The organism is Shewanella sp. MBTL60-007, from assembly GCF_019654915.1.
Taxonomy (GTDB): Bacteria; Pseudomonadota; Gammaproteobacteria; order Enterobacterales; family Shewanellaceae; genus Shewanella.
Genome location: NZ_BPET01000005.1, coordinates 1 through 57,671, shown reverse-complemented (window position 1 = coordinate 57,671; position 57,671 = coordinate 1). Strand labels below are relative to the sequence as shown.

Genomic DNA, 57,671 nt, shown 5'->3' with positions numbered 1-57,671 from the left:
GAAAAAGGATTCTATTTACAGTTGCCACCGCCTGTGGTTAATTTATTAGAACAACATAAGAAAGAGATAGGTTTTAATCCTGAGTAAGTCAGCGATTAAGTCTATTAAAAGCTTTCATAAAGGGGATATATGGTTTTAGGGAAACAGATTCTGGCTTTAACCTGTTGTTTGAGTTTATTGCCCGTTACAGCTATGGCACAAAGTGAAACTCAGGGCAGTTTTTCTGATTATGTTGCGGTGTTAAAGCAAGAAGCTGCAGATAAAGGTTTCAGTCAGCAAACCATAGATGCGGTTTTCCCTAAAATTAAGATGTTTAAAAAGGCCAAGGCCACCAATAATAATCAGGCCGAAACACCCATTACCCTCGAAACCTACCTACCGCAGGTGGTGCCTCAATCTAAGGTCGATTTGGCTCGAGCATTTTATAAACAGCATTACGCTGAACTCGAGAAAATTGGCAAACGCTATGGAGTGCAGCCACGTTTTATCGTGGCATTATTAGGCATAGAGTCTAATCTGGGCCAGTCTCCTGCAAACTATCCAGTGTTATCCGTCACCGCATCTCTTGCCTATGAAGGTCAACGAGAAACATATTTTCGTTCTGAGTTTTTTGCGGCGTTAAAGATTATTGACCAAGGTGGTTTCAGTTTTGCTGAGCTGAAAAGTAACGCGACAGGCTCTATGGGCAAGGCGTTCTTTTTACCTAGTGTTTACCTTTCCTATGCCCAAGACGGCGATGGAGACGGTAAGAAGGACATCTGGGGTAATAGCAGTGATGCCTTAGCGTCTGTGGCTTATTATCTACAGCAGACTGGCTGGAAAGAGTCAGAAACTTGGGGCCGGCAAGTCTGGGTTCCTAAGCAGTTTGAGCCGTCAGTCGCCAGCCTAAGCATCAAGAAAACGTTCAATGAGTGGCAAGCGCTGGGAGTGAGGCGTTTCGATGGCAGTGACTTACCTAAACGGGAAGATATGCAGATCTCCATGGTGATGCCCGATGGCATAAATGGTCGTAAATACCTAGTTTATGATAATTACCGGGGACTACTGCAGTGGAACGCGTCGGACTATTTCGCCATTTCAGTAACTTATCTTTCAGAAAGAATTAAATATCCTCCGATCATCTAATTTTTCACCAGCGATGAGTGAGTAAAAATAAATAGCGGCCTTGGCCGCTATTTTTGTATAGATAAGTCGCTGTTGATTTAATTTTGACCATCAAGGTCACAAATTTTAATTCGATTCATATCGACCGCCTTACCACTAGTGCACCGAGTGGCGTGTGCGTTGTATAATGCTCGGCTAATCGGTTTATATGAGTAGATGATTTTAAGCATGGCGTTTTGGAATGAAAAAACCTTAGCACAGATGAGCACCCAAGAGTGGGAGTCATTATGTGATGGTTGTGGTAAGTGTTGTTTGAATAAATTAATCGACGATGAAACCGAAGAGCTTTATTACACAAATGCCGCTTGTCAGTTACTCGATAATAAAGCGGGCCACTGTAAAAGCTATGAACAGCGTTTTAAGTTCGTTCCGAGCTGCACTAAGGTTACCGTGGATAATATTGAATCATTGACTTGGTTGCCCGACAGCTGCGCTTATCGACGCTTATTTATGGGGAGAGAGTTGCCAAGCTGGCATCCGTTGAGAACGGGGTCCAAAGAGGCGATGATCTTGGCTGGCATGTCGGTTGCGGGTAAGGTGACCTGCGAAACTAAGATCCGAGATATCGAAGATCACATTGTTCTTTGGCCAATGAAAGATGTTGAATAGCCAAGATCCGAAGTAAAAAAACGCCCTATTGAATAGGGCGTTTTTGTATCTGTCTTTTACCAATGACAAATGTCTCTATGCTAACTGAATATACCTACGTCAACGGGGTTAAACAGACTTCTTCAACGCTGGAACAAAGAAGATAGCCAAGGCGAGCAGGTAGCCGCTAAAAGCGACTATCATCCATTGTCCCATCGTGACGCCCATAAACTCCCATGGAATATCTGTACACATGCCAGTAGGCATAAAGATTGACGGTAGCCACTCATGAAGCTGTAACCAGCTAGGAAACTCAGGTAGGTAGGAGCAAGTTGCAAATGGTGATGGATTCATCTGCATGTCTACAAGCTCAAGAGCAAGTTTTAAGCCCCAAATTGCGCTGACAGCCCAAACAATGACGCCAACTAAACGAGCAATACGATTACTGTAGCCTATAACGCCAATCAAACCCGCAAAGAGTAACCCAAAGACCGCCACGCGTTGATAGATACACATCACACATGGATCAAGCTTCATGACGTGTTGGAAGAATAGTGCGGCAAGTTCAAGGGCAACAGCCGATAACATTAGGATAAGCCATGCGGCTCGAGAGTGGGCAAAACCGATTAGTGCATTCAACGACAGGGTCTCCATTGCAGATAAAAAAACGCCCTATTGAATAGGGCGTTTTATATGACTAACTATTTGTTAGATAGTTCAGAAAATGCTTATCAATGAGCAGATAGTACACTATCTGACGCTGCTTGAGCAGAGTGATGGATTAGCATTTGTGTATCATAAAAATACTGAGTCATCTGCTCTAGGGCGCCTAACTGGATAGCAAGGATACCTACGATAGACAATACGATAGTGTATGGCAGTGCCATCCATACCATTCTTCCGTACGATAGACGAATAAGTGGAGCTATTGCCGATGTTAGTAGGAATAGGAACGCTGCCTGACCGTTTGGTGTTGCAACAGAAGGTAGGTTAGTACCTGTGTTAATGGCAACGGCAAGTAGATCAAACTGATCACGGGTGATTTGGCCGTTAAGTAGCGCAGCTTTCACTTCGTTAATATAAACGGTACCTACGAACACGTTATCACTCACCATTGAAAGTAGACCGTTTGCGATATAGAAGATCACTAACTGAGTGTTACCTTCATAGCTTAATGCCCACTGAATAACAGGTGCGAATAACTGCTGATCGATAATCACGGCTACAACGGCAAAGAATACAGCCAATAACGCGGTGAATGGTAAGGCTTCTTCAAAGGCTTTACCTAGAGCGTGTTCGTTAGTAATACCGTTAAATGCAGTGGCTAGAATAATTACCGATAGACCGATTAGACCAACGGAGGCTAAGTGCAGCGCAAGACCTGCGATTAACCATACACCGATAATCGCTTGGATCAGAAGCTTAACTTTATCGTGTTTAGTTCGGTTTGCATCTTCATGTGCATCGTAGTCTGATAGGATCTTGTGAACCGCTTCAGGTAACTGTTGACCATAGCCGAAGACTTTAAACTTCTCGACTAAGAAACAAGTAGTAATACCAGCGAAAAATACCGGAATAGTTACAGGAGACATGCGGATCGCAAATTCAGCGAACTGCCAATTTGCCTGAGCTGCAATAATAAGGTTTTGTGGTTCACCAACCATGGTACAAACACCGCCTAACGCAGTACCTACACCAGCGTGCATTAGTAAGTTACGTAAGAACCCACGGAACGATTCAAGCTCTTCTTCACACAGTTGAGGGTGACCATCGGAGGTGTGATCATGGCTTTCACCAAAGGTCTTACCCGATGCAACTTTGTGGTAGATAGAGTAGAAGCCGACTGCAACAGTAATAATAACAGCGATAACAGTCAGTGCATCTAAGAAAGCAGACAAGAATGCAGATGCCATACAGAAAAGAAGTGATACAGCAACTTTTGAGCGAACCTTAGTGATCATCTTAGTAAAGACGAACAGCAGTAGCTGCTTCATAAAGTAGATACCGGCGACCATGAAGACCAGCAGTAGTACTACTTCTAAGTTAGCCTCAATTTCATGTAACACCTGACTTGGCGAAGTCATGCCGATAGCCACGGCTTCAATCGCTAATAAACCGCCTGGTTGCAGTGGATAACATTTTAGAGCCATAGCTAAGGTGAAGATAAACTCGACAACTAATAGCCAGCCTGCAATAAACGGATTAAAGTAAAATACGATTGGGTTGATCACCAAAAATGATATGATCGCGAGTTTGAACCACTTCGGTGAATTACCCAAGAAGTTGTCAAGAAACGCCCGACTCATTGTCACAGGCATGGAGTCCTCTCTATTGTTTTTCTATGGTTACAAGTAGCAAATTTGCACCGTATGCTACTCGTGATGATGAAAAGGTAAAAGCTTTTTTGATGACTTAAGCCGCCCATTATGACGAAACAGGTATCTATATCAAAAAAATATCACTTAAAACGCGCTGTTAGAGTAAAAAATACTCGCTTTTAGTAATTTATTTGAATAGAGGGGGTCGAATCGGTCTGTTTTGGTTTTCATTTTTCGCCGCTCTGGTATGATCTGTCAAAGAACAACACTAATAATTGGATAGAGTAGGTTAATGATCATCAATGCCAAAGGTCCTGCAAGTTTCGCAGAGAAGTATATTGTACGATCCATTTGGGAAAATAAGTTTCCTCCAGGCTCTATTCTCCCCGCAGAACGCGAGCTTTCAGAACTAATAGGTGTTACCCGCACGACATTGCGAGAAGTGTTGCAACGTCTCGCGCGAGATGGCTGGTTGACGATTCAACACGGTAAACCCACAAGAGTGAATAACTTTTGGGAAACTTCTGGCTTAAATATCTTAGAGACGATTGCCGAGTTGAATCCTGAGGGGTTCCCTGAGTTGGTGGATCAGTTGTTATCGGCAAGAAGCAGCGTCAGTGCTATTTATTTCAGAGGCGCTATTCGCAATAACCCTGATGAAGCGATAGAAGCCCTATCTCATCTCGATGAGCTAGAAGATACCGCCCAAGCTTATGCTGAGTTTGACTATCAATTGCAACATACCTTGGCCTTCTCTTCGGGTAATCCACTTTATGTTTTGATCTTAAATGGATTCAAAGGACTTTATAGCCGAGTGGGTCGTTACTATTTCTCCAGTGCAGAAGCACGCGCTTTAGCGATGGATTTTTATAAGCAGTTACAGCAGCTAGCAATCGATAAAAATTATTCAGATGTACCAGCATTAATGCGAACTTATGGCATTAATAGCGGTGTGATGTGGCAAAGTCTCCGCGACGATATGCCTGTAGATTTAGGTCAGTCTGATAACTAACCTCCGCATTTTATGCGCAGAGTTCAGTGCTAAATTTCAGCGTTAGATAAAAGCCATCGTAAAGATGGCTTTTTCGTTTTTGCTGATTAACGGCTAGGCTATAAGTCGAAGCGATAGTAGAGATCGAGAGATTGTTCTATGGTGCCTGAGACAGTTTCAAGATACAGCTGAGACAGAAGGTAATACCTCACCGTCATCTCATAACCAGGGTTAAATACACCCACGCCATATTTGACCATGAGTTTGTCACCGATAAAACCACTGATGGCAAAGCGGCCATCATCGTTTGCATCGAGCTGCACATTTGAAAAGCCGATTTTCTCTATGATGCCAGCGGCGGTATTACCAATATTGCCGATGGCGCCGCCACCAATCTGGTTGCTTAACGACAGAGCCGCCCCCATCATTAAGCCACTGTTTTGATCAACGCTGGTGTTATTCAGGCCTGTACCACGTACGATATAATTTAAGATCTCAGCTTGCTCTTTAGCGGGGGATGAGAAGAGGTTGACGACAGGCTTCATCGGCGTACCGGTTATACGTACACCAGCGATAACATCTTCATCCTTGATCTCACGAACGGCTTCAATATTAAGGTTCGGGACATCGATAGGTCCGATAAACTGCATTTCTCCCGCGCGTATATCTAAGGTTTGCCCCATAAATTTGTAATTACCATCGATGACTTTTATCTCACCAAAAAGCAGAGGTGGTCTAAATGGACTTTGTTTAAGCTCAAGCTTACCTTTTAGCCTTCCGGTAAGACCCATGCCATCGACACGTAGCCGATCCCCGACATTGAGGTTGACTTGTGCTGACACCGCAAGCGGCGAAACCTGTTGCTCTGTTGTCGCTAAACTGTCTTCAAATACGACATCTTTAGAAACCGCAACGCCGCCTTCCGGTAGTTGCACTATGGTAATGCGCCCGGATGGAACGTTGATATCACCTTGGATATCGAAAGACTCGTTGGTGAACTTAACTTGTAGATCGGTTCCGACGTTTAATATAGCCAGTGGTGGTTGGATCACTGCTAGATCTTTCCCCTTTATGGCAAAGGCACCATTGAGTTGTTGTTGGGCCCAATCTAACTCGCCATCGACAAAGGCTTGGCCTTTCCCCATTTTTAGCTCGCCATCGATTTTGGCTTTTTTGCCTGAAAAGATAAAGTCGAGATCGACATCTTCCAACAACGTTGGGTTGGCTGTAGCCATAATTGATCCGTCATTGAGTGAGATCTCGCCGGAAACTTGCGGCTCTCTTAAGCTACCGCCTATTTGTAACTCACTGGATATCTTACCTTCTAAGACCTCAAGCTCAGGTAACAACTCAGCTAGGGCTTGTAAGTTAATCTGGTGCAATGAGAGTTGGCCTTGCATATTTCTATCTGGAGTGACGTTAATTCCCAGATTGGCTTCCATACTTGCAATATCATAAGACTCTAATGACAGTGAGGTCATCAGCTGCTTCTCATCTAAGCGGCTGCGTAACTGTACGGATTTATAGCCTATGGCAACTTCGCTATTATTGGTCGCTTGGAAGTCGATATTACCTGGTTGAAGCTCAAGCTCAACGCTGCCAATAGGCTTGGCATTTTCAAACCATCGTAGCTTGGAGCTGAGTGTTGCTGGTCCCGTCCAGTCGAGGCTTTCAGGCAGCCACGGCTCAGCAAGGACACCGAGATCGCCCACAAATTCGAGGGAGGCATGGCCATCTAAGCCTAATTGTATCTGCTCTTTGGCGCATAATTTGCCGCCAACATGAGATAAACAGAATGGCGCAACACTTCCCGTTTGTGAATCTAAGTGATATTCGGTATTAAAGGGAGACTCTAGAGTGATATCACCTAATTTAGAGGCTAATGATAACCGCTTGACTTGAGCGATAATCTGTTGGTTTTTCTCGTGATACTCACTAGTTAAATCGGTGTTTAAGACCAAGTCTCCCTGTGTTGTCATTATGAGCGACTGTTTAGTTAAGTCCCCCTGTGCGTTAAGGGAAATATTGGAAAGTTCCAGATCTTGATACTTAAAATCATGCAGATTGAACGATGCAATAAAGCTTTGATTATCTAATGGTTTATATTGGCCCGTTAAACCAAGGTTAGCTAGTTCCACTTCAAAAATCTGTAAATCGCTTGCCTTTAATGACACGCCAATATTGGGATGTTCACTCGCTCCTGAAACATCAATATCGGCTTTAATATTTCCTTGGGCGTCAGCCTGCCATAAGCTCAAGTCAGGCACGGTTAATTCGCCGCTAAGTGACCACTGTTTGTCGACCTCACCCTGAACAAACAATCGACTTTGTAATGCACTGACGTTTAAGCCTTGTGAGCTTAAGTGCCATTTACTGTCGATGGATACTGCACCATCGATCTGTAGTGGGTAATGCATGATGTGGCCGCTAAGATTGGCATCTTCAACATCGATTGCCCACGAATTATCGGCGAGGTTAAATCGGCCTGCGCTATTAAAAGGGCCAGTGATTTCACTATTTGGTAAAGGCTCTGATAAGCCTAGATCTAATTGACCGATATCGAACTGCTGGGCTGCGACTTTGGCGTGCCAAGCTAATACCTCTCCATACTCAAATGAGCCTTGAACAGCGATATCGCCTAACTCTTGATTATTGCCGTGGAGCTTATCAAATACTAACTGATTATTGGCGTGACTAAATACCGTGTCGATATCGAGTGTTGGTTGATATTGTGACCAGAACTGAGTTTTTAGCTTAACCTGCTGCGCGTCAAGGTTACCTTGGCTAGTGAGGCTTACCTTGCTTGCGCTAAATTGAGCCTTCTTTAGTGGCCATTGTAGTTGCTCAGCCTCTAATGTCAGTTGATATGGGATCTGTGGCTTAGCGAGCTCGACTGTCGATTCAATATCGAAGTTAAACTGACCGCTACCTATAATATGGCTGTTAAGTCCCTTAAAGCCTTGCTTAACAGTCACCACTAGCTGTTGGTTTTTAAGCCCTGGAAGCTCCTTCACATGATCGAGATCTATCGAAGACTCTATGTCCATTGGGTAATCGTCAATCAGTGACATCTGTCCGCTCAGATCAATGTCACCGTAGCTATGGCTAGCGTTAAAGTCATCGATATTGATTAGAAATTGCTGATAGCTACCCGCTAAATGGAGTTTGGAGAAATGATCTTTTCTGGGGCCGAGGATCAAGTCACCGTTTTCGATATCCAAGGCGTCTACAAAGACTGGAATAGGCATAAAGACTTGGGGCAGGTTGGCCATAACCCACTCACTCTCTTTCTGCTCTTGTTTTTCGTTTTGTTGTGTTTTTACCTGCGTATTGCTGGTAGCGATTTTTTTCTTGCTCGGCTCGGCTGCGGGGTTATTGCTATCATCAGCGGACTCGGAGAAGGGGATAGATACTAATAGACCTTCAGAATAGATAGAACTTGCGCGGATCCCGGTTGCAAGCCATTCAGCACTTAAGTCCAGTTGATTGGCATTAAAGTCCATATCGTTGACTCGAACCGTGACATTATTGAGCGCGCCACTGACGAGGGTGATCCCAAAGGGAAGGGTGATCTCTTGATTTTCCTCTTCGTCAGGAGAGGTATCATCCATCGTCGAGGTTAAATTTGAGTCAAGGTCAGTACCTGATGCAGGGTCGTCAATAGAGTCGACCTCTGCACCGATAAGTGCGGTATCGATTTCAACATTCACCTTTGAGCTTGCAAGCTGCTCTACACACAGCTGTTTTTGCATTAAACACACAGGGTTCCATGCCAAGACCAGATCGGTGACTTCAACTTTTACCCCCGACATCTGCCAAGCGGCATAATCTAGCTCAATCTGGCGGTTGAGTTGGCCAGACTTATAATCAAGCTCTAAGTCAGGAACAAAAATGTCGGCAAGCTTGATGGCGATATGGCTACCAAACTGGGTACCGAACAACATTGCAAAGCAAACTAGTACGAGTAAAGGCGTGTAGATAGCGAAGCGGCTTATTAGCTTAAACCAGGCCCATATGCGCATATACCAGGGTCTACTTTTAGCGGCCGTGTTAGTGTTGGCCTCATTGGGGCCTTGACTGGATGCGGTCATAGCTCGGCTCCCATGGTAATGTGAATACGCCAAGGGCGACTTATGGTATCTGTCTCTTTTAATCCAATACCCACATCGAGCTTGACTGGGCCAATTGGCGAGATCCAATGGATACCGGCACCAACGGAAGTAATGAGCTCAATCTGGTTCACATCAAAAGCGTTACCCGCATCGATAAAGGTCGCGACTCGCCAAGTTGGCGTGACATAATATTGATATTCGATACTGCCAACCATCAAGTAGCGTCCACCGACAACTTCTCGAACGATTTCACCTTCGTCATTAACCGAGTCGATCGAGGGGCCGAGTTCGTTATAGCTATAACCACGAATACTCTGATCACCACCGGCGAAATAACGTAAAGAGGGCGGAATACTCTCAAGCGAGCCATCACTTGTGAGGTTGGCAGCCATATCTAAACGCGAGACGATTCTGTGTTTATCAAAAAAGGTGTTTATCCATTTAAATTTGGTTTGTAAACGGGCCAGCCTGACCTCGGACCCAAGGCTTGGGTCGGCATACTCTAGGCTATAAAATTGGAAAAAGCCCGACTTGGGATCCAGCGAGTTATCCCCACGGGTAGTTTTAGACAGGCTTGTGCCAAATAACACAAATCTTGGATCATAATCCACGCCTGACTGGGTATAGTCTTCACGCATGACTTCTGCCGAGTAATTAAATAGCCATTTGCTTTGCAGCCGTTGCTGGCGAATGAGAGCAAACATCATTTTTGATGCTTCGAGCTGACCCGTATTATTAAAGTCACGTTCTTCAGGATCGTAAACCTGTGTAACTCCGTATTTATCCCTGAGCATGCCCATTCGTATTTTTAATTGGTCATCGAGAGGGTGAGTTAAGGGGATGGTGTAAGTTGTCAAAAACTTAGGCTTATCAGGCGACCACTCGGCAGTTGTCTCCTGAGAATGACCGTATCGATTGATTTGTGGAGTCCGCCAAGTCACTCGAACACGAGGTTCTAGGTTATTATCAACCGTATTACCGATATCAGCACCCAGACCTAACTCTATTGAGTGATCGGGGCGCGAACTTAGCTCGACACGTACTGGAACTTGTAGTCCTTCGACCTGATCGACTAATGGTAGTACCTTGATGTTTGAAAAGTATCCTGTATCTAATAACTGACGGTTTAACTGGCCTAGGTTCCCGGTGCTATAGGGAGCATCAAGCTCAAACGGAATAAGCTGCTCAAGGAGTCTAGGTTCTAAGGTCGCTCCGGTAAAGCTGACCTTGCCGATGTGGTAACGCTTGCCAGAATCATAATATAGAGAGATTTTTGCAGTATTAAAGTCACGGTCTACGGCTATTTGTGATAAATCGAATTTGCCATCAAAATAACCGCGAGCGAGGGCGAGTGTCAGTAGCTGCGCCTTGATATCCTCATAAACCCCATGGTTGAGTCGATCACCGGGTCGCACGTTTAACTGGCTAAGCCATTTTTCGAAGACGGGATCATTACGCATCTCACCTTTAACCTGAATATCAATCCAGCTAATTAAGGTGGGCTTTCCAGCATCGATATCTAACGTTAATACCCAAGGGCGCTTGTCATGACTAGTGACGTTTTGCGACACCTTACTATGGTAGTAGCCCATAGAGTGCATTGCGGCTTCAATATTATCCTCGGCATTAAAGATAAAAGCACGGCGTTGCACGCTCGAATCAGGCAAGCTGCCTAAGTGAGCCTTGACGTTACGTGCCAAGCTGCCCTCGACACCGTTAATCTTGAGTGTTAACCAATCATTCGCCTGCACTGAAAATGTTACAGATGTAACACCGATAAGCAGTAAGGAAGTGGTTAGCACACGAAGCAAACTTTTCAACAAAAATTAGACTCTTATTAATAGTTTAATTTAGACCAAGCTATTGTCACTAGAATCGTTAACTCAAGCAAGTTGCTGATTGTAATTATGGCCGAAAATGGTTACAAAGAGAGCAAATAAATACAATAGGATACAGTTTGTGAACTCTAAGATGCTAAGTCGGACAGCCTTGCTTATATTATCGACAGTTATCTCGGCAAGTGGCATGGCCAGTGATAGGCCTTTTTCAATCGCGATTCATGGCGGCGCTGGTACTATCTCTAAGGCAAATTTAACCCCTGAGCAGCAAAAGGCTTATCGCGAGAAATTACAGCAAGCGGTTGACGCGGGCTACGATATTCTTGCTAAAGGGGGAACTAGCTTATCGGCCGTTCGGGCATCGATTAATATTCTAGAAAACAGCCCGCTTTTTAATGCAGGCCTTGGCGCTGTGTATACCTATGATGGGGGGCACGAACTGGACGCATCGATTATGGACGGTAAAACCATGAATGCTGGCGCGGTTGCCGGAGTAAAACATATTAAAAACCCCATTGACTTAGCCATCACTGTGATGGAAAAGTCACCCCATGTGATGTTATCTGGTCAAGGTGCAGAAGAGTTCGCGCTCACTCAGGGTTATCAGTTAGTTCCAGTAAACACATTCGATAGCGAGAGCCGCTATCAGCAACTGAAAAGTGCCAAAGAAAAAATCCAGAAAGCGGAATCTAACGCCGATTATCAGGCTAGCACTGGCTCTAACACACACCATAATTATCAGCAAAGCGCCCTAGATTACAGCGAGTTTGACTATAAATTTGGTACAGTGGGTGCTGTTGCGCTAGATCAAGATGGCAATCTAGCGGCTGGCACCTCAACAGGCGGGATGACGGCTAAGCGATTTGGCCGTATCGGAGACTCGCCCGTTATTGGCGCGGGAACGTATGCTGAGAACGGCGTCTGTGCCGTCTCTGCGACAGGTCATGGTGAGTACTTTATTCGTTATCATGTGGCGGGTGATATCTGCGCCAAGGTGAAATATCAGAAGAAATCAATTATTCAAGCGGCCGATGAGGTGATTAATCAACGTCTGATCACCGCTGGTGGCACGGGCGGTGTGATTGCTATCGATCAGCGAGGTAACATCGCTACGCCATTTAATACCGAAGGCATGTACCGTGCAACTCGAAAACAAAATGAACCCGCTCAGGTGATGATCTGGTCAGATCTATAACCTAAAGATGAAGCGCACTAAGCTCAACTAGTCGAGCTCGGTGCGCTCATATTCGTCTAACTTCTGTATTCATGTTATCGACTATTCTTCTCAATAAGCACATTAAATTATTATTCACTAATAAAACTCTTTACAAGGTTATATAATGAGTGAAATTTAACCTGGTAAAGTATCTTATGACTGCAGAAAAGAGACCAAGCACAGCAGCTTCAAAGCCAGATAGAACCACCGCAATGCAACAAATCATCGAGCAGGTTAAGCAGGAGCTGCCGTTGTATGAGTCGGAAACTTTTGTTTGTGGGCCAGAGGGGAGTTGCCTAGGTTGCCCTAAAAAGCTGTTAGAGTTAGTAGATAGCGAACTGAGCTATTGGGAGGCCGCGATATCGAACGGACAAACACCACAATTTGATGAGATCCGCCGCTTTGGTAAGTTGTGTACCAATGTAAAGCGAGGCTTAGACCGTAATGGCGTGTTAGATAAATATCAGCAGCTAAAAAATGATAGGGTTAAATTTGGCAGCCATTCTTAACAGCTCCTCAGTTTGACGTTGTTTTGTTGTTATCAAGTTTCACGGGCTATTGCTAAGCCACTTTTAGCTCATTTTCTACAAAATCCCTAACAATTACCTATAGAGTCATTACCGATCGTGTAACGCTTTGCCTAAGAGTGCCAGTATGGCTCATCATCAATGGTGAGTTAATCAAAATCTGTGAAATACATCACGAACATATATTTGTATGGTTCTGAATAAAAAGCCAAAATGCCGCGCAATCTCTTTCCCCTAAAAATAGCGTATACGCATAAAAGGTTGCACATGAGCAAGAAATTTCTGATCACTTGGGATCAAATGCAAAGTTACACCCGCCAGTTGGCAGAGCGCCAGCTACCTGCAGAACAATGGAAAGGCATTATTGCAGTTAGCCGCGGTGGATTAGTACCTGCAGCTATTCTAGCTCGAGAGTTAGGTATTCGTAATGTAGATACTATCTGTATCTCTAGCTACGATCACGATCATCAGCGTGAGACTAAAATCATTAAGCAGGCGCCAGGAGACGGTGAAGGCTTTATCGTTGTCGATGATCTGGTTGATAGTGGCTCTACTGCTAAAATCGTCCGCGAAATCTACCCTAAGGCTAAGTTTGTTACCGTGTGTGCTAAACCAGCCGGTAAGCCATTAGTTGATGATTACATCGTTGATATCCCACAAGACACTTGGATCGAGCAGCCTTGGGATACAGGCGTGAGCTTTAGAGAGCCGCTTTGTAAGTGATTGCCTGATATAGTTTTAAGGCGCAAATCAAAACCGAATAGTCCCGCTATTCGGTTTTTTTGTCGCTGTTAATCGTATAGGGTGAAGCAATAAAGAAAAAGTGGTCGAGTAAGCATTAGGATATTTTTTAGCTAATGAGTGTGGCAATGATGGGCCGACTCTATGCTGATTATCTTGCTGTTGAATTTTTATCGCGCGTTGAATATATCCATCAAGCTGATTAGTGCATGATTGGCTTAATAATGTTTGTCTGTCTTTATTGCCTTTTGCATTTCGAATGGTGAGAGAGGTTTTCGACATTAATATCTTGTAATCTCAATTGCAGGCACTCGTTGACTCGTAATCCACTCCCATAAAGCATCTCCACCACAATTTTTGCTAGTCCACTCATGTGTGACAATATCAGAGCAATCTCTTGATAAGATAAGACCGTAGGCAATGTGCGCTGCTTTGCTGCTAACGTAAAACCTAGATCGCTAATTCAATTTTTAAGTGTTGCTGGTATAAAAAAGCTAATGCATTAAGTGCGACTTTTTGCGTATTAACTGCGACATTCTGTTTGTTAGCTAACCAACTTAAAAAGTTATTACGTCAACAGAAGAGAGCGTAATAGGGTGAGCTTTATGATGAAATAAAATGTAGCGCTTGATCCAGTAAAGATAAGCTTTTTCTGTGCGAAGACTATAGCCTCGTAAGCGAATCTCTTGTCTAATCGATTCTAAAAAAGGACTGGAATGTGTCATTTTCGCCTCTCGCTTCTAACTGTGTTTTTTACAGTGTTATCTGTGTTTGTAAGATGCTAGCGCACTTTGTTAGGAATGACAGAGATTCGGCTGTTGCTAACTTGTTAAATGTATTGTAAATTCAAAAGCATAGAGTAGGGCGCGTTTTCTTCGCTGGGATGTAAAACGAATAAAGTGCGCTCGCGCGCTTTTGCAAAAGTGGTATTGCATACAATTTTTCTCTAGAACACTTAACGCATTATTATTGTTTGTATTTTAGTCTGTGTTCTTGTGCGCGTTTTTCCGGTCACGATCGACATAGTGCGCAAGCGTTATATTAAAATGTTATATTTTTCATAAATTTAGGAGTTATTCCAATGTCTTATTCTGAGGCTAGTTGCCTTTGTGGTTCAGTAAAGATTACGGCTGAAAAGGTTAATCCTAAGTTTACAGTTTGCCACTGTCAGTCATGCCGTTCCTGGGGCGGCGCTCCATTCATTGCGGTGAAGTGTGGAATCCAAGTGAAATTCGAAGGTGCAGAGAACGTGAAAATGTACGAGTCTTCCTCTTGGGCCTCTCGTGGTTTCTGCACTGAGTGTGGAACTCACCTGTTCTATAAATTCAAAGAAACAGGTGAATACAATATGCCAGTGGGTCTGTTTCCTGATTTAGAAGGGTTGGAAATGGACATGCAGTATTTTATTGATATGCGCCCAAGTTACTACTGCTTTGCCAATGAAACTAAGGAAATGACTTCTGAAGAGATCATGGCCTATTTTACAGATAAGGTGTAACCAAACAGATAACAATAAATTTAAGCAGATTCGCAACGCTTGGCACTTTTGGTTTGAATCGGCTTAGGTGTTTACGGCACAATTCTTTAGGTAAGTGGTAGCGTTGCTCACTACTTAGTTTGGCGTTAGGCATTCAGGCATGTCCAAGTTTACATATTATAGAAATCTTGTATTAGCTGTTGTTTGTTTTGTTCGTAGTATATCTATTGGATATGTTCAACTAACTCAAGAAAACGGTGGCTTCCCTTATAAAGAAGAACTGGTTAAACGTGAAGGCTATATCGATTGGGTGCAGGAATATGATTACGGAATTCGCTTTGCATTTGTAGATGATAAATATAATTTTAATTACCCTTCTAAATCTAACGGTCAGGGCATAGTTTATGACTCATTATTCAACTCTCAAGGAAAAAGAGTTGAGGTTCTATTTGAGGCTAGAGAAAGTACAAAGCCGATATATACAACTAAAGAGTTTCACGATGTATTTGAAGTCAAGGTAGAACAGAATGTTATCCGCTCCTATGCCGAATCGGAAAAGGCTTGGAAATCAGATAATTTACTTATGCCTTTTATCCTGGCACTCTTTTTAATTGGTGGGCCATATATATGGTGGAAAACCAAGAAAGAGTACAAGAATGCCTAACAAGCGCATTAAGTAACGGGACTGCTAACAGTTGGCTCAGTTTCGCTTCGCTACACATTTTAACCACCAACTATCAGCCCCTTATGCGGGCGTTAGTTGGCTTACCGATGTCTGCACTCGTCAAGGCCTAAATAGCAAGATTAATTTTTAAAAGGACTTAAATAATGAAAGTTATCCCCCTTCTAGTGTCGTTGTCTATCTGGGCAAGTAACTCTTATGCTATGGATGATTTCTCTGCCATTGATAAATATGTAAACGCAGCGAAAAAGGAAATGGGCTTGCCTTCTGGCACCGCTATTGCCGTTGTTAAAGAGGGGGAAATTGTTTATGAAGGGTATTTTGGTTACGCTAACATCAAAGAAAACAAGAAAGTAACTGCTGAAACAGCATTCTATATTGCCTCAATTACAAAACCTATGTTCGCTTTGTCCACTTTACTGTTGGAACATAATGGAGATATTAAAGACAGCACTTCAATGGCTGAAATGTTCCCTAAACAAGACTTTCTGAAATTTGATGCAGATAAAGTTCAATTAAAGCACTTAATGTCGTGCTCTTCAGGCATCGAGAATGATGCACTTTTAAATACTTTAGCTTTCACAGGCAACCATAATCTTAAGCAGCGTCATAGGCTTTTAAGTGCTTCGGTTAAAAATCAAAGAAACCCTTTGGGGCAATTTGAATATACCAATCTTGGTTTTAATATTGCCAGTATTTGGGTTGATGACTTTTACTCGCAAGGCTGGCAAAAGATATTATCAGAGACAATTTATCAACCACTTGGCATGAATCATACTAGTTCCTACATGAGTGATGCCGCTAAAAAAAGTATTGAAGTAGCTCGTCCTTATGGATTAACAGGTAAAGATCCTACAGCAATTTTAACGTTTGAAAAAAGCGATATAACTATGCATGCAGCTGGTGGAACTATTGCAACTGCATCTGATCTTGGGTTATTTTTAATCGCGCAGCTCAATCAGGGAATAGTAAATGGCAAACAAGTGTTCCCTGCTGAAGTAATTAAAAAATCTCACCAACAATTAGTCTCACACAATGGAAGTTTTCTTGATTTTAAACGCACTGGTTATGCATGGGGCTGGCAAATAGGCCCATACAAAGGAAGTAGAATGCTTCATCATTTTGGTGGTGTTGCTGGTACTCATACCCACAGCTCTTTTATTCCAGAACATAATATTGGTTTAGTGGTATTGAATAATGAAAGTAATATTAGTCAATATTTGACCAATGCCATAAGTGATATCGTTTATAGTATTTTACTTGATGATGGTGATGCCAATAAAAAGGCAGAAAAGCATATTTTAGCGATGCGAACAATAGCTTCTGAAGAGAAAGCAAACATTAAAAAATGGAACGATATAAAGGCAAAAAAAGCATCCTCTAGAGTTATGCAACTTAGTCTGGATAAACAAAAATATGTTGGAGTATTTCATCATCCTCTTTGGGGACAATTAAATATTAAACTGCTTAAGTCTGGTGCTTTTGAAGTGAGATTAGGTGAAGTTAGTACAATAGCAACAGCTTATACTAAGTTGGATACAATGCGGGTCGAGTTCTCTGAAATGAATGAAGGAGGCAAAGTTTTAACATATAAATTAAAAGATGGTGAAGTTAAAGGCTTAACGCTTTTCGGAGAAAACTTTAAGAAGGTATAACTAAAAACAGTGGCGTAAAAGCAACTAACAAGCCAATTAAGGGGGACTGCTAAAGCTTGGCTCAGTTTCGCTCCGCTACACAGTTTAGCCAAGCATTTACCAGCCCCTTATTGGGGCGTTATAACTCTCTGCAGTTCGGATGAAAAATGAATATTGAAGTAACAGATAATCCAAATAAAAATGACCTTGAAGTAATAAGTAAAGGTATTCAGTCGTTTAATCAACAACATATTCCTGATGAAGTTGTGTTCGAGCCTGATACAAAATTTGCGGCATTTGTGAAAGATGAAAATGGCAAAGTTCTAGGTGGTATTAGAGCAACAGGATTCTGGAATTATTGCATCCTTGAGCTACTTTGGCTCTCAGTGGAAACTCGAGGTAAAGGTGTAGGGCATAGGCTCATGGACGCCGCAGAAAATTTTGCTAAAGTAAAAGGCTTTCAATACATACGCACGGAAACTCTTAGCTTTCAGGCTAGACCCTTTTATGAAAAACGTGGGTACAAAGTTTTTGGTGAGTTGCCCGATTATCCAAAAGGTCATACGACATACTGCCTTGTAAAAGAGCTATAACAAGAGACTATGGCGCCAATAGCTAACTTTGATCTTTTGGCGCTTCCCACATTACACCATCTCTTAGCATCGAATTTAACGTTACAACCATCTTTCTGACACAGGCAATTTCCGCCACTTTCTTTGGCTTTCATGCCTATTGTTGCAGCACATGTCCTTACTCATTAGCAAGGTGTTATATGCTAAGGTGTTTTAAGTCTCTTTCAGTCAATCCTCCAAGCCACTATATTTTGCGACTGTTTTTACTGCGTTTCGAGCGACTGCTGATAATGATTATGGTGAAACTACCAAAAGAATACTGAGCATTGAGAAGCTCAAAAAACGGGTGGTAATTTATGGTATGAGGCGTTCAAGGTTCGTATTGCAAAGTTGAGCGAGGCAATGGCATATAGCACAGCGTTTAAGATCATTCCTCAGCGCTTTGGATTATTATTTGAAGTAATGAGCCTTGTGTTTATAGCACAATGGTTTAGGTTAGGTAGTGAGCGGCGCTCACGACTAAATTGACGTTATACATTTAAGGAGTATGGCTTTGGTAGATAAACGGATCAGTAACGCTGTTGCCTTGATGCGCACCGTAAAAAAATGTATGACATTCATAGTCCTTATTGCGATGTATATCGTAGTCGGGGTTTCGATATTTGAGCTTGGTATTGCGCTTTATGCTGACATATTTGATTCAGCGGACGGTGTAATGCACGTCAAAATAGACCAATTACTTAAAATATTTGGTTTCTTTTTTATTATTTTGATTGGTTTCGAGCTAATAGAAACAATAGAAATGTACTTCAAGGAAAACGTTATTCATGCAGAAGTTATTTTGCTGGTGGCGGTAATTGCTGTTTCTAGGAAGGTGATCTTATTAGATTTAGATAAATATGACCCGTTAGCAATAATAGGTCTGGGCCTTATTATTGTTGCGCTAGGTGCTTGTTATGCGCTTATTAAATTTTGCTATCGTGGTAAAAACGCCTAACAAATGAAGGGGCGTAAACAGCGGTGTCCTCAGGCCAATTGCTGAGTAAGCTCTAGGTCGCAGACAACGCGGTAGTGCAGCTAACCCCTTTTTCCGATTAACTTTATCGCTTTAATCCCCGCCGTAGTTGCTAAATCTTAGCTAAACTAAAAAAGAGCAACTTAATAGGGGAATGAAATGGATTCAATCAACGTAAAAGAACACATGGATCGCCAACCTGTATTGTTAACGCCTTCTATGTCGCTTGCAACGGCTGTTGAACAATTGCTAGAGCATAAAAAGATTGGTGCACCAGTAGTTGAAGCGGACGGTCGCTTAGTGGGGTTCTTATCTCAGCAAGACTGTTTAGCTGTAATGCTTAAGAGTAGCTATCATTGTGATTTAATTGCGATAGTTAAAGATTGCATGCGTACCGATGTGTTGTCGGTCACACCAGACTCGAGCGTGTTACAACTGGCTGAGCAGATGTTAGGCCCCAAGCCTAAGATCTACCCTGTGGTGGAGGAGGGCAAAGTGGTCGGTACTATTAGCCGCGCTAATGTACTCGAAGCGATTAATACTTATATGCAACAGTGTTATCTGTCGCCAGCATGATCGTAGTCAGAATCACTTAAATAACGCACTACTATCGATTGTAATTTGATAAGAGTGAGTCATGGCGCTGACTCTTATTAATTCATCTTAACTTGAGTATGCTCTAGCACTGTTAAATAGTGTGCTTAGCTTGAGAAGATAAAGTATTTTTAAGCCAGCTATACCAACCTGCAACGTTCCTTGCTAGGATCACTCTCTTTCGTCTTGGCTATGGAATTTGCACTTGAGTTCGCAACAGCATCCTTTATCTAACGCATTCTTAAAATCCTGTTATGAAGCGGACGCCGCAAAAATTAGGCGTCGTCTGTTTAGGCTCAGAAAAGAGCCTGACTCTGAGAAAAAAACGGCCACCCTCGAAAATCTTGAGCAGTTGGCGCTTGAATCACGTAAAAAGGTTGAGCAGCGTTTAGCTAATCGCCCAAGCATTACTTATCCCGATAGTTTACCCGTTTCGCAAAAGCGCGATGAAATTGCAACAGCGATTGCCAATAATCAGGTGGTGATTGTTGCGGGTGAAACCGGATCAGGTAAAACCACTCAGTTACCGAAGATCTGTCTCGAGCTTGGCTTAGGCTCTCGCGGTTTGATTGGTCATACCCAGCCACGCCGATTAGCGGCCCGTAGCGTTGCCACCCGTATTGCTGAAGAGATTAATAGCCCTCTCGGTGAAGTGGTCGGCTTTAAAGTGCGCTTTGCCGATGCCATTAATAATGACTCCTATATCAAGTTAATGACTGACGGTATTTTATTGGCCGAGTTAACTAACGATAAATACCTAAATCAATACGACACCATCATTATTGATGAGGCCCACGAGCGTAGCCTCAACATCGATTTTATCTTGGGTTATTTGAAAAACGTGTTACAGAAGCGTCCAGATCTTAAGGTGATTATTACCTCTGCGACCATTGATGTTGAACGTTTCTCGAAACACTTTAACAATGCTCCTGTGATTGAAGTGTCTGGGCGTACCTATCCGGTTGAAACCCGCTATCGTCCACTGGTACAAGATCAAGATGAAGACCTCGATCTTATCGAGGGTATCTTTGCGGCTACCGATGAGCTTATGCAGGAAGGTCTTGGTGATATCTTGATCTTTATGAATGGTGAGCGAGAAATTCGAGATGTTGCCGAGCAGCTAAATCGCCGTAATTACCGCGATACAGAGATCTTACCGTTATACGCTCGTCTTTCTTATGGTGAGCAGTCAAAAGTCTTTAAGAGTCACGTTGGCCGCCGTATTGTATTAGCAACCAACGTTGCAGAGACCTCACTAACTGTACCCGGCATTCGTTATGTGATTGACCCCGGTACTGCACGGATTAGTCGTTATAGTTACCGAACTAAAGTGCAGCGCCTGCCCATCGAGCCTATCTCTCAAGCCAGTGCCAATCAAAGGCAGGGGCGCTGTGGTCGTGTTGCACCAGGTATCTGTATCAGGCTTTATAGTGAAGATGATTTTATCTCACGTCCTGAATTTACCGACCCTGAGATCCTGCGTACTAACTTAGCCTCAGTAATTTTGAAGATGCTGTCGATTGGTTTAGGCGATATCGAAGGCTTCCCATTTATTCAGCCACCTGATGCGCGTTACATTCGAGACGGTTTCTTGCTGCTTGAAGAGCTGCAAGCTGTCACAAAGGGTAAAGGTAAGCTGAATCTGACTCAGCTTGGGCGTCAGTTGGCGCATATTCCTGTGGATCCCCGGCTTGCACGTATGGTGATTGAGGCGCAGCAAAATGGTTGTTTACATGAAGCCTTAGTGATCACCGCAGGTCTTTCTATTCAAGATCCTCGTGAGCGCCCGATGGACAAGAAGCAAGCGGCAGATCAGGCACATAATCGCTTTAGCGATAAAGACTCTGATTTCGTTTCATGGCTTAATCTTTGGGATCATATTAAACAAAGCCAGAAAGAGTTATCGAGTAGTCAGTTTAGAAAGCAATGTAAAGCTGAGTTTTTAGCGTATCTGCGGGTTCGTGAATGGCAAGATTTGTACACTCAGTTAAGGCAAGCCACTCATGAGCTTAAGTGGAAGCTTAACTCTCCGACTGAAGAGCTTGATTATGAAGGCTTGCATCGCTCTTTATTGACGGGTCTATTAAGCCATATTGGCTTTAAAGATAAAGACAATGAATACTTAGGCGCACGCAATCGAAAGTTCTTCGTGTTCCCAGGTTCACCTTTAGCTAAAAAAGGCCCCAAATGGATCATGGCGGCAGAGCTCACCGAAACCTCGCGCTTGTTCGCACGTTGCTGCGCTAAAATTCAACCTGAGTGGGTTGAGCCTCTAGCGGCACATTTGGTGAAGAAAAACTATGTCGAACCACATTTTGAGTCCAAGCAGGGCTCGGTGGTCGCGCTTGAGAATCAAGTGCTCTACGGTTTGCAAATCGTTAATCGCCGTAAGGTGCAATATGGCCCAGTCGAGCCAGTTGAAGCCCGTGAAATCTTTATTCGCTCGGCATTAGCAGACGGTGAACTGCGCACTAACGAAGCATTTTTCATCAAAAACCAGAAGCTACTGCTGGATATTGAATCGCTTGAGCATAAGTCGCGTCGCCGAGATATTTTGGTGGATGAGCAGGCGCTATATGCATTCTACGAGCCCAAGATCCCTGATGGGATCTATAACGCACCTAAATTCTTAAAGTGGTGGAAAAAAGCTAAGCAAACTACACCAGAGCTTTTAGACTTTGAGCGCGAGTCGTTGATGCAGCGTAGTAGCGAGCATATATCGGCCTTGGATTTCCCTGAAAAATGGCATAAGGGTAACTTGGTACTTAATGTCAGTTATCACTTTGAACCATCGGCTGCTGACGATGGTGTATCGGTGCACATACCTGTGGCATTGATTAATCAAGTTGATGAAGCTGATTTTGACTGGATAGTGCCGGGTCTTCGTGAAGAGAAATGTATTGCACTTATCAAGTCATTGCCTAAGGCACTGCGCCGAAATTTTGTACCCGCGCCAGATTACGCTAAAGCCTGTTTACAGGCGATGACGCCTTTTGAACTGCCTTTAATCGATGCAATGTGCAAACAACTACTGCGCATGAGTGGTACCCGTATTTCGCCGGATGACTTTGATACTACTCAGTTAGTTAAACATCTTCTCGTTAACTTTAAGATAGAAGGCGACAAGGGTAAGTTGCTCGCTGAAGGACGAGAGCTGGAGCCATTAAAGGCAAGTATGCAAGGTCAGGTTGTGCAGGCTATCCGCAAGGTCGCGGATTCAGGTATTGAGCAAAAAGGGCTTGAGCAGTGGAGCTTTGGTGATCTGCCCAAGCAATTTGAGCAGAAGAAGGGCAACTTTGAGGTTAAAGCCTTCCCCGCGTTGGTAGATGATAAGAGCAGTGTATCGATCAAATTGTTTGATGATGAGTTCGAGGCACAGAAACAGCATAAGCTTGGTTTACAGCGATTACTGCTGCTCAATATTCCTTCGCCGGTAAAACATCTGCAAAAGTCACTGCCTAACAAAGCAAAGCTGGCGATGTACTTTAATCCATTTGGGCAGGTTAATATCTTGATTGATGATATTTTATCGGCAGCAGTACAGCAGTTGTTGGACGAAAAGGGCTTAGATGTGCGCTCTGAAGCCTCGTTTGCCGAGGCGAAAGACTGGGTGAGACAAGAGCTTAATCCAGCGGCTGAAAAAATTGCGCTGAAGGTAGAGGAAATTCTGACCATCTACAATCGAATTAAGAAACGCTTGAAGGGCAAGATCAGTCTAGATATCGCCTTTGCGATGAGCGATATTCAAAACCAATTGGATCAACTGGTGTTTAAAGGCTTTGTGGAGCAGTCCGGTTGGCAGCGATTAGGCGATCTTAACCGTTATCTCAAGGGAATTGAAAACCGCTTAGAGAAGCTTCCAGTGGACCCTAATCGAGACCGCTTGCATATGCACAGCATCAATAAGGTGCAAGAGGTGTTAAAGGCGCAGATGGCTAAGTTGCCTAAGTCGATGCCAACACCTGAGGTGTTAATCGAAGCGCGTTGGATGATTGAGGAATACCGCGTCTCCTGCTTTGCCCAAGTATTAGGTACTGCTTATCCCATTTCAGAGAAGCGAATTTTAAATCAGATAGCTCAAGCATGATGTAAAAAAGAGCTTTTTTCGTAAAAAAAGCGCACGTTTATGACGTGCGTTTTTTATTACCTTCCATCCCATCACGGGAATCCTGTCAGCTAAATTCCCAATTTTTATTATTGGCCCTATGGGCTTTACTCTCTAGCTTCAATCTCTGCCGTTTCGCGCAATATTTAACCTATCTTAAAATAAGCTTAATACCTCTTAGTGAATATTTTGTTATAAAACTGCCAAGTTTGATTGAAATTTAGCCACTCCTAACCCATTGTTTAGTATGTTATGGATAGCTTAATAAGTGTTTTTGATGGTTATTTAATCGTGGAAATGGGTTAGGAAGGGTGATCTTCGTACCTTGTTGTTGAAAATGATGATCTGGATCAACCAACCTATGGTTTTACCGAATTGTGGGTATACAGAACCTTGTTAACTTATTGATATCATTTTCGGCAAGATAAAAGTACATAATCAATACCTTAAAAAGGCAATGAGTTATCTTGTTTTACAGTAGTTCAGGCCGCCATAAAATCATGTTAGATAGCCCCACTTGTTGGAGGATTTATGAGTTCCACACCGAATGATGAGAAAAAGCTAGAATTTAGAATATTTATTTTTCTAACCGTTTTCTCGCCCCACTTTTATCTATTTTGCTTGTGTCAGGCTTAGGTTTTGCAATTTGGTTCGGCCAAATTCTAACAGGTCCGCCAGGTGCTGGCTAAATCGATAAAAACAAAATAAATACATATAAATAGAGTGATAAAAATGAGCAATGAACTTCACGTAACTAGCTTAGTACTTCAAGTACAGCCTGAGCAGATGTCCACAGTAAGGCAAACCATTATTGATATGGAAAATGCTGAATTGTCGGTAAATAACGAAGTGAAATTGGTCGTAGTGTTAGAAGGCGATAGCCAGAAATCATTAATGACAAGTATTGAAGCCATTAACGCGATACCTGGAGTGTTGTCAGCGGCAATGGTTTATCACCAAAGTGAAGTGCTTGAAGAGGGTGAACAATGAAAATGAACAGACGCGAATTTATGAAGGCCAATGCAGCATTAACTGCTGCAAGTGTGGCTGGTTTAGCCTTACCCGCAACCGCGAGTAACCTGATCACTAGTTCTGAAGAAACAAAACTAGAATGGAACAAGGCGCCATGTCGCTTTTGTGGTACAGGTTGCTCGGTGATTGTCGCGACCCGCGATGGCAAAGTGGTTGCTACGCATGGTGATGCAGAAAGTGAAGTAAACAAGGGCCTTAACTGTATTAAAGGCTATTTCCTATCTAAGATCATGTACGGTAAAGATAGACTGCAAACGCCAATGCTACGTATGACTGATGGTAAGTATGACAAGAACGGTGAGTTTACCTCCGTTTCTTGGGATACCGCCTTTGACACCATGGCGCAAAAGTGGAAGAAAACCATCAAAGAGAAAGGGCCTACCGCGATTGGTATGTTTGGCTCTGGCCAGTGGACAGTTTGGGAAGGCTATGCAGCTTCAAAATTGATGAAAGCGGGTTTTGGTTCTAACAATATCGATCCTAACGCGCGTCACTGTATGGCTTCAGCGGTAGGTGGCTTTATGCGAACCTTCGGTATCGATGAACCTATGGGCTGCTATGATGATATGGAAGCGGCCGATGCATTCGTGCTTTGGGGCTCAAACATGGCCGAGATGCACCCGATCCTTTGGAGTCGCGTAACGGATCGCCGCTTAAGTGCGCCGCATGTGAAGGTTTCAGTACTTTCTACTTTCGAGCACAGATCCTTCGATCTTGCGGATTTAGGCATAGTGTTTACCCCTCAAACCGACCTAGCAATTCTTAACTATATTGCTAACTACATCATTCAAAATGATAAAGTTAACTGGGACTTTGTTAATAAGCACGTTAACTTCCGCCAAGGCGAAACCGATATCGGTTATGGCCTGCGCCCATCACATCCGCTACAAAAAGCGGCGAAGAATGTGGCGACGGCGGGTAAGTCTACCGCTATTGATTTTGATGCATTTAAGCGCTTTGTTGCAGACTATGATGTTAAGTCAGTCAGTAAGCTATCTGGTGTACCAGAGCATAAGCTAGTTGAATTAGCAGAGCTATACGCCGATCCAAATAGGAAAGTCACCTCTTTCTGGACTATGGGCTTTAACCAGCACACTCGTGGAGTGTGGTGTAACAATTTGATTTATAATATTCACCTGCTAACCGGTAAGATCTCGACGCCGGGTAACAGCCCATTCTCGCTTACGGGTCAGCCGTCTGCTTGTGGTACAGCCCGAGAAGTGGGCACCTTTTCACACCGTCTGCCTGCCGATATGGTGGTTAAGAATCCTAAACATAGAGCGATTGCGGAAAAGATTTGGCGTATTCCAAGTGGCATTATTCCGCCAAAACCAGGCTATCACGCGGTTGAGCAAAATCGTCGCCTAAAAGATGGTGATATCAATGCCTATTGGGTTCAGGTGAACAACAATATGCAGGCTGCTCCTAATATTAACCAAGAAGGTCTACCGGGTTACCGTAATCCTGAAAACTTCATCGTTGTTTCAGATGCTTATCCAACTGTGACCACACAGGCTGCCGATCTTATTCTTCCGACCGCTATGTGGGTTGAGAAAGAGGGCGCCTATGGTAACGCAGAGCGTCGTACCCAGTTTTGGCACCAGATGGTCAAAGCACCGGGGGAGTCACGCTCAGACCTTTGGCAGCTGATGGAGTTTTCTAAGCGTTTCACAACCGACGAAGTTTGGCCTGCAGACGTACTCGCTGCAAACCCTGACTTTAAAGGTAAGACCTTGTTCGAAGTGCTTTTCCAAAACGGCAATGTTGAGAAATTCCCACTGTCAGATAGAAACAGCAAATATATGAATGATGAAGCGGAAGCGTTTGGCTTCTATGTGCAAAAGGGTCTCTTTGAAGAGTACGCGACCTTCGGTCGAGGCCATGCCCACGATCTTGCACCATTCGATACCTATCACGAGGTTCATGGTCTACGCTGGCCAGTTGTTGACGGTAAAGAGACCAAGTGGCGCTTTAAAGAGGGGAGCGATCCCTATGTGAAACCAGGTAAAGGGTTCGAGTTTTACGGTAAGCCTGATGGTAAGGCTGTTATCTATGCACTGCCATACGAGCCCGCGGCTGAATCACCAGACGATGAATTTGATATCTGGTTGTCGACAGGTCGTGTGCTTGAGCATTGGCACTCAGGTTCAATGACGCAACGTGTCCCAGAGCTTTATCGTGCTTTCCCTGATGCAGTGTGCTTTATGCATCCACAAGATGCGAAAAAACGTGGTCTACGTCGTGGTGATGAGGTGCGTGTTATTTCTCGTCGAGGTGAAATCAAGACCCGTGTAGAAACTCGTGGTCGTAACAAGCCACCAGTAGGTTTGGTATTTGTGCCTTGGTTCGACGCCAGTCAGCTTATTAACAAGGTGACGCTCGATGCGACTGATCCTCTGTCTAAGCAGACGGACTTTAAGAAGTGTGCAGTGAAGATCGTCAAGGCATAAGGAGAAATAATAATGAAAGCATTAACACGAGTATCTGCAGCTGCTTTGATGAGCTTATCTATAGTAAGTGCGTTTAATGTTGCAGCAGAGGTTATTCCAGCGGACAAAATAGCGACGCTGCGTGATGCACCGCTAAACGTAGAGCCAACGCCACCGGCAATGCAAAAAGTGATTAACACTGACGTCAAGGAAGTGCGCAACTATCCGATGCAGCCACCAGTTATCCCTCATAAAATTGACGGCTATCAGGTGAACTTAAAAGTGAATAAGTGTATGTCTTGCCATGATCGTAGTCGCACCGGAGACTCTCAAGCACCTATGGTGAGTGTGACTCACTACATGGATAGAGAGAACAATTTCCTAGCGACACTGTCTCCAAGACGTTACTTCTGTACACAATGTCACGTTCCACAGCTCGACGCTAAAATTTTAGTGCCTAACGAATTTGTGGATATGGATCAGCTAATAAAAGCTGATTCTAATAAGAAAGAACACTAGGAGTAGTTATGATCGCTAAATTACGATCTTTCCTTAAAAAGGTATGGGCTGTGCTGAGAAAGCCAAGTGTTCACTACAGCTTAGGTTTTCTAACTCTCGGTGGTTTTGTTGCTGGTGTGATTTTCTGGGGGGGCTTTAACACCGCCCTAGAGGTCACTAACCAAGAAGCGTTCTGTATTGGTTGCCACGAGATGGAAAACAACGTCTACCAAGAGATGCAGTCGACCATTCACTTCACTAACCGAAGTGGCGTACGAGCAACTTGTCCAGACTGTCACGTACCGCATAACTGGACCGATAAGATAGCCCGTAAAATGCAAGCATCGAAAGAGGTTTGGGGTAAGGTGTTTGGTACCATTAACACCCGCGAGAAGTTCGAAGAGAAGCGTCGTGAACTCGCAGAGCATGAGTGGGCACGTTTAAAGGCCAATGATTCGCTTGAGTGTCGTAACTGTCACAACTTCGATTACATGGACTTTACTCGCCAATCACCACGAGCGGCTAAGATGCATTCTACTTCTTTAGCCAGTGGTGAAAAGACCTGTATCGATTGTCATAAGGGTATTGCCCACCACCTTCCAGATATGAAAGGTGTTGAAGGTTGGTAGGCTAGTCTTGCAACAATCGCTTGAAACTAAAAAGCCAGCGCATATTGCGCTGGCTTTTGTTTTTAAGGCTAAAGGTGCTGGTTTTTACGTAAGATTTTACGTTAGCTCTTTAACTGCGCCATAATGTTACCCGAAAGGTATTGGGCAAAATCATGACCATGATTTTGTAGCATCTTAGGGAACATAGAGATCTGTGTCTGACCTGGGAAGGTATTGATCTCATTTAGCAGAATTTCGTTATCTTCGGTTAAGAAGAAGTCTATTCTCGACAGATGACGTAACTTCATCCCTTTAAAGGCTTTAATTGCATATTCTTGAATTTGCTTCGCAATCGCTTCATCAACATCGGCTTCAATTACCGTTTGTGCTTGGCTGTTTTCGGCATACTTCTCATCGAAGCTATAGAATGTATTGCTGGCACAGATAATTTCACCGGGTTTAGTTGCGATGATCTCGCCATCAACTTCATAAGTGGCGACCTCTAGTTCACGGGCGGTAATCGTCTTCTCGATCACCACATATGGTGAAAAGGTAAAGGCTTCTTCTAATGAGCTGGCAAGTTGTTCGATGCTATCAACGCGATAACAACCTACAGATGAACCCTGTGACGCCGCTTTAATAAAGATTGAGCCCCAATTTTCTAGTGCTGCCTTGGCTTGAACCAAAGCCTGCTCATTAAATTCACTTAAGAAAATATAGGGGGTATTTGGGATCCCTAGTGCACTAAACCACATCTTGGCGGTCACTTTATTGAAGCAGTTGCTGCTCGATTCAGAATCACAGCCAAAGTAGGGCAGGTTGATCAAGCCGAAATAGGACTGTATGTCACCAGTTTCACCGGGGTAGCCATGAATACAGGGGATAACATAGTCCACATCCCAAGGCGCTTTTGTTTCATCATCGAAGCGGATCTGTTTGCTGTTGGTTAACTCGCAAAGCTCACCAGCTTGAGTGTGATATTGACCTTTAGCATTGAGCTCTACACGTAGCACATTGAAGTGGGGTAACGTGGCTAATTGCGCTTCAAAATAATTGGCCGATAACAGTGAGATACTATGCTCATCACCGCCGCCGCCACACAATAGTAATAAATTCTTCTGGGTCATTTTGTCTCCACCTGTTACCCATGATAAAAGTCAGCTGAATCACTATGGCTTAATCACTTTTTAATGCAAGTATTGCCTAGTCGATTTAGCTTAAATGCTGTTTTTATATTCGAGTCCGTCATCTCTGTGCACCTTATTTAAACAAGGTGCACTAACTTCAATCACAATTGTTAATCGCGCCATAAACGCTGTGCCAAGCCCGAGGCGCGCTGGGTTAAGCTACGGCTAGCCTGCTCAAACACTCTTTGACTGCCTAGGCAAGTAAAGTGATGCTTAGCACGAGTGATGGCGGTATAGACTAACTCTTTGGTTAACAGTTGCTGCTGCGCCACACTTGGCTTTATTGGTAGTACTAAAGACACATGACTAAATTCACTGCCTTGGCTCTTATGAACCGTCATGGCGTAACAGGTCTCGTGGCTAGGTAGCCGCGCAGGTAACACCTTGAGTAAACTGCCATCGGCTTGGATAAAGTGCGCCATTAAGCGACGACTTTGGCTACTGCAATCGGGTAAGATTAAGCCAATATCACCGTTAAATAGTCCTAAGTTGTAATCATTGCTCTGAATGATAACCGGCCGGCCTGCATAAAACTCTTGTTCTGGCTGGATCAATCCTTTGGCTGCGAGCGCTTTAGTCACGCTTTGGTTTATTCCTTCAACGCCGTATTCTCCTGCGCGCATGGCACATAAAATACGGTATTGGTTGAAGCTGTCGATGATCTTATCGGCATCGTTCTCTTCCTGCGACATGGTCGCTAAGTAGACACCGTATTGCTCGACACTCTGTTCGAGTAAACTCTCGAGCCCTTTATTTTCAAACGAGCTGCTATGGCTAGTATTGGCTAGCGCATGCTCTATCCACAGTAACTCTTGATACCCTGATTGCCAGACTTCAGTGATACGCGCTAAATTTGAGTGGTTGACTGCCATTGCGAGTTGGCCAATACCCGCATCGCCCTGAAAGCGGTGGCTGTGCATCAGCATACATAGGCTGTCGCCAATCTTAGGATCTTGGCTAACAAACTCTGCTAATGAGGTGCGGGTTAGCTGACCTAATAGTTCTACTTGGGGTTGTGAATAATGCATCTTCCAGCGAGTTTGCTTAGTCTTCTTATTGATCTGTTTTAACCCTGCGCAGATATCGGCGAGCACCGCGCCAGCTTCGACCGAGGCGAGTTGGTCTTGGTCGCCAAGCAAGATTAACCTTGCATGCTCGGGTAACGCCGATAGCACTTTGTGCATCATAGGCAAGTCCACCATGGAAGCTTCATCGACTACGAGCAGATCTAGCCTTAATGGGTTATCTTTATGATGCCTAAACTGGTGAGAGTTGGGGATCACACCGAGCAGTCGGTGTAGAGTGGCCGCTTCTTCTGGAATGTTGGCGATGTTTTTATCCAGATCGACTATGCCCATTTGGCTCATCTCACTGGCAAGCCTCAGCTTTGACGCCTTTATGGACTCACTCAGGCGTGCCGCTGCCTTACCGGTTGGCGCGACCAGTCTAATGGTCATCTCTTGTCTGGAGCACAACAAGTACAGCAGCTTAGTCACTGTGGTGGTTTTACCCGTACCCGGGCCGCCAGTGATCACGGCGAGCTTTTTGGTCATCGCAGTGGCGGTGGCAATTTTCTGCCAATCGTATTGCTGCTCAGATGCGGGAAACAGTTGATTCAATAGCTCACTGGCGTGAGTTAGCTCAGTATCATCAAGGTTGGAGTCGACTGGCGCGAACGAGAGTCGATTGAGATGCTCGGCGACCTGTGTTTCGTAGCTGAAATAGCGTTGTAAATATAAGTTACCCTTATCGATAATCAGTGGCTTAAGCTCGGCGCCATCGACGGTGCCTATGGCGTCAAACTGTAATAGTGCAGCTTCAAGCTCATCGGTTTGTAGATTTATTTGACACTGGCTGAGCTGCTCTTTAAACGGATTTTCGGTATCGATCTGTTTTAGTGGCAAGCAGGTATGCTGGCTCGATAGATACTGGCTCACTAAGGCACAAATGAGGGTAAATAGTGGCGCTGACTCCTGATGAAGCTGGGCTAATTGCAGGGCAAAGTGACGGTCCAGTGAGGTGATAAGTCGCTGCTCCTGCCACTCTTTAAGTAATTCGTTAATAGGCTTAGTGGTGGTGATCATTTTGCCTCCACTTGAGCGCTATTCGCTTGTTCAGAATTGTGTGCTGTCATCTTGTTCCCGAATAAGGCATCGAGCTTTTCAATAAGTAACTTAGGCGGTTTATCGTAAAATACACCGGATTGTGGATTGCTTGCCGACATGCCCCGTAGGAACAGATAAAAGCTGCCGCCGATATGCAGATCATAATCGTAATTCGCCATACGCAGTGCCAGATAGCGGTGCAGAGCGAGGGTGTAAATGATGTATTGCAGATCGTACCTGTGACTGCGGATCGCATGCTGCATGTTGGTAAAGTGATATTGGCTTAAGTCATCACCTAAATGATTCGACTTATAATCGGCGATAAAAAACTGATTATTATGCTCAAAGGTTAAATCCACAAAGCCTTTTAGCATGCCCTGTAACTCATCAAAATTAAGGCCAGCACTGTAACCAAATTCGCTTAACAGTGTATTGAGCTGGTCGCAGTTAAGGGCGGTAATCGGCAGGTAAAACTCCATCTCAACTAACTTTTGTGCTGGTTTTAGCTGCGCGAGTATTAGCGAGTTATCCTTGGCTAATGGCGCATGAAGTAAGTCTAGATACCACTCTTTCAGTACCTCGGTCCAGCTCTCATCTATGCCATATTTCGCCATGGCGATAGGCAGCTGCAGCTCAAGATCTGTTTGCGCTTGAGTGAAATCAATTAGCTCTAACACTAAGTGCATAAAGCTACCCGCATTGGCGCCGCGCTCAAAGGTAAATCGCGAAGGCGAGCTATCGACTTCATCTTGAATCACATCCAGTTCAGGGAACTGTTCATCATCCATACCCGGCAGCACCTTCTCATGGGCCAAATGTTTTACAAGGCCTGAGTAACTGCCTACACGCCAAGGTGTTAGCATAGGGCGATTGAGCGCTTTTGGCGCTAATTGTTGCTCGGAGGCTTCATCTTTCTCTAGCACAACAAATGTGGTGTCAGTGTATTCATCGCCACCCGCCGCAGGCAGTTCCGTCAAACTGATGGCCTTAGGATCCTTTTGTTGCAGTAGTTTAGCTTGAGCCAGCAGTCTCTCGTAATCACAAGCTTTATCTTCAACCCCTAACAGATACCCGATTGCCGTTTCATGTAACTGACTCGTCATACCTGATTTTTTGGTAAACCGGCTGTGGTTGGCAATATACAGATAACACTTAAGCACGGGTCTAGTTAGTGCAACATAGAGTAGGCGTAGATCTTCGGCTAAGGTTTCACGTTTTTGTCTCTCCCAGCCCTCATCTGTCTGCTCAATATCCCAGATAAGCCGATTGTCATCATGGTATAGCATTGGGGCGGGGCGTTTACGGTTATCGCGACTTAGGCTGACAAACGGCACGAAACAGATAGGGTATTCAAGCCCCTTACTCTTATGAATGGTGACCACTTGTACTAGGTTCTGCTCACTCTCTAAACGTAGCTGCGCCTCTTCATTTGGCTGGTTTTCGATAAGCGCTTGCTCGTACCAGTTGATCAAAGCGCTGCTACCATCGAGCTCGGTGGCTTTTTGCTGCAGTAGCTCTCCTAAGTGTCTAAAGTCGGTTAAGCGCCTTTCTCCCTCTTCACCATTCAGTAAGCGCTCGATGATCTGAGTCTGGGCGGCAAGGGTCAGCAGGGCTGGCATGATCCCACGCTTTAACCATACCTGCTGTAGCTGGGCAAATTGCTCAAGCAGGGTCTGACGTTTATCTTCATCTTGGTTAAAGCTATGGATCGCCTCTGCGCTATAGCCAAGCAGTGAGGTGGCTAAAGCACTTCGCAATGCGCGCTCATCCTTGGGATCTGCCATAGCATAAAGCACCAGCGCAAGCTCGCGAGCTTCTAAGGTGTTAAATACGCTATCACGGCTTAAGAAGACCGAGCCTATTTGGCGTTGACTCAATGCGGCCCGAACCACATTGGCTTCGTGTCTGTCTCTGACCAAGATGGCGATATCTTTTGCTCTTAGAGGCTTTTTACCAATCGCGCACAGGTTTTGCTGTGCATCGATTAAAAGTTTGGCAATCTCATCGGCTACATCATCAGCAATGAGCTGTCTAGCTGTGGTCTTATTGAGGCCTTTTTCTGCCTCTTCACTTAATAGCCTTAATCTAAGGGCGCTGCTGTCTGCATTCTTTTCATTGAGTACTTTTTTGTCAGCAAAGCTCGATGCCTTTACCGGTTCGAAGGGAATAGATTGGCTGATAAAGGGGTCGTCTCTGTGACCAAAGATGCGATTGACCGCATCCACCATCTGCCGATTCGAGCGATAGTTGGTATCGAGATTATAGTGCTTAGCGGTTTGAGCGCGAGCCTGAATATAGGTATGAATATCGGCGCCGCGAAAGGCATAGATTGCCTGCTTAGGATCGCCAATCATCAATAGGCTAAGTTTATCGTTTTGTGATGAGGCGCTAGCAAGAGTGCTGGTTGTTGCTGTGCTTTGGTATATCGAGTTAAAGATCTCAAACTGCAATGGGTCGGTATCTTGGAACTCGTCAATTAGCGCAACTGGGAAACGCTGGGCAATACTGCTAGCTAATCGATTATCTTGACTTACCTTAAGCGCTTTAGCCAGTGTTAGTAGAAGATCATCTGGGGTCAGCAGGTTGCGCTCAAGCTTTTGCCTGGCAAAGCGCGAGGCGATGCCATCTCTAGCACAATAGAGAAAGCTCGGAATAAGGTTGGCGATAAGTTGGGCTAGCCTTTCGATATGATCTAGCATAGGCGCTTGCTGAGCCGAGGGTATTTCTCCGCCTTTATTGAGCTTTAGCCCATTAAGTGACAGGGCTTCGAGTACTTTTGCTGGAGGCAGCGCCTGACCGAAGGCGACCCAGTTATCGAGATCATCGAGCATTTTGGCCAGCTTTGGGTAGCCATCAGTCTTCTTGCCAAAACGGGCACCGTTAAGTGGCAGTTCATGTAATAAGGTTTCTGTTTGCTCACGCTCTCTAGGCCAGATAAGTTTAAAGCGGCTTAGGCTTTGGGTCAGCTCTGCCTCTAGCTTATCAAAGGCTTGAGGTTTGGGGCTGGCTACCGCATTACTTGCACCAAGAAGCGGCCTGAGTTGACGAGAGAGTGCATCGGGGTCACTAAACTTGCCGATGATCGCATCCGCCAGACTGCCGGATAAGGGATAGCATTTTTCGCGCCAGAAGTCTCGAACCGCATGGTGCAGAAACTCGCTATCATCGAGGGTAAACTCAGACTCAAACAGTAAGGATGACTCAAATGCCATATCCGCCAGAATACGCTGACAAAATCCGTGAATAGTAAAGATTGCCGCTTCATCAAGGGATTTTAGTGCCAAGTCGAGGCGTTTACGGGCGATAGGCAGACTGGCCTCTGGCGTTGCACGATAGAGCGAGTTTATCAATTCATCATCGACTTCTAGGCCGATAAAGCAGCGGTAGGCTAGCTGGATCTTCTTACGAATACGATCTCTAAGCTCACCGGTTGCGGCATTGGTAAAGGTTACTACCAAGATCTGCTCGCAGGTCAAAGGTGCATCGATACCATGGCCGAGCAGCAAGCGTACATAGAGTCCAGCAATGGTAAAGGTCTTGCCTGTCCCCGCGCTGGCCTCGATTAAACGGCTACCGCCAAAGGGAAGGGTCAATGTATCTAGCGCTTCGGTCACAATATTGCCAGCTTGCGACGTATTGGTTGAAGTTGTCATATTTTCTGTTTGGCTCTCACTCATATTAGTTAGCCTCGCCTTGTGCATTTGGCGTCGATGCTAACGCTAGATCGACGGTGTCGAGTCCAGCCTCAACAAAGGTGGCTAATTCACTGAGCTTGTCTTTGTGATACAAGCTTAGAAGCGGCTGCAGTAAGCGAGTCGCTGTTTTAGCGAAGGTTTGCTCACTAAAATCTTCAGGGAAGCGGTATAGACGTTGAAAGTGGGGCTCTAGTCCTTCACCTAACTGACTCTGCTCATCGAGCCACTGTGACTGCGCTTCAATAAGCTTCTGTTTATGAGAGCCCTCAGCCTCAACGTAAGCCATGGCGGTGCGTGGCATAAACATCAGTGGCTGCACTTGCCCCAGTTTAAAGCAGCTTAGCCATTGTTTAAGCTGTGCTTTTGCCTGCTTGGGCGTAACGGGGGCGAAGGCATGGAAGTGGCCGATATCGAGTAGATAACTCACTACATTGCTGCTGGTTACTATATTGCTTAGTTCTGAATGAGTTTGCTCCTCACTATTCGCTTGAGTTTTAGGCTCGCCTCTCATGGCACAGAGGCAAAGGTGGCGCAGATAGACTCGGATTAAGTCACGGCCATTGGCCGTACCCGGGCGATAGTTAACGAGTCCTTTGGCACTTAAGTCATCGATACGGCCTACAAGGTTTAGTGCAATACTCGCATTAACGCTGTCATCAACGTCATCGAATAATAGATCGATATCCACCGAGTGTGCAGCTTCGCCTTTTAAGTATAAACAGCGACCAATAAGCGGCTTAATATCATGTAAATATTGATTTAAAATCAGATCGTCAAAGGGCTTTAACGGCAAGTTTCCTTGGGCTTTTAACCGCTCAAGTAGCGCCTGCTGTGGCCGCTCTTCGCCATTTTCGATGGCGTTATCCAGTAGTGTAGCCTGCAGCTTGTAGCGCTCAAGTGCGTTGAGACTAAAGGGCTCATCATTATCATCGGCTTGAATATCCAGCCCCAGATCGACCTTTAAGGTACGGTTGAAGAAATATTGCGCCGGGTTTCTAAAAAAGCGGATCAGTGCCGACAGCTCAAGCTCCTCGGTATTGCTTCCCATGCTGTCAATGGACTCACCTACGGCATTCTCGCTAAAAGGCAGTAGCTGAGTATGATGGCCAATAAAGCCGTTATAGCTCGCGGTTGTTTGCGCTTTATCTGTTGAAGCGTTTGCCCCTTCGGTTGATTGCGCAGGTACTGGGCACCACTGCGCCGAGTAGCTCTGTTGTAGCTTGGTATCATCTTGGCTCTTTGCGCTATTTGGCGTGCGATAGAGACGCGGATCGAAGGGTTGCAGAGGCTGCTTGCGGATTAGGTGCTCAATCACGCCTTTTTCAATCTTATCGGTAAGCTGCTGCGATGCGTTGCCATCCGCTTCTAGTTTCTGTGCGCTTGCTTGCGCCTCAAGAGACTGTGGCAGATAAACCAACTGGCAATATTCGATAAGTTCAGATACCAGCATCGATGGGATCCGCTCCGAGTCATCGCGTTCGCTATTACCGATATAGCTGATATAGAGTTGCTCTCGAGCCGAAAGAATCGCTTCAAGGAACAGATATCTGTCATCTAAGCGACGTGAACGGTCACCTTTTCTTGGTCCCATTTGCGCGACTAGATCGAAGCCGACAGGGTGTTGAACCCGTGGGTATACGCCATCGTTCATGCCCAGTAAGCACACTAGCTTAAAGGGAATGGAGCGCATGGGCATTAAGGTACAGAAGTTGACACTACCGGCCAGGTATCGCTGACCGACCCGAGATTCAGATAAGCGGCTGTTAAACCAATTCTGAATCACTTCTATAGTTAACGGCGTGGTGTGGCCGGCTTCGGTGAGTTCTTCATTGAGCTTAACAATTGCTTCACGGATCTCTTGGAGTTGGACTAGCTCGTCATCGTCAACCTCATAGAAGTCTTCGAGGATCGCTTCAAGCTGCGCCATACGTTCGCTTAGGCTACAGGCTTGAGCGAGTGATTGGTGCACGTTATCGAGGGCTTCGATAAAGTCGAGTAGCTTACCCAATGCCTGCGCCGTTTGCCCCTCAACGCCATTCACGGATAGTCGCTCTTGATAAAGCGGGGCATCGTCACTGAAGCTGTAACCCAAAATTAACCGCTTAATACCAAATGACCATGAGTTTTGCTCGAACGCGGGCAGTTGGTATTCGCTACGACTGTTTTCATCTCGTCCCCAACGGACCCCGGCTTGCTCCAACCAGCGCTTAATGACTGCCAAGCTCTCATCGTCCAGCTCGAAGCGGCGTAGCACGGCTGGGACCTCTAAAATGCTGAGAATATCAGTTAGGCCAAAACGGCTCTGGTTAATTTTCAATAGGTGTAAGAAGCTGGTGATAAGCGGCGACTCTTGAGCTGCGCCGCGATCGGCAATGGCATAGGGGATATAATGCGCGCCCTGTTTCGCGCCAAATACCGCATCGATATAAGGAGCGTAAGCCGCAACGTCGGGCATCATTATCACGATATCTTTGGGGACCAGCGGCGTAACTCCGTCTGCAACTTGTTCCTCGGTAAGAGGCCTAGACAACATCTCTAGTAGATGATCATGCAGGGTTTCAACTTCGCGTAGTGGGCTGTGACAGCTACGAACCGTGATTGAGTCATCTGACTCAGCAATGACGCGCCGCCCCTCTAAGCTTAGGTACAGCGTTGCATCGGGCCCTAGGCTCTGGCCACGGGTGGTCAACTCTAAGATGTCATATTGCACGCCAGTTAGTATGCTGCTAGGTGTTGGCTCTTGGTAGCAGTCTAAGTTGAAGGCGGTATGTTCCTCGGGGAGTTCTAACAGTAAGTCGAGCAACTCACGACCCATCTTACCGTTGTTAGCTAGCAGTGGGTTACCCACTTCAAGTTTATCTTCCCATTCCACTTCCAGCTTGTTTTTATCGGCGTATTGTAGTGCCATACGAGCGCGTAGCCGTGGATCGACAATATCGCCCCAATAATGCTGACATGGGCTTAAGTTGAGCATGATCACGTCGATGCGCTTGGCTAAATAGTGCAACACATCGAGTGTTTGCGGTGCCATAGAGGAGATCCCAAAAACAAATAAGCGTCTGGGCAGAGCCTCTAGGCTGGTGTTGGGATCATCGAGTGCATCGAACAGGGCTTGGTGCAAATTAGCGCGATGATAGCGACTCTTACCTAAGGTGTTGCCATTAAAGTCTATCAGCGCACGCCACAGGATGGGTTGCCAGGCCTGCGCAGGGCTGAGTTTATCGCCTTTTGGTGGCAAGGTGGGCTCATTGGCTTCCCAAGCACTGATCCAGTCGGGGCGATACACTAAATATTGGTCGAAGATGTCGGCGATTTGGCCACAGAGCTGATAGAGCTTCAGTGGGTTTTGCTCACCTTGTTCTAATAGTGGCTCAGTGAGCGAATAAGCTTCAGCATCGACATCGTCTGAGTTTGCAGTATTAGCGCTGTTAACTGAGCTTTCAGGATTTCCATTGTTGAGATAATATGCCAGCGGGGAAAAATCTTCTCGGTCGATAAGCGTGGGTAGTAGCTCCATCAACTTCCAAGTCATCGCGGCCTTGGTAAAGGCGTTCTCTTTAGGCACATCTTCTAACAGGGTATGACACAGTTGCCAGATAAAGCTCGAGGGTAGCGGAAATTCGAGGCTCGCTGCGATATTATTCTGCCTTGCTATCTCTAGTCGTAACCAGGTGGACATACCGGGACTCTGCACCAAAATATGCTCTGGCATCAACAGTGGGCTGTTTGGCAATGGGCTACGTAACTCATTAGCTAAAAGCTTTGATAACGCTTCCATTTGGTTTGATTGCACTAGATATAGCATGGCGTTCCTTTAACAACAATGCAGGCGAATGGGCAGAGAGTCTGCCAGATCAAACCATTCTATGTGTTTGTTTTATTAAGTGCCAATCTCTGTTTAATGATATTGATTTTTAGCCATCTCGATTGCTTGATAAGTAATCGGGAAAAGCGTCTATTGCCACGCTTACTGAGATTTTGATACTTAATAGTGATGAAGTACTGCGTCAATTTGTCGAAATCCTCGGCTATGTCAGGAAAGGCTGCTGCCACTCGCTTGTTGTAATCGAGAGGACCTTCATTGTGAGCTCTTGCAAGTCCTCTTTGGCGCAGAAGCTTACAGACGGAATAATAGGCGTTAAGGTGCTTATCACTTGAGCGGTGGAACTGAATAAGGCCTGCGCTATAGGCGATGGATAAGCCGATCACACAGAGGCTAATGACAATAAAAATGGTGAGTTTAGTTTGGGTGACTTCGCCTAAGATCTCCTCTAGCACCCTTTGTTGTTTTTGGTCATTGAAACCGAGCACCCACACACTCCAGAAGTAGTCTACACTGGCCAGTTGTATACGCATCTGGTTGAGTAAAGCGTTATCACGGTAGGCAAGAGCGCTAAAAGGGTTGTCCAATAGATAGGTGGATTCTGGATCGAAAAAAGCATCGAAACCCTGCTCGACTCGCTCAGGGGCTATCATAGCTGTGGGGTCGAAGCGTACCCAACCTTGGTCTGGTAACCAAGCTTCAACCCAGGCATGGGCCATATATTGATAGATACTGTAATAACCTGCACTGGGATTGAATTCCGCGCCTTGATACCCTGTAACTAAACGGGCTGGGATCCCAGTTACACGGGCCATAAAGGCAAATGCACTGGCGTAATGAACACAAAACCCCGCCTTATTCTGTATCAGGAAGTCATCTATTTGCTGTCTGCCGACCTTAGGCGGTTGCAAGGTGTAGTAATAAGGCTGCTGAGTGAAGTAGCGCATCATGGCATTCAGCCTTTCCTCATTATCAGGGTAGTTAATGGCAAATTGCTGTGCCAAGGCGCGGCTTTTAGGATTACTCCCAGCCGGAAGTGCAAGGTTAGTCGTTTTACTGCTATCGCTTAGCTGCCTATCCATCATCAGCTCGTTGAAGCTAGTGACTTGATACAAGCGGCGTTGATCAATGGGACGATTGGCGTATAGGCTGAAATCTGCAAGACGTTTTATACCTGGCTCTTGGCTTGTGGCAACATCTAGGCCAAATAGCCAATGTTGGGCGCTAGGCTCGGCAATGATTTGATAATCGATTCTGGATGAGTTTACGCCTAGCCGTGCAAGTTCTGTAGTCGGAAGAGGTGCTGTTTGCATCGATTGCGCCTCAATAATCCTTGGGTTTTGAGTCCAATCTTGGCCGTTATAATCTTCCAATACTATGGCGCGCCAATAAAGTTTGTCATTGCTAGGGGCGTTGCCATCAAAAGTGGCTCTAAAGGCCAAAGCACTAGAGCGTGTTAGCTTGCCGATATCACCAAAGCTTACTTTATCGGAGAGTCCCGTTTGGGGACCATTTTGTGGCGGTACCATCCATAGTGGGGGCAGACGTGGCAAGACTAGAAATAAGATAATGGCAAGGGGAATACTCTGCACAATAATCTTAGCACCCAATCGAGCTGCATTTTTAAAGTTACCTTCATCGTGATAGAGGCTAATGAGTACGCAGGTGTTAATCATGGTGGCGACTAATAGGTGAAGGCTAGCAAATAGGCTTTGCTGATCGATGAAGGTAAAGGCGATCAGGAAGTAACCCGCCAATACGACCGCACGAACATCACGGCGATTACGCATTTCAATATATTTAAGTGCGTAACCTAGAATGAGTAGGTTGACCATGGCAGTGAGAACACCGATTTGACCCGCCACCATTGCTAGCGTCATCGCAGAGGCAAAGGCTAGGCTTGTTACCAGCCATTTAGGGGGCTTAGCGACTCTGCCAAGATAGATCCCGATGCGCCAGAAGATACAGATGGCGCAGATCGCCAGCGACCAAAGGGTGACTTGCTCATAGAGGGGAGACAAGATGACGATATTGGTGATAAGCAGCCACATCAAGGTATGACGGGAGATCCTCTGCTGTTCTTTTACTGTCATAGAGCAGCCTTGGGAGGAGTATTGGGGTTGGGAAACAGGGCCAGTTGGGTCTGCACTTGCTTTCTGTGATGCTCGCCATGAGAGGGAGAGATTGAGACCGCGCCAATTTTTAGCCCAAAAACTTGCCCTTTGGTGCTCAGTTGCTCTGTATGCCAAGCAAGGTGGCTTAACGCTAACTCAAGATCTTGTATTTCATCCTCAAGTGAAAGCCACATTGGAGCACCTTGAGGTTCTTCAAACTCTTTGGTTAACAGGCCGCGGCCCTGTGCCCATTGTTTCCAGGCGACCTGCTTTAATGATTCTCCGCGGGCGTATTCCTTCAAGCCTTTATATTCGTCTATGCCTGCCACATATTTCCCTGTCTCTTGCTGATCCGTTGATTGTTGAGCACTTAAACACAGGGGAGTAGGATCGAGTATAGGCTTAGCATAAACCAGTTGCGTTAGTGCTAAATCGATATGGGACCAGGCGCGAAAAAGCCCTAACGGGTAACGAGTCTCTATTTTTATTCGCCCTGGGTGATTGATTCCGCGGTGAGCGTTATTGTAGCTGATGAGAGCTTGGGTCTGGTGTGGGTCAACTTTGTTGATGACTTCAATGGGTTGATTTTCAAAGTTTAGTTGAATTTCATAGGCGCTGTTAGGCGAGGTGAGGTTTACCGGAAAATAGATAGGCTGACCTGCAACTGGGTTATTGGCTTGAGTGCCAGATAAGGTCAGCCCTGCTAAGTTTTTATAGCTGTAGATGATGCAGGTATTGAAAACGCTAAGTAGTAGGAAGCTCAGCCCCATGACGAGGTTATTCTGATAGTTAGTGCCAAATAAAAATAAGATAATCAGCAGCGCCAGCCAAGTCAGGCCAAAGCCTGTCGGCAAAATAAAAATACTCTTATGGCTAAGGGTAACCCGCTCTTTGGCCGGAAGGCGCCGTGAGATCCAGCTTTGCCACTGTCGGTTTAACCTAGTTTTTATCTTCCTTTGATTTCGCATAAACTCCTAGTCATTAACTCAACCATTCATTTGCGGGTAAAGGAGACTCGGTAAATTAGGCTCCTTGTGTAAGTAATTATAGTATTGGGTTGACTTTATTGAGAATTTTAGCCGATAGCGCCTCACCTTGCTGGTGGGAAAATGGCCTTATTCTGTGTTCGGAAACATGTGGAAATATCGCTTGTACATCTTCGGGAACCAAGTATTTTCGACCGTTAATCATTGCCCAAGCCTTTGCGGCTTGTAGTATCGCCTTACTGGCTCTTGGGGATAGTCCAGCGCCTTGTGGGGCATCTCTTGAAGCATTTACTAGTGCAAGAATATATTGCAGCAGTGCGTCTGATGCGCTGATCTCTTGGGTCATCACCTGAAGTTCTTGCAAGGTTAGCTGGGTTAAGCATTGAGGCAGTACTTGCGCCTTCGAAACGCTGTCTTGACCTTTCAACATCGCCAGCTCTGCCTCTGGGGCTGGATAGCCTATGGATATCCGCATCATAAAGCGATCCAACTGTGATTCAGGCAAAGGGAAGGTGCCCGACTGTTCGCTGGGGTTTTGAGTCGCAATCACAAAAAAAGGCTGTGGTAATGAGTGAGTTTCACCATCGACGGTGATCTGCTGCTCAGCCATCGCCTCTAATAATGCACTCTGAGTCTTGGGACTGGCACGATTGATCTCATCGGCGAGGATCATCTGTTTAAAGATAGGACCGGGATGAAAGATAAATTGGGATTGCTCCTTATCGAAGATAGAAACACCGAGAATATCGGCTGGTAGCATGTCGCTGGTGAACTGGATCCTTTGGTAGCTTAGGCCTAGTGTTTGCGCTAACCCTTGAGAAAGGCTGGTCTTGCCCATACCTGGCAGATCTTCGATAAGCAGGTGCCCTTTAGCCAGAATACAGGTCAGGGCCAACTTAATCTGGTGAGGTTTACCGAGTAGCACTGTGTCGAGTTGCTGCAAGATAGCGTTAATATTGTCATTGTGCATAGGAGTCCTTGGTGCAAGCAATGTTTTGTTATTTTCAAAGAGATGACAAATCCGTTCTGACTCTTACTATGGTGGAAAACGCCTCTCCTTTCCAGATAGTCGAACTTATTTAGCATGTGCTAATAGTGCCAGTGAAGGGCGAGAGAGCTTGTGGGGGGCGGTTTTTGTCGATATTTTTTGTTGAAGTGCTTAGCTTAATCTGTTTTCGCAGCTTTAGAGTTGTATGCTTAACCGCTATTAGGGGTTAAGCATACAGCGAAAACGAAGCCCTGTGGACTAGTAGCTAAATGTTAGCTCCTGCTCAGAAAGTAACTCAGGCACTTTGCCTTGCTTGACTTGATAAATGACTCGGTAGCTCAATACCGCTTGCACGTATTCTCGAGTTTCGCGATAGGGGATAGATTCGATGAAGCTGACTACATCGAGCTGACCATCACTGCGTTTAAGCCAGTTGTTGATTCTGTGAGGCCCCGCATTGTATGACGCGGTTGCGAGTACTCGGTTGTGATTGAACTGTTTGAGTAAGTCGCTGTAATAGGCACTGCCTAAGGCGATATTGAGTTTTTCATCGTATAAACTTTTGGTGCCTTTGTAGGGCAGCTTTGTTTTCTTGGCCGTTTGTTTGGCGGTTGCAGGCATTAGCTGCATGTAACCTCTGGCACCCACTCCCGATGTTGCATTGGGGAAGTAGGCACTTTCACGGCGAGAGATGGCGCGGATATCATCAATATCCACGCCATACTTCTTACTGGCTTTAGTAAAAGATTGCTGCGCCGCGTAGGGGAAACGCATCTCCATGTCGTTCCAAAGTTGAGCTTGAATACTGGCTTGTACGCCTAGGCTATGCCAGCTTTGTTCAACGGCATAGACCGCATATTCCTTTTGCATCGGCTTATCATGGCGGTTGAGTAACATCACCCATTCGGCTCGGGCATCGGATTGTCTATCGATAGCGATAAGCTCTCGAACTCGCGCTAAGCCTTTATCAGAGAATATCTCCTGTCTAAGGGCCTCATCACTGACACTGGCTTTATGTTGTAGTTGATGGGGAGCTTTCAGCTTAGTGGCTGCAAGATAACCGTAGAAGTTACGTTTTTGGCTGAGCTTTTTAAATAGTGCTTGAGATTGCTCTTGGCTCTGCTGACTGCCTTCTTTTGCAAGCAGTGTCGCACGCCAATACTGCCAACGGGCACTGTTTTGTTTTTGCTCACTCAACTGTGGCAAAAATAGGCTAAAGCTCTTTTGGTCATTATCTCTAAGCGCCCAACGTAGACGCATCTCCACCAAGTCATCACTATCGAGTAGGGGGAGAATGGTGTCCACATAGCTTTGAAGTTCAGGGATCTGATAAATTAGCGCACGTCTGACTAGGTAACGACTCAGCTTTCGTCCTTGATAATCGCTGAATCGGTCAGATTTTTGATAAGAGGCGAATAGCTTGACCGCTTGCTTGAGATCTTTCTTCGCCAGCTTTCTTAAACCTAAGTCTACAATCGTTGCATTGATCTTGGCTGAACCGCTAAATTTTGACTTATGGCGTAGGCTGCGGGGATCTTTATAAACTGACAGTAATCGCTTAGCGTCATCTTTGTTCGTGGTCAATTGGCGAGAAAGATAGGAGAGTAATCCATATTGTCCCTGCTCGAAGCTGAGTAACATACGCGACCAAATTAACTCTTGGCTGCGTAGGCCTGCTTTTTGCCACTCTTTAAATAAAGGGTCGCACTCTTTTGGGCGGGAGCGACCATATAGCCAAAGGGATTCAGCACCATCAAACGCCACTTGTTTGTCGCCTTGCTGTAACTGCGCTCGGAAATAGTAGCACTGTAGCGTGACATTGTTTGGCTGCTCTGGGCTGATGACAAGAAAGTCTTTCCAGCGTTTTTGACTGCCACTACGTTTCAGGTAACGGTAGCGAGCCGTGTTATACAGAGGGCTGTCTTCGAAGGCATTGAACGCTTGTTGTGCCTGCTTAGCTGGTAGTTTGAGGATGTCGTTAATTTTATGATTAAAATCGAGGTAGATGGTGAGTGGATAGTCATCTAGCTCACCTCTAAGTGATTCATAGCGCGTTAGCTGCTTCTTATTGAGTGCACTGCGGGCATCAAGGTATTGTTGCTGCTCTTTAGTGAGTGAGGAAGCCATAGCGCTGGAGGATACAAACACCGCTACCATTGTGATTAAAATGCGACTTAACTGCTTGTGCATTTGTAACTATCCCCCTAACTGCCTCTATTAAGAAATTCTTTCGCTTTGCAACGTCACAGGATCGTGATGAAAATCATCATCCGATAAGCTTAGCGCTTTATCTAGAAGTTGGGCATCCACTTTTTTACTGGTTTCAACACCGAGTTGCTGCATCTGGTGTGCTTGACGGATAACGTTGCCTTTACCGGTTGATAGCTTATTCATGGCGTTGGAAAAGTTTTTATCGGCTGATTCGATGGCACGGCCTAGCTTTTCCATATCGTCTAAATAACCACACAACTTGTCATAAATTTTACCAGCTTGCTTGGCAATTAACTGCGCATTTTGGTTTTGGTATTCATAGCGCCAAATATTGTTAATGGTTCGCAGTGCCACTAATAAGTTGGTTGGGCTAACCAACATAATGTTGCTCTCAAGGGCGTAGTTTACCAAGCTAGGATCATGCTCAAGCGCTAACAGAAATGCAGGCTCGAGCGGAATAAACATCAATACATAGTCAAGGCTCTTTAAACCATGAAGTTTTTGATAATCTTTCTGGCTTAAGCCCTTAATATGCGCTCTAACCGAGATAATATGCTCTTTAATTGCCTGCGTGCGAACCTCTTCATCATCGCTGTTAAAGTATCGCTCGTAGGCCACAAGTGACATTTTCGCATCGATAACCACGTCTTTATTCTCAGGCAGGTGAACAATCACGTCGGGTTTAAAGCGTTTACCTATTTCATTTTTTAGATCTGTCTGGGTATCGTATTCATGACCCTCTCTTAGACCGCTCTCTTGTAAGACTCGTTCTAGAATAACCTCTCCCCAGTTGCCTTGTTGCTTGTTATCGCCCTTGAGCGCCTTAGTGAGGTTAACAGCATCTTGACTCATCTTTAAGTTAAGTTCGGTTAATGAGTCTAACTGGTGTTTAAGCGCGCTACGCTGGGTCTGCTCGTGTGAATAGGATGCTTGAACCTGAGCTCTGAAACCTTCTAACTGCTGCTTGAAAGGTGCTAAAACACTGTCTAATTGTTGGTTATTTTGGCTTTGTAGTTTTTCACTTCGTGCTTCGAAGATTTTGGTGGCCAAATTTTCAAACTGGGCGTTGAGGCGAAGTTCAGAATCTTCCAGTAGCTGTATTTTATCATTGAGCGCTTGCTGTTTAGCTTCGAAGCTGGCAGTGAGTGTCTGCTGCATTGCGTTTGACTTTGACAAAGCCAGTTGAGTTTCCATCTGTTTACGGCGGTTATCGGCTAGTGACTGTTCAAGCTCTTGGGTGCGCTCGGCTTGGGCTTGCGCCTTGCCTAATTGCTCTAAACGAAACTCGAGTTTGTCTTGATACTGATCGATGACTAATTCTTTTTGGTGAATAGTTTCTTTTAGCTCTAGAATTTCACCGTTAAGCTCCTGCTTGGTCAGATCCATCTCTTGGAGTAGCTGACTTCGAGCTTGCTCCCATCTACTGCGTGTTTTCTTCTGATTGAATAGTGCGCCTATAAGCATAGAAAGAAAGGCTATGGCAGCAATAATGATGATTTGTGGCGTGGTGAATGCAAGATCTAATGGCATGTGAGAAGGCTCTTAACATGATAAATGAAGCCTTAGGGTGGCATGGCAGTTTTGTCACTGCAAGCCTAACCACACAATTAGTAAAGTAAGTGCTGCAGAGATAATCAGCTGTTAACAAGATGTGGTGTGCGGTGTTAATGGGAACGGCTGTGGGGGGATGACGATATAGATCCTACAAGCCTAATAACACAAATTATAAAGTAAGTGCTGACATAGTCATCTGTTCATGAGATCTAACTTGAAACTAAAGTGAAACCTTTTATCGGATTACTCGGTCTGATTAGTTAAGCAGTTTGCATTAGTGTAAAAGATGGGGCGAAATAACGAATGAATATAAAAAAAACACATGCCTGGAATAACATTAAAGATAGCGAGATTACTCCTGAAGCTGTCTATCACGATCGCAGAAGAATTTTAAAGCAGTTAGGCTTTGTTGGTGCTGGTGCGTTACTTTCCTCCCATGCCAATGCTGGGGTGTTTGAGCTATTTTCAAGTGATAAGCGAAAGACGGCCTTTTTGACTAAGGCATTACCCTTTGAGAAGCAAACTGAGTATGACCATCTTCTTTATGGCGAGTTAACGCCCGAGTCGAAAATTATTTCTCATAATAACTTTTACGAGTTCGGTACCAGTAAGACTGACCCACAAGAATATGCTCAGGAGCTTAAAGTCGACCCATGGACCTTGGTTATCGATGGTGAAGTCGATAAGCCAATGACACTCGATTACGACGATCTGCTTAAGCTGTTCCCGCTAGAGGAGCGCGCTTATAATTTTCGCTGTGTTGAGGCTTGGTCTATGGTGATCCCTTGGGTGGGATTCTCGCTAGCGAGTTTGTTGAAAAAGGTCGGGGTAAACAGTCGAGCCAAGTATGTGGCCTTTGAGACCTTGTTCGATCCTGAGCAGATGCCCGGGCAAAAGAACCCCTATGTTGGTGGAGGCATTCATTACCCCTATGTTGAGGGGTTAACCTTAGCCGAGGCGATGAATGATTTAACCTTCATGTCTGTTGGGTTATACGGCAAAACACTGCCGCCGCAAAATGGCGCGCCTATTCGTTTGGTTGTGCCATGGAAGTATGGTTTCAAGAGCATTAAGTCTGTGGTACGCATTCGATTAACAGACAAGCAGCCACCAACCTCTTGGAATCGACTTGCACCAAGTGAGTATGGCTTTTATGCCAATGTAAACCCTGACGTCGACCACCCTAGATGGTCTCAGGCATCTGAAAGGCGAATCGCAGAAGGTGGGCTTTTCTCCGCAAAGCGTATTAAGACGTTGCCTTTTAATGGTTATGGCGAGTCTGTTGCCAGTCTTTATAGCGACATCGATTTAAAACGTTTCTATTAAAATGATAATACTAATATCTATGGGACTATCAAAAGGGAACAATCATGGGCTCCACTAGTCGTAATCTGTTTTGGCTAAAAGCCTTGTTTCACTTTATCGCGCTGAGCCCAATAGCTTACTTGGTTCTGAAGGTGCTGAGTGATAATGCGGGCGGCGATCCGGTGCAATATATTATTCACTTTACTGGCATTGGTGCATTAAATACCTTAGCCGCGACACTACTGATATCACCGCTTGCTAAACGATTTAAGTGGGGAGTTTTGATGCAGACTCGGCGCTTGGTGGGCTTGTATGTTTTCGCCTATGCCAGTTTACATGTGTTGGCGTTTTTTAGCTTAGATCTATTGTTTGCTTGGTCACTGTTTTTTGAAGAGGTGGTTAAGCGCCCTTACATACTTGTTGGCGCAACGGCTTATATTTTGTTGGCGGCGTTAGCGTTAACCTCATTTAAAGTCGTTAGGCGAACAATGGGGAAACGCTGGCAACAGCTTCATAATGGTATTTACTTTATTGCCATATTAGTCCCGGTTCATTTCTATTGGTCGGTTAAATCTGAAATTATTGAGCCTAGTTTGTACTTGGTGTTTTTTAGCTTTTTACTTTGGCTTAGAGTTAGCAAAATTAAAAGTATTAAACATACGCTATTTAAGGGGGGCAATATTTCGTTGGGCAATAAAAAAACTGAAAGTAAATAAAGCTAAATTATGAATATACTTATCACCGTTTTTATAGCATTCATATTCACTTATCTGTAGCGAAGGGCGATAGGTTTGATTAAAAAAATAGAGGGTTATGTTACCAATGTTAGCGACTTAAAACTAAGCACTTTAACCTGAGGGGACACAGTGTCGCAGCATAAGTACTATTGCCAGGGATGACGACATAGTCTCTAGGTGAGAGTCTCTAGGTGAGAGTCTCTAGGTGAGAGTCTCTAGCAGAGGTCTTTTGGACAAGGTTCTCTAGGGCTGGAGTGTTTTACTAGATGAATTTAGTCGTGGAGTGCAAGCCCATCCATAGGCTGCAATATCGACTTGACGATATTATTTGGTGGTTATTAATTGAGCGGTGTTTGTGCTCGGTATTAATAATTGTGAACAATATCGATGTAGAATAGTTGAATACCTAACTGTTCTCTTGTTGTTTCATTATCTGAATAACTTCATCATATGAAATATTAAATTGACGAGACAGGTTAATTATTTTTGTTTTATATGTCTGAATGTTTTCTTTTTGAGCGAGTAGTTTCTTTTCTTTTTCAACAAGTTCATCAACCGCTTCTTGTAATATTAATAATCGACGAAGACTAAAGTCTAGGGAGCCGATATATTTTAACATCTGGACTTTATTACGAGCTTGCTCTAGGTCGCTAGAATGTTTCTTGTCATAACCATACTGGTCAAGCGCAGCGATAGCACTTTCTAATTCGATATTAGTGTTCATTTTTACCTACGATTAAAGTACGGAGGATTCCGAGTACAGGCACTGATTGATATTATAGTTTGTATTTTCATCGTGGAAAAGTCTGGATGTCATAAATTATGCTTAAATTCGGCTGTTAATACTTGGGTTTCTACGCTTTACCTGTCAGTCTATGGAGAGTTTTACTTATCTGTATGCATGGAGGCGAAATGCTAGATTTATTACCCGACTTATTCGATGCCTATGGCGATGAACTAATTTTGCTTCCTCCGATGTTTACCTCCTTTGGTAAACAAGAGTGTTTTTGGGGGGAAGTCGTCACAGTTAAGTGTTATCGAGACAATTCAAAAGTTAAACAGCTTCTCGCCCAAGATGGCAGAGGGAAAGTATTAGTCGTTGATGGTCAGGGCGCGATGGATTGTGCGTTAATGGGCGATATGATAGCCCAGAGCGGAGCTGACAATGGCTGGCATGGCGTGGTGATTTTTGGTTGCGTTCGCGATGTGGCGACACTGAAGACCATTAATCTTGGCGTTAAGGCTGTTGGCGCTAACCCGATTAAAACCGAGAAGAAAGGCTTAGGTGAGGTGAACCTTGCAGTTGAAATATATGGGGTTATCATATCTCCACAGTCATTTATCTACGCTGATGCTAACGGTGTCGCCGTTGCTAATCGAGCATTAGATATATCCGTACTAAATTTGGAGTAATCTCTGTGTACTCGTCTCTTTAAACGGGTCTTTTTATCTAAGTGTTTCAGTGATAACAGAAGGGAGCTATCATGAAATTTTTAAAATGGTTTTTTATAACAGTCTTAGGTCTAGTGCTTGCTTTGGTGCTATATGTAACAGTGATCTTTGACCCCAATGATTTTAAACCACAAATTGTCGATCTCGTAAAGGAGCAAACGGGACGTAATTTGACTATTGGCAGCGATCTTTCTTGGACTTTCTTTCCTACTTTAGGGATTGAGCTTGGGCAGCTCACCTTGTCGAACCCACAAGGTTTCACAAATAGTTCTATGGTCGAGGTTAATCAGGTTGTTGCTGAAGTGGCATTAATGCCACTGCTAAAGAAAGAGGTTGAAATCTCTCAGTTAAATCTCGATGGCCTGACTTTGAAGCTTGAAACGCAAACCGATGGCCGTACCAGTTTCGATGGTTTGGCGGCGACGGCTGACGCCAAGGGCACCACAGAGTCATCGACGCAAAGCAGCGGCACAAGTAATGCAACGCTTGCCCGACTCGATATTGGTGGTATCGCAATTACCAACACCAAGATTATTAATATCGATCACCTAAATGACACTGAGCAATTATTTGACCTCAAAGAGCTGACTTTAGGTCGCTTTCAGCTGGGAGAGTTTGCACAGCTACAGTACGAGTTTTCAGCCACTTTGCCAGATCTCAAGCTTGTTAGCCAAGGGAAGGGCCAGCTCAAGGTTGCTCAAGATCTGCAGACTATTACCATTAACGATTTCGCAGTGAGTAATCAAGTGACTGGTGACGGGATACCAAATGGCAGTTTAAAGGCAGATCTTAACACCTCACTAATTGTGGCGTTAGATAAGCAGACGATGAACCTTGTGCTATCAAGTTTTAGTGCCGCCAATATCGATGCTAAGGGCAAGCTTGATATTGCCTATGGAAGTAAAGTACCTAATGTCGTGGCCAAGCTTGAGGTCGGTGACGTCGATCTTGATGCGTTATTGCCAAAACAAGAGGGCGAGGCGGCTAGCCAAGACAAATCGGCGACCACAGCATCGGACGCAGTTGAGCCAGATTTGAGAGCGATGAAGTCGGTTAATCTCGATGTTGATGTGAGCGTTAAGTCAGTCAAAGTCGCCAACTTAAAAACTCAAAACTGGGTAATGAAGCTACAGATGAAAAATGGCATAGCCGATGTTAAGCAGTTATCGGCTGATCTCTACGGCGGCAAAGTAAGTGCCACTGCCAAGCTCGATGGTCGTGAAAAGGTCGCCAAATATCAGTTTGATGAACACCTATCTGAGGTAGATATTCGAGCCTTGCTAATTGATTTGGCCGAAGTGGACATGTTAGATGGTAAAGCAAACTTTAATGTAGCAGGTAAGGGACGCAGCCTACTGCCTGACAATCTAAAGAAGAACCTTGTCGCAAACGGTAAGTTTGAGATTGCCGATGGTGCCATCCATGGGGTGAATATCCCGCAGATGATCCGTGAAGCAAAGGCGAAGCTGGGCGGCGACCTCTCAGCAAGTTCGGGTGCTAGTGAGAAAAAGACTGACTTTACCAGCATGACGGGTTCATTTAATGTCGCTAAAGGTGTGGTATCTAATCCGGATCTGGATATGGCATCGCCATTAATCCGTCTTAAAGGTGCGGGAACAGCGAATATTATTAATCAGGCTTTAGACTATAAGTTAACCACCTCTGTTGTCGGCTCACTCGAAGGCCAAGGTGGTGAGGAGCGTGATGCACTCTACGGCGTTGAGATCCCATTTGCCATTAGCGGCACTATGTCTGAGCCAAAATTTGCCCTTGATACGAAGGCCTTGCTCGATTCAAAGCTCAAAGATGAGACCGATAAACTTAAAGATAAGTTGTTCAAGAAATTTGGAGGCTTTTAATGGCTATTAAACGATTTTTACCCTTAATCGCAGTTGCTTTGTTGGGCTGTTCAGGCCAGCAAACTGAGGCCGCAAATATGAAGAGTGCGGAGGCCAATCGTAGTACGGCAGCGGAGAGTACGCCGAGCGAGCCTCAAGTGCAACCTATCAAGTCCTTTCCAGCGGCAACGGCTGGCATTGTTGGGGCAGGTATTGGTGAACCGCGACAGTTTAAAGAGGGCAAAGCTATGGGGGAAGAGTTGTTAGACGCTAAGCTTGTGGTCAACAATAATACAGATATTACGCTGGAATACACTAATAATCAGCGCTATGGCATCCCATTAATGTTCTCATCTGGTATGACGGCAGATCTATGGCTACTTGACCCTCAGGGTCAGCGAGTTTGGGCATGGTCAAATGAGATGATGTTCACCCAAGCGATTCGAGAAGGGGTGATGCCAGCTGGGAAAACTCAGTACGTTAAGTTTAAAATCCCTGCGGATATTGCGGCTAAGATAGGTAAAGGCTATAGCCTGAAAGCGATTTTTGCTGGACGCGCGACAGAGTCTCAACGTCCGGCGATGCATCCGGTGATCTACCACTTCTAACATTGTTAATGTGACAGTGACAAAAAGGCGACCTAAGGTCGCCTTTTATTTTCTCGAAATGTGTGTGCTAAGTCTATGTTGTTTAGGTTCTGACTTTTGTCATATCAACATAGAGCTTCAGCATCTGACCTGGTTGCAGGTACTTGCTCTTTTCAAGTGAGTTCCAGCGTACAAGATCGTTAACGCTAACGTTAAATTTGCTGGCGATACGCGCCAATGAGTCACCGCTGCGAACCTTATAGTTAACGGTACGCATTACTTCGCTCAAACCGCTCTTGCTGGTTGCTGTTCCAGACCAGATCACTAACTTTTGCCCAATCTGTAATGAGTCTTTTGGCGCCATGCTGTTCCAGCTTGCAAGCTGCGCTATTTTTACCTTGTGCTGCTTGGCGATTTTCCAAAGCGAATCACCAGACTTTACCTTGTAAGTGATTTTACTCGAGCCGCGTGCTTTATTCTGCTGACGGGCCAAGCGTTGGTCGGCAGATAAAAGGTACTCATCGAGATCCTTCGCAGCAACTGGGATAAGCAGGAACTTGCCAGCGACAATGGTGTTGCCATTAATATCGTTGACAGCTTTTAATGCTGAAACCGTTGTACGATAACGTTTTGCAATTAAGCCTAAGCTGTCGCCTGACTTGATCTGATAGCGTTCCCAATTAAGGCGTTCAGTCGTATTCGTCTTATTTAACGCCAGTTTAAACGCATCGGCTTTATCGATTGGCAGCACAAGTTTGTGCGGGCCTTCTGGTGCGGTAGCCCAGCGGTTAAAGCCAGGGTTTAACTTGTGTAGCTCAGATGTTGTCATCTCGGCGATGTCTGCCGCTAGTGCTAAATCAATTTGACTGCCTATGTCGACAACTTCGATCTGCGGTTCATTGCTGATAGGAGTTAGTTTAATGCCATACTTGTCGGCATTTTTAATTACATCGGCGAGTGCAAGTAACTGAGGGACATAACGCTCAGTTTCTCTTGGCAGGTTAAGACTAAAGAAATCGGTCGAGATGCCTTTCTTTTTATTGCGTTTTGCTGCGTTAATCACGCGGCCTTCACCGGTATTGTAGGCGGCAATGGCATATAACCAATTTTGCCCCGTTTTACCATGCAGGTACTCAAGCATATCTAAAGCTGCTGTTGTGGCCGCAGGTACATCTCTTCGACCGTCATACCACCAGTTCATCTGTAGCCCGAAGTGGCGCGCCATAGGTGATGTGAATTGCCAAAGGCCCGACGCCGCACCATGTGAGTAGGCAAAAGGATCGAAAGCACTTTCTACGATCGGCAGTAAAGCTAACTCGATGGGTAGATTACGTTTTTCAATTTCATCTACGATTAAATACATGAAGGGTGTAGCGCGTTCAGATACGCGTTCTAAATGCTGAGGATGCTTGATATACCAGTCGCGATATTGGCGAACTAGCTTTTCATCAGGTACTTCCATCTGCATATTAAGGCGAATGCGCTGCCAAATATCGGTGATCTCAACCACCTCAACAACTTCTGGCTCAATAGGTTTTTGGGCGACTTTCTCAACTGCAACTGGCTTGGCAGGGATCCCTTCTGAAGTCTGCTGGCTGTCTAAAGTTTGACAACCTGTCAACAGGGCAATGCCCCCTGCGACGAATAAAAATGGTACGCGCATCTAAAATGTGTGTCCTCTAATTAGGCTCAAAAAAGCCAGAGTAAATCTGGCTTGGTGGCGCTGGAATAGCGGGCTATTGTAGATTATTTTTTAGAAATTGTCTTTCCATTGACGCAGAAGTGCGAAGCCTTGCAATGGATTTTCGATAGGTTGTTGGAATTGAATAGATAAAGATTGCCAAATTTCAGCACTATCACTTCTTAAAAAGGGGTTAATCGCCTTCTCTAAGCCAATAGAGGAGGGTAAGGTCGGCAGGTTTTGAGTGCGCAGTGCATTGGCTTTCTGTGTGTAATCGATAAGCTCCTCATTGTTAGGCTCTACCCGATTAGCAAACGCCAAATTAGCTAAAGTGTACTCATGAGCGCAGCAGACCTTAGTGGTATCGTCTAACTGAGCTAACTCGGTTAATGAGTTGTACATCTGCTCGGCCGAGCCTTCAAATAGACGACCGCAGCCGCCGCTAAACAGTGTGTCGCCACAAAATAGTACATCTTCAATGAGATAGCAGATATGGCCTAGGGTGTGACCCGGCACCTCAATGATACGGGCGGTTAAGTCGCTATGATCTAACGTGATATTACCGCTTGCTGAAATAGGACGATTAATACCTGTGATATTTTCAACTTGGGGGCCATATACCGGTAGGTTATTACCAAACTTGGCGACAAGTGCCGCTATTCCTCCGGTGTGGTCATGGTGATGGTGGGTTATGAGGATCCCGAGCAGAGGTTGTTGGGTCTTGGATAAATAGTCAATGACAACTTGACCATCACCGGGATCGACCACATAGACGCCAGCATTTTGCTGAGATTGAAACAGCCAGATATAATTATCATCAAACGCGGGTAATGGAGTGATATGTAACATGTCAAAACTCTCTCATTTAATTAAGTTACCGCTCTTGCTAAATAATTTGAGCGCTTAAACCAGTTTACTGAGCAAAGCTATTGCTTGTATACCGCTTTCGTTATTAAAGTAGAGCATCAGTGATTTTGGAGATTGATTTGTCACAGTCAGCATTACCGTTAAAGCCTTATCATTGGTCAGAACTCCCTAATGGCCCGGTTATTCGTGAAAGCGTAGAGCAGACGCTGTCTCCTTGGTGGCCGAGAATTTTTGGCTACTATCTACTGAGCTTAGGCCCGTTAAGTCATAAAATGGCTAAAACTGGTGTAGGTATCAATCGCAAATATTCACTATTCGATGAGGCGCAGGCCGATATTGAGGGAGATTACTGCCAGCTACCTATCCAAAACGCCAGCATCGATGCGGTGGTGATGAACTTTCTACTTGAGTTTGAGGCCGACCCCTATCGTTTACTTCGCGAAGTGGACAGAGTATTAATCTCTGGAGGACACTTGGTCATCACCGGGTTCAATCCCCTTAGTCCGATGTTTTTTGGAAAGATGTTGCCTAAACATCAGCAAGAGATCCCTTGGTGTGGGCGTTTCTTTATGCCATCAAGGGTTAAAGATTGGCTAGGCCTCTTGGGTTATCAAGTGGTTGCCGATGAGCGTATACTGCATCATCATCTGCTTGGTGATGTTAAAGTTGGTAATATTTGGTCCCATGCACTTAAATCCTGGCTGCCTAGTTCGGGTAGTGTGTATGTTTTGGTGGCGAAAAAATTAGAAAGCCCGTTAACGCCAATACAGGTAAAGCGTAAAGTGAAGCGGCCAAACTGGTCTACTGCCCCCAGCGCGAGTCGGACAGGACATGCGTCAAAATCTTCAAACGAATTTTAAGAGTCTAAATGCGTATTACATTAAAACAGCTGGCCGTCTTTGAATCGGTCGCTCGAAGTGGCCAAGTAGCAAAGGCAGCTGAGATGCTCAGTCTGTCATCTCCTGCTGCATCGATGGCGCTATCGGAACTAGAGAAGCAACTGGATACGCGATTATTTGAACGTATAGGCAATCGTTTGCGCCTGAACTCCCAAGGAAGTTTGTTATTACCTTTAGCCACTCAAGCACTGCAAAAAATTGATCAGATTGAACATGCTTTCTCGCCAGCTGGGGCTGAACTGGGGGGGAACCTCTGTGTGAGTGCCAGTTCCACTATCGGTAATTATCTCTTAGCAAAATCGGCGGTCGCATTTTGCCAACAGCACACCAACACACTTGTGAATGTGGATATCGACAATAGTCAAAACGTCATTAACTCTGTACTGGAGTTTAGAAGCGAGATGGGCTTTGTCGAGGGGCAATGTCTCGATAGTCGTATAGCGGTCGAGGCATGGCACAAAGATAAGTTATTGATATTTTGCCATCCAGCGCATCCGTTAGCCGGTCAAACCGTGGCTCCAAGTGAGCTAAGTGGAATGCCTTGGGTGATGCGAGAGGAGGGCTCTGGCACCCGTGACTGCTTTGTTAATGCCGCGAATGCATTGGACATGCAGCCACAAGAGAAGTTTCGTTTCTCGACTCCCGATGCCATTAAGCAAGCGGTCAAACAAGGGGCGGGGCTAGGGGTATTATCTGAATTAACGCTTGAGAAAGAATTGATCCGTAAGGAGTTGGCGGTTATTGAAGTAGAGGGATTGGCGTTAGAGCGAAAGTTTTATCGTATTCACCATAAGAGCCGCCAATTTACACCAGTGGGCTTGGCCTTTATCAATTTTTGCCAGACTTTTTTAAATACGGAAAGTTGATCTTGTTAGCTTAAAGAGCTGGCGAAAATATGACGCGAAGAAACTGCATGAGTGCAGTTTCTTACGATTTAAACTATTAGCCTAGACAAAACGCTTAAACAGCATGTGTTAATCCTGTTTCTGTTGAGCAATATAACCAATATCTTCTTGTGTAGGTTTAGCTTCCGCGGCTTGGCGAGCCAAGTCGTCGCAGCGCTCGTTCTCGCTGTGGCCTGCGTGGCCCTTTACCCAGCGCCACTCAACTTGATGACGTTGAGACACTGCGTCTAGGCGCTGCCAGAGATCGACATTTTTTACAGGCTGGTTGGTTGAGGTGATCCATCCTTTACGTTTCCAGCCATGGATCCACTGAGTGATCCCTCAAGAGTAAAGTGTACTGACTGATTACTCTTACTAAATTATGCTACAAAACATTATTCACTGTTTGAAATGTAGATAGCACAAGAAAAGCTAATATGAAAGGATTTTGCATAGACAACAGCTATATTTGTCTTACCGTTTCAACGGTGTAATACACATTTTTGTAAGAGATCCTTACAACTAAACCACTGTACATTTATCCAGATTTACCTATACTTCACTTGTCTAAATTTGATAGAGCTTTACTTAGTAAAATGAAAGAAATTGAAATCAAA

General features: G+C 44.9%; 41 protein-coding genes and 4 pseudogenes (1 of these 45 running past the window's edge). 26 read left to right on the top strand and 19 right to left on the bottom strand.

Going from position 1 to position 57,671, the window contains the following annotated elements; all coding sequences use genetic code 11:
- The 3 genes from K5Q92_RS02690 to K5Q92_RS02680 all read left to right on the top strand — a co-directional run.
- Positions 1-87: the 3' portion of a YcgL domain-containing protein gene (locus K5Q92_RS02690; RefSeq protein WP_220767573.1), read on the top strand. The gene continues 195 nt to the left of window position 1, outside the view; 87 of the gene's 282 nt are visible here — the last part of the coding sequence; its start codon lies off the left edge, out of view; its stop codon occupies positions 85-87.
- A gap of 42 nt (positions 88-129) precedes the next feature.
- Positions 130-1,125 (top strand): lytic murein transglycosylase, encoded by a 996-nt coding sequence (locus K5Q92_RS02685; RefSeq protein WP_220767513.1) that lies wholly within the window; start codon positions 130-132, stop codon positions 1,123-1,125.
- 207 nt (positions 1,126-1,332) lie between these two features.
- Positions 1,333-1,773, top strand: coding sequence for a YcgN family cysteine cluster protein (locus K5Q92_RS02680; protein WP_220767512.1), 441 nt, complete (start codon positions 1,333-1,335; stop codon positions 1,771-1,773).
- A gap of 108 nt (positions 1,774-1,881) precedes the next feature.
- Here the strand turns inward: K5Q92_RS02680 and dsbB are convergent, their stop codons facing one another.
- Both dsbB and nhaB read right to left on the bottom strand, forming a co-directional pair.
- The gene (gene dsbB, locus K5Q92_RS02675; RefSeq protein WP_374758435.1) at positions 1,882-2,391 is read right to left on the bottom strand and encodes a disulfide bond formation protein DsbB; all 510 of its coding nucleotides are present in this window, start codon (positions 2,389-2,391) and stop codon (positions 1,882-1,884) included.
- A gap of 92 nt (positions 2,392-2,483) precedes the next feature.
- Entirely contained in the window at positions 2,484-4,070 is a 1,587-nt protein-coding gene (gene nhaB / locus K5Q92_RS02670; protein WP_220767510.1) for a sodium/proton antiporter NhaB, read from the bottom strand.
- Positions 4,071-4,362: 292 nt separating this feature from the next.
- On the opposite strand from nhaB, the gene fadR reads away from it, so the two are divergent.
- The gene (gene fadR, locus K5Q92_RS02665; protein WP_220767509.1) at positions 4,363-5,082 is read left to right on the top strand and encodes a fatty acid metabolism transcriptional regulator FadR; all 720 of its coding nucleotides are present in this window, start codon (positions 4,363-4,365) and stop codon (positions 5,080-5,082) included.
- Between the two features lie 98 nt (positions 5,083-5,180).
- Here fadR and K5Q92_RS02660 read toward each other — a convergent pair whose 3' ends face one another.
- Both K5Q92_RS02660 and K5Q92_RS02655 read right to left on the bottom strand, forming a co-directional pair.
- Entirely contained in the window at positions 5,181-9,152 is a 3,972-nt protein-coding gene (locus K5Q92_RS02660) for a translocation/assembly module TamB domain-containing protein (protein ID WP_220767508.1), read from the bottom strand.
- Entirely contained in the window at positions 9,149-10,996 is a 1,848-nt protein-coding gene (locus K5Q92_RS02655; RefSeq protein ID WP_374758434.1) for an autotransporter assembly complex family protein, read from the bottom strand. Before K5Q92_RS02655 ends, K5Q92_RS02660 begins: the two co-directional genes overlap by 4 nt.
- Before the next feature lie 148 nt (positions 10,997-11,144).
- On the opposite strand from K5Q92_RS02655, the gene K5Q92_RS02650 reads away from it, so the two are divergent.
- The 3 genes from K5Q92_RS02650 (at position 11,145) to gpt (ending at position 13,477) form a co-directional block, all read left to right on the top strand.
- Positions 11,145-12,206 carry an isoaspartyl peptidase/L-asparaginase family protein gene (locus K5Q92_RS02650; RefSeq protein ID WP_220767571.1) on the top strand — a complete coding sequence of 354 codons (1,062 nt, stop codon included), beginning with the start codon at positions 11,145-11,147 and terminating at the stop codon, positions 12,204-12,206.
- Between the two features lie 176 nt (positions 12,207-12,382).
- Positions 12,383-12,736: a hypothetical protein gene (locus tag K5Q92_RS02645; RefSeq protein ID WP_220767507.1), complete on the top strand. Its 354-nt coding sequence runs from the start codon at positions 12,383-12,385 to the stop codon at positions 12,734-12,736.
- A gap of 285 nt (positions 12,737-13,021) precedes the next feature.
- On the top strand, positions 13,022-13,477 hold the full coding sequence (gene gpt / locus K5Q92_RS02640; protein ID WP_220767506.1) for a xanthine phosphoribosyltransferase: 456 nt from the start codon (positions 13,022-13,024) through the stop codon (positions 13,475-13,477).
- A gap of 468 nt (positions 13,478-13,945) precedes the next feature.
- On the opposite strand, the pseudogene K5Q92_RS24170 reads toward gpt, so the two are convergent.
- Positions 13,946-14,220: pseudogene (locus K5Q92_RS24170) on the bottom strand (site-specific integrase).
- Between the two features lie 356 nt (positions 14,221-14,576).
- On the opposite strand from K5Q92_RS24170, the gene K5Q92_RS02630 reads away from it, so the two are divergent.
- The 4 genes from K5Q92_RS02630 (at position 14,577) to K5Q92_RS02615 (ending at position 17,881) form a co-directional block, all read left to right on the top strand.
- Positions 14,577-14,993 (top strand): GFA family protein, encoded by a 417-nt coding sequence (locus K5Q92_RS02630; RefSeq protein WP_220767505.1) that lies wholly within the window; start codon positions 14,577-14,579, stop codon positions 14,991-14,993.
- Positions 14,994-15,132: 139 nt separating this feature from the next.
- Positions 15,133-15,636, top strand: a complete 504-nt coding sequence (locus K5Q92_RS02625) for a hypothetical protein (RefSeq protein WP_220767504.1) — start codon at positions 15,133-15,135, stop codon at positions 15,634-15,636.
- Positions 15,637-15,800: 164 nt separating this feature from the next.
- Complete coding sequence (locus K5Q92_RS02620; RefSeq protein ID WP_220767503.1) at positions 15,801-17,309, top strand: serine hydrolase; 1,509 nt, start codon at positions 15,801-15,803, stop codon at positions 17,307-17,309.
- A gap of 146 nt (positions 17,310-17,455) precedes the next feature.
- On the top strand, positions 17,456-17,881 hold the full coding sequence (locus tag K5Q92_RS02615; RefSeq protein WP_220767502.1) for a GNAT family N-acetyltransferase: 426 nt from the start codon (positions 17,456-17,458) through the stop codon (positions 17,879-17,881).
- Positions 17,882-17,903: 22 nt separating this feature from the next.
- Here K5Q92_RS02615 and K5Q92_RS02610 read toward each other — a convergent pair.
- A pseudogene (locus K5Q92_RS02610) lies at positions 17,904-18,011 on the bottom strand (IS110 family transposase); the annotation flags it as partial.
- A gap of 396 nt (positions 18,012-18,407) precedes the next feature.
- Here K5Q92_RS02610 and K5Q92_RS02605 point away from each other — a divergent pair.
- The 8 genes and pseudogenes from K5Q92_RS02605 (at position 18,408) to K5Q92_RS02570 (ending at position 28,162) form a co-directional block, all read left to right on the top strand.
- Positions 18,408-18,857 (top strand): phosphate-starvation-inducible PsiE family protein, encoded by a 450-nt coding sequence (locus K5Q92_RS02605; RefSeq protein WP_220767501.1) that lies wholly within the window; start codon positions 18,408-18,410, stop codon positions 18,855-18,857.
- Positions 18,858-19,034: 177 nt separating this feature from the next.
- A complete protein-coding gene (locus tag K5Q92_RS02600; protein WP_220767500.1) occupies positions 19,035-19,451 on the top strand; it encodes a CBS domain-containing protein in 417 nt (138 codons plus the stop codon).
- A gap of 223 nt (positions 19,452-19,674) precedes the next feature.
- Positions 19,675-23,556 carry an ATP-dependent RNA helicase HrpA gene (gene hrpA / locus K5Q92_RS02595; RefSeq protein WP_374758433.1) on the top strand — a complete coding sequence of 1,294 codons (3,882 nt, stop codon included), beginning with the start codon at positions 19,675-19,677 and terminating at the stop codon, positions 23,554-23,556.
- Positions 23,557-24,105: 549 nt separating this feature from the next.
- Positions 24,106-24,263, top strand: a pseudogene (locus K5Q92_RS02590) (periplasmic nitrate reductase, NapE protein).
- A 43-nt stretch (positions 24,264-24,306) separates the two neighbouring features.
- Positions 24,307-24,564 (top strand): chaperone NapD, encoded by a 258-nt coding sequence (locus tag K5Q92_RS02585; RefSeq protein ID WP_220767498.1) that lies wholly within the window; start codon positions 24,307-24,309, stop codon positions 24,562-24,564.
- 2 nt (positions 24,565-24,566) lie between these two features.
- Positions 24,567-27,056 (top strand): nitrate reductase catalytic subunit NapA, encoded by a 2,490-nt coding sequence (napA, locus tag K5Q92_RS02580; RefSeq protein WP_220767570.1) that lies wholly within the window; start codon positions 24,567-24,569, stop codon positions 27,054-27,056.
- A gap of 12 nt (positions 27,057-27,068) precedes the next feature.
- Positions 27,069-27,554, top strand: a complete 486-nt coding sequence (locus K5Q92_RS02575; protein ID WP_220767497.1) for a nitrate reductase cytochrome c-type subunit — start codon at positions 27,069-27,071, stop codon at positions 27,552-27,554.
- Positions 27,555-27,562: 8 nt separating this feature from the next.
- On the top strand, positions 27,563-28,162 hold the full coding sequence (locus K5Q92_RS02570) for a cytochrome c3 family protein (RefSeq protein ID WP_220767496.1): 600 nt from the start codon (positions 27,563-27,565) through the stop codon (positions 28,160-28,162).
- Positions 28,163-28,263: 101 nt separating this feature from the next.
- Here the strand turns inward: K5Q92_RS02570 and K5Q92_RS02565 are convergent, their stop codons facing one another.
- The 9 genes from K5Q92_RS02565 to rmuC all read right to left on the bottom strand — a co-directional run bounded on the left by K5Q92_RS02565 (position 28,264) and on the right by rmuC (position 46,780).
- Positions 28,264-29,268, bottom strand: coding sequence for a D-alanine--D-alanine ligase (locus K5Q92_RS02565; protein ID WP_220767495.1), 1,005 nt, complete (start codon positions 29,266-29,268; stop codon positions 28,264-28,266).
- A gap of 170 nt (positions 29,269-29,438) precedes the next feature.
- Positions 29,439-31,412, bottom strand: a complete 1,974-nt coding sequence (recD, locus tag K5Q92_RS02560) for an exodeoxyribonuclease V subunit alpha (protein ID WP_220767494.1) — start codon at positions 31,410-31,412, stop codon at positions 29,439-29,441.
- The gene (recB, locus tag K5Q92_RS02555; protein ID WP_220767569.1) at positions 31,409-35,086 is read right to left on the bottom strand and encodes an exodeoxyribonuclease V subunit beta; all 3,678 of its coding nucleotides are present in this window, start codon (positions 35,084-35,086) and stop codon (positions 31,409-31,411) included. Before recB ends, recD begins: the two co-directional genes overlap by 4 nt.
- Positions 35,087-35,111: 25 nt before the next feature.
- Positions 35,112-38,933 carry an exodeoxyribonuclease V subunit gamma gene (gene recC, locus K5Q92_RS02550; protein ID WP_220767493.1) on the bottom strand — a complete coding sequence of 1,274 codons (3,822 nt, stop codon included), beginning with the start codon at positions 38,931-38,933 and terminating at the stop codon, positions 35,112-35,114.
- Between the two features lie 59 nt (positions 38,934-38,992).
- Positions 38,993-41,044: a DUF3488 and DUF4129 domain-containing transglutaminase family protein gene (locus tag K5Q92_RS02545; RefSeq protein WP_220767492.1), complete on the bottom strand. Its 2,052-nt coding sequence runs from the start codon at positions 41,042-41,044 to the stop codon at positions 38,993-38,995.
- Positions 41,041-42,033: a DUF58 domain-containing protein gene (locus K5Q92_RS02540; protein WP_220767491.1), complete on the bottom strand. Its 993-nt coding sequence runs from the start codon at positions 42,031-42,033 to the stop codon at positions 41,041-41,043. The genes K5Q92_RS02545 and K5Q92_RS02540 overlap by 4 nt, the downstream gene beginning before the upstream one ends.
- Positions 42,034-42,109: 76 nt before the next feature.
- Positions 42,110-43,021, bottom strand: a complete 912-nt coding sequence (locus K5Q92_RS02535; protein ID WP_220767490.1) for a MoxR family ATPase — start codon at positions 43,019-43,021, stop codon at positions 42,110-42,112.
- Between the two features lie 276 nt (positions 43,022-43,297).
- Positions 43,298-45,229: a transglycosylase SLT domain-containing protein gene (locus tag K5Q92_RS02530; RefSeq protein ID WP_220767489.1), complete on the bottom strand. Its 1,932-nt coding sequence runs from the start codon at positions 45,227-45,229 to the stop codon at positions 43,298-43,300.
- Between the two features lie 27 nt (positions 45,230-45,256).
- Positions 45,257-46,780, bottom strand: a complete 1,524-nt coding sequence (gene rmuC / locus K5Q92_RS02525; RefSeq protein ID WP_220767488.1) for a DNA recombination protein RmuC — start codon at positions 46,778-46,780, stop codon at positions 45,257-45,259.
- 327 nt (positions 46,781-47,107) lie between these two features.
- On the opposite strand from rmuC, the gene msrP reads away from it, so the two are divergent.
- Positions 47,108-48,130 (top strand): protein-methionine-sulfoxide reductase catalytic subunit MsrP, encoded by a 1,023-nt coding sequence (gene msrP / locus K5Q92_RS02520; protein WP_220767487.1) that lies wholly within the window; start codon positions 47,108-47,110, stop codon positions 48,128-48,130.
- Between the two features lie 44 nt (positions 48,131-48,174).
- On the top strand, positions 48,175-48,825 hold the full coding sequence (msrQ, locus tag K5Q92_RS02515; protein ID WP_374758432.1) for a protein-methionine-sulfoxide reductase heme-binding subunit MsrQ: 651 nt from the start codon (positions 48,175-48,177) through the stop codon (positions 48,823-48,825).
- A gap of 427 nt (positions 48,826-49,252) precedes the next feature.
- On the opposite strand, the gene K5Q92_RS02510 is transcribed toward msrQ, so the two are convergent.
- On the bottom strand, positions 49,253-49,570 hold the full coding sequence (locus K5Q92_RS02510) for a hypothetical protein (protein WP_220767486.1): 318 nt from the start codon (positions 49,568-49,570) through the stop codon (positions 49,253-49,255).
- A gap of 188 nt (positions 49,571-49,758) precedes the next feature.
- On the opposite strand from K5Q92_RS02510, the gene K5Q92_RS02505 reads away from it, so the two are divergent.
- From K5Q92_RS02505 to K5Q92_RS02495, 3 genes are all read left to right on the top strand, one after another.
- Positions 49,759-50,259 carry a putative 4-hydroxy-4-methyl-2-oxoglutarate aldolase gene (locus K5Q92_RS02505; RefSeq protein WP_220767485.1) on the top strand — a complete coding sequence of 167 codons (501 nt, stop codon included), beginning with the start codon at positions 49,759-49,761 and terminating at the stop codon, positions 50,257-50,259.
- Between the two features lie 71 nt (positions 50,260-50,330).
- Positions 50,331-52,157 (top strand): AsmA family protein, encoded by a 1,827-nt coding sequence (locus K5Q92_RS02500; protein ID WP_220767484.1) that lies wholly within the window; start codon positions 50,331-50,333, stop codon positions 52,155-52,157.
- On the top strand, positions 52,157-52,744 hold the full coding sequence (locus tag K5Q92_RS02495) for a BsuPI-related putative proteinase inhibitor (RefSeq protein ID WP_220767483.1): 588 nt from the start codon (positions 52,157-52,159) through the stop codon (positions 52,742-52,744). Before K5Q92_RS02500 ends, K5Q92_RS02495 begins: the two co-directional genes overlap by 1 nt.
- Positions 52,745-52,826: 82 nt before the next feature.
- Here the strand turns inward: K5Q92_RS02495 and K5Q92_RS02490 are convergent, their stop codons facing one another.
- Together K5Q92_RS02490 and gloB are read right to left on the bottom strand one after the other, a co-directional pair.
- Positions 52,827-54,386 (bottom strand): LysM peptidoglycan-binding domain-containing protein, encoded by a 1,560-nt coding sequence (locus K5Q92_RS02490; protein ID WP_220767482.1) that lies wholly within the window; start codon positions 54,384-54,386, stop codon positions 52,827-52,829.
- 90 nt (positions 54,387-54,476) lie between these two features.
- The gene (gene gloB / locus K5Q92_RS02485) at positions 54,477-55,253 is read right to left on the bottom strand and encodes a hydroxyacylglutathione hydrolase (RefSeq protein ID WP_220767481.1); all 777 of its coding nucleotides are present in this window, start codon (positions 55,251-55,253) and stop codon (positions 54,477-54,479) included.
- A gap of 137 nt (positions 55,254-55,390) precedes the next feature.
- Between gloB and K5Q92_RS02480 the strand changes: the two genes are divergently transcribed.
- Together K5Q92_RS02480 and K5Q92_RS02475 are read left to right on the top strand one after the other, a co-directional pair.
- Positions 55,391-56,131, top strand: coding sequence for a class I SAM-dependent methyltransferase (locus K5Q92_RS02480; protein WP_220767480.1), 741 nt, complete (start codon positions 55,391-55,393; stop codon positions 56,129-56,131).
- A gap of 8 nt (positions 56,132-56,139) precedes the next feature.
- Entirely contained in the window at positions 56,140-57,036 is an 897-nt protein-coding gene (locus K5Q92_RS02475; protein ID WP_220767479.1) for a LysR substrate-binding domain-containing protein, read from the top strand.
- A gap of 108 nt (positions 57,037-57,144) precedes the next feature.
- Here K5Q92_RS02475 and K5Q92_RS02470 read toward each other — a convergent pair.
- A pseudogene (locus tag K5Q92_RS02470) lies at positions 57,145-57,396 on the bottom strand (RNase H family protein); the annotation flags it as partial.
- Positions 57,397-57,671 lie beyond the last annotated feature (275 nt).

Bases quoted from the DNA above. Each gene is read 5' to 3' on its own strand.
- K5Q92_RS02685 (WP_220767513.1), top strand. From the start codon at position 130: ATGGTTTTAGGGAAACAGATTCTGGCTTTAACCTGTTGTTTGAGTTTA.
- K5Q92_RS02680 (WP_220767512.1), top strand. From the start codon at position 1,333: ATGGCGTTTTGGAATGAAAAAACCTTAGCACAGATGAGCACCCAAGAG.
- nhaB (WP_220767510.1), bottom strand. From the start codon at position 4,070: ATGCCTGTGACAATGAGTCGGGCGTTTCTTGACAACTTCTTGGGTAAT.
- fadR (WP_220767509.1), top strand. From the start codon at position 4,363: ATGATCATCAATGCCAAAGGTCCTGCAAGTTTCGCAGAGAAGTATATT.
- K5Q92_RS02660 (WP_220767508.1), bottom strand. From the start codon at position 9,152: ATGACCGCATCCAGTCAAGGCCCCAATGAGGCCAACACTAACACGGCC.
- K5Q92_RS02650 (WP_220767571.1), top strand. From the start codon at position 11,145: ATGCTAAGTCGGACAGCCTTGCTTATATTATCGACAGTTATCTCGGCA.
- K5Q92_RS02645 (WP_220767507.1), top strand. From the start codon at position 12,383: ATGACTGCAGAAAAGAGACCAAGCACAGCAGCTTCAAAGCCAGATAGA.
- gpt (WP_220767506.1), top strand. From the start codon at position 13,022: ATGAGCAAGAAATTTCTGATCACTTGGGATCAAATGCAAAGTTACACC.
- K5Q92_RS02630 (WP_220767505.1), top strand. From the start codon at position 14,577: ATGTCTTATTCTGAGGCTAGTTGCCTTTGTGGTTCAGTAAAGATTACG.
- K5Q92_RS02625 (WP_220767504.1), top strand. From the start codon at position 15,133: ATGTCCAAGTTTACATATTATAGAAATCTTGTATTAGCTGTTGTTTGT.
- K5Q92_RS02620 (WP_220767503.1), top strand. From the start codon at position 15,801: ATGAAAGTTATCCCCCTTCTAGTGTCGTTGTCTATCTGGGCAAGTAAC.
- K5Q92_RS02615 (WP_220767502.1), top strand. From the start codon at position 17,456: ATGAATATTGAAGTAACAGATAATCCAAATAAAAATGACCTTGAAGTA.
- K5Q92_RS02605 (WP_220767501.1), top strand. From the start codon at position 18,408: ATGGCTTTGGTAGATAAACGGATCAGTAACGCTGTTGCCTTGATGCGC.
- K5Q92_RS02600 (WP_220767500.1), top strand. From the start codon at position 19,035: ATGGATTCAATCAACGTAAAAGAACACATGGATCGCCAACCTGTATTG.
- K5Q92_RS02585 (WP_220767498.1), top strand. From the start codon at position 24,307: ATGAGCAATGAACTTCACGTAACTAGCTTAGTACTTCAAGTACAGCCT.
- napA (WP_220767570.1), top strand. From the start codon at position 24,567: ATGAACAGACGCGAATTTATGAAGGCCAATGCAGCATTAACTGCTGCA.
- K5Q92_RS02575 (WP_220767497.1), top strand. From the start codon at position 27,069: ATGAAAGCATTAACACGAGTATCTGCAGCTGCTTTGATGAGCTTATCT.
- K5Q92_RS02570 (WP_220767496.1), top strand. From the start codon at position 27,563: ATGATCGCTAAATTACGATCTTTCCTTAAAAAGGTATGGGCTGTGCTG.
- K5Q92_RS02565 (WP_220767495.1), bottom strand. From the start codon at position 29,268: ATGACCCAGAAGAATTTATTACTATTGTGTGGCGGCGGCGGTGATGAG.
- recD (WP_220767494.1), bottom strand. From the start codon at position 31,412: ATGATCACCACCACTAAGCCTATTAACGAATTACTTAAAGAGTGGCAG.
- recB (WP_220767569.1), bottom strand. From the start codon at position 35,086: ATGACAACTTCAACCAATACGTCGCAAGCTGGCAATATTGTGACCGAA.
- recC (WP_220767493.1), bottom strand. From the start codon at position 38,933: ATGCTATATCTAGTGCAATCAAACCAAATGGAAGCGTTATCAAAGCTT.
- K5Q92_RS02545 (WP_220767492.1), bottom strand. From the start codon at position 41,044: ATGACAGTAAAAGAACAGCAGAGGATCTCCCGTCATACCTTGATGTGG.
- K5Q92_RS02540 (WP_220767491.1), bottom strand. From the start codon at position 42,033: ATGCGAAATCAAAGGAAGATAAAAACTAGGTTAAACCGACAGTGGCAA.
- K5Q92_RS02535 (WP_220767490.1), bottom strand. From the start codon at position 43,021: ATGCACAATGACAATATTAACGCTATCTTGCAGCAACTCGACACAGTG.
- K5Q92_RS02530 (WP_220767489.1), bottom strand. From the start codon at position 45,229: ATGCACAAGCAGTTAAGTCGCATTTTAATCACAATGGTAGCGGTGTTT.
- rmuC (WP_220767488.1), bottom strand. From the start codon at position 46,780: ATGCCATTAGATCTTGCATTCACCACGCCACAAATCATCATTATTGCT.
- msrP (WP_220767487.1), top strand. From the start codon at position 47,108: ATGAATATAAAAAAAACACATGCCTGGAATAACATTAAAGATAGCGAG.
- msrQ (WP_374758432.1), top strand. From the start codon at position 48,175: ATGGGCTCCACTAGTCGTAATCTGTTTTGGCTAAAAGCCTTGTTTCAC.
- K5Q92_RS02510 (WP_220767486.1), bottom strand. From the start codon at position 49,570: ATGAACACTAATATCGAATTAGAAAGTGCTATCGCTGCGCTTGACCAG.
- K5Q92_RS02505 (WP_220767485.1), top strand. From the start codon at position 49,759: ATGCTAGATTTATTACCCGACTTATTCGATGCCTATGGCGATGAACTA.
- K5Q92_RS02500 (WP_220767484.1), top strand. From the start codon at position 50,331: ATGAAATTTTTAAAATGGTTTTTTATAACAGTCTTAGGTCTAGTGCTT.
- K5Q92_RS02495 (WP_220767483.1), top strand. From the start codon at position 52,157: ATGGCTATTAAACGATTTTTACCCTTAATCGCAGTTGCTTTGTTGGGC.
- K5Q92_RS02490 (WP_220767482.1), bottom strand. From the start codon at position 54,386: ATGCGCGTACCATTTTTATTCGTCGCAGGGGGCATTGCCCTGTTGACA.
- gloB (WP_220767481.1), bottom strand. From the start codon at position 55,253: ATGTTACATATCACTCCATTACCCGCGTTTGATGATAATTATATCTGG.
- K5Q92_RS02475 (WP_220767479.1), top strand. From the start codon at position 56,140: ATGCGTATTACATTAAAACAGCTGGCCGTCTTTGAATCGGTCGCTCGA.